The 48811-nt window shown below is 71.5% G+C and carries 44 protein-coding genes; 18 read left to right on the top strand and 26 right to left on the bottom strand.

Features of this window, described 5'->3' with window-relative positions; genetic code table 11:
- Positions 1-401: 401 nt before the first annotated feature.
- Entirely contained in the window at positions 402-923 is a 522-nt protein-coding gene (locus IT347_02595; protein ID MCC6348463.1) for a hypothetical protein, read from the bottom strand.
- Positions 924-966: 43 nt separating this feature from the next.
- Complete coding sequence (locus IT347_02590; GenBank protein MCC6348462.1) at positions 967-2220, bottom strand: MFS transporter; 1254 nt, start codon at positions 2218-2220, stop codon at positions 967-969.
- Between the two features lie 154 nt (positions 2221-2374).
- Here IT347_02590 and IT347_02585 point away from each other — a divergent pair, with 154 nt between their 5' ends.
- The 4 genes from IT347_02585 to IT347_02570 all read left to right on the top strand — a co-directional run bounded on the left by IT347_02585 (position 2375) and on the right by IT347_02570 (position 6203).
- On the top strand, positions 2375-2761 hold the full coding sequence (locus IT347_02585) for a thiol reductase thioredoxin (GenBank protein MCC6348461.1): 387 nt from the start codon (positions 2375-2377) through the stop codon (positions 2759-2761).
- A gap of 59 nt (positions 2762-2820) precedes the next feature.
- Positions 2821-2970 (top strand): hypothetical protein, encoded by a 150-nt coding sequence (locus IT347_02580; GenBank protein ID MCC6348460.1) that lies wholly within the window; start codon positions 2821-2823, stop codon positions 2968-2970.
- A 30-nt stretch (positions 2971-3000) separates the two neighbouring features.
- Positions 3001-4497, top strand: a complete 1497-nt coding sequence (locus IT347_02575) for a glycosyltransferase family 39 protein (protein MCC6348459.1) — start codon at positions 3001-3003, stop codon at positions 4495-4497.
- 119 nt (positions 4498-4616) lie between these two features.
- Entirely contained in the window at positions 4617-6203 is a 1587-nt protein-coding gene (locus IT347_02570) for an SDR family oxidoreductase (protein MCC6348458.1), read from the top strand.
- 76 nt (positions 6204-6279) lie between these two features.
- Here the strand turns inward: IT347_02570 and gcvP are convergent, their stop codons facing one another.
- The 4 genes from gcvP to IT347_02550 all read right to left on the bottom strand — a co-directional run bounded on the left by gcvP (position 6280) and on the right by IT347_02550 (position 13429).
- Positions 6280-9177, bottom strand: a complete 2898-nt coding sequence (gene gcvP, locus IT347_02565) for an aminomethyl-transferring glycine dehydrogenase (protein ID MCC6348457.1) — start codon at positions 9175-9177, stop codon at positions 6280-6282.
- 78 nt (positions 9178-9255) lie between these two features.
- A complete protein-coding gene (locus IT347_02560) occupies positions 9256-10602 on the bottom strand; it encodes a sigma-54-dependent Fis family transcriptional regulator (GenBank protein MCC6348456.1) in 1347 nt (448 codons plus the stop codon).
- Positions 10602-12320, bottom strand: a complete 1719-nt coding sequence (locus IT347_02555; protein ID MCC6348455.1) for an ATP-binding protein — start codon at positions 12318-12320, stop codon at positions 10602-10604. The genes IT347_02560 and IT347_02555 overlap by 1 nt, the downstream gene beginning before the upstream one ends.
- Positions 12317-13429: a hypothetical protein gene (locus IT347_02550; protein MCC6348454.1), complete on the bottom strand. Its 1113-nt coding sequence runs from the start codon at positions 13427-13429 to the stop codon at positions 12317-12319. Before IT347_02550 ends, IT347_02555 begins: the two co-directional genes overlap by 4 nt.
- A 353-nt stretch (positions 13430-13782) precedes the next feature.
- Between IT347_02550 and IT347_02545 the strand changes: the two genes are divergently transcribed.
- The 8 genes from IT347_02545 to IT347_02510 all read left to right on the top strand — a co-directional run bounded on the left by IT347_02545 (position 13783) and on the right by IT347_02510 (position 20704).
- A complete protein-coding gene (locus IT347_02545; GenBank protein MCC6348453.1) occupies positions 13783-14427 on the top strand; it encodes a hypothetical protein in 645 nt (214 codons plus the stop codon).
- Positions 14428-14781: 354 nt separating this feature from the next.
- Positions 14782-15204, top strand: coding sequence for a GspH/FimT family pseudopilin (locus IT347_02540; protein MCC6348452.1), 423 nt, complete (start codon positions 14782-14784; stop codon positions 15202-15204).
- Positions 15197-15571, top strand: a complete 375-nt coding sequence (locus tag IT347_02535; protein ID MCC6348451.1) for a prepilin-type N-terminal cleavage/methylation domain-containing protein — start codon at positions 15197-15199, stop codon at positions 15569-15571. The genes IT347_02540 and IT347_02535 overlap by 8 nt, the downstream gene beginning before the upstream one ends.
- Positions 15572-15579: 8 nt before the next feature.
- The gene (locus tag IT347_02530; protein ID MCC6348450.1) at positions 15580-16170 is read left to right on the top strand and encodes a prepilin-type N-terminal cleavage/methylation domain-containing protein; all 591 of its coding nucleotides are present in this window, start codon (positions 15580-15582) and stop codon (positions 16168-16170) included.
- Between the two features lie 38 nt (positions 16171-16208).
- Positions 16209-16655 carry a hypothetical protein gene (locus IT347_02525; protein ID MCC6348449.1) on the top strand — a complete coding sequence of 149 codons (447 nt, stop codon included), beginning with the start codon at positions 16209-16211 and terminating at the stop codon, positions 16653-16655.
- A 1-nt stretch (position 16656) separates the two neighbouring features.
- Complete coding sequence (locus tag IT347_02520; GenBank protein ID MCC6348448.1) at positions 16657-19362, top strand: hypothetical protein; 2706 nt, start codon at positions 16657-16659, stop codon at positions 19360-19362.
- Between the two features lie 11 nt (positions 19363-19373).
- A complete protein-coding gene (locus IT347_02515; GenBank protein ID MCC6348447.1) occupies positions 19374-19769 on the top strand; it encodes a hypothetical protein in 396 nt (131 codons plus the stop codon).
- Positions 19766-20704 (top strand): hypothetical protein, encoded by a 939-nt coding sequence (locus IT347_02510; GenBank protein ID MCC6348446.1) that lies wholly within the window; start codon positions 19766-19768, stop codon positions 20702-20704. Before IT347_02515 ends, IT347_02510 begins: the two co-directional genes overlap by 4 nt.
- A 31-nt stretch (positions 20705-20735) precedes the next feature.
- Here the strand turns inward: IT347_02510 and IT347_02505 are convergent, their stop codons facing one another.
- The gene (locus tag IT347_02505; protein ID MCC6348445.1) at positions 20736-21437 is read right to left on the bottom strand and encodes a class I SAM-dependent methyltransferase; all 702 of its coding nucleotides are present in this window, start codon (positions 21435-21437) and stop codon (positions 20736-20738) included.
- A 73-nt stretch (positions 21438-21510) separates the two neighbouring features.
- On the bottom strand, positions 21511-22374 hold the full coding sequence (locus tag IT347_02500; protein MCC6348444.1) for a hypothetical protein: 864 nt from the start codon (positions 22372-22374) through the stop codon (positions 21511-21513).
- Positions 22375-22565: 191 nt separating this feature from the next.
- Between IT347_02500 and deoD the strand changes: the two genes are divergently transcribed.
- Complete coding sequence (gene deoD, locus IT347_02495) at positions 22566-23291, top strand: purine-nucleoside phosphorylase (protein MCC6348443.1); 726 nt, start codon at positions 22566-22568, stop codon at positions 23289-23291.
- Between the two features lie 129 nt (positions 23292-23420).
- Positions 23421-23834: a GNAT family N-acetyltransferase gene (locus IT347_02490; protein ID MCC6348442.1), complete on the top strand. Its 414-nt coding sequence runs from the start codon at positions 23421-23423 to the stop codon at positions 23832-23834.
- A 72-nt stretch (positions 23835-23906) separates the two neighbouring features.
- Here IT347_02490 and groL read toward each other — a convergent pair whose 3' ends face one another.
- From groL to IT347_02450, 8 genes are all read right to left on the bottom strand, one after another.
- Positions 23907-25547, bottom strand: coding sequence for a chaperonin GroEL (groL, locus tag IT347_02485; protein MCC6348441.1), 1641 nt, complete (start codon positions 25545-25547; stop codon positions 23907-23909).
- A gap of 60 nt (positions 25548-25607) precedes the next feature.
- The gene (gene groES / locus IT347_02480) at positions 25608-25898 is read right to left on the bottom strand and encodes a co-chaperone GroES (GenBank protein ID MCC6348440.1); all 291 of its coding nucleotides are present in this window, start codon (positions 25896-25898) and stop codon (positions 25608-25610) included.
- 378 nt (positions 25899-26276) lie between these two features.
- Positions 26277-27329: a hypothetical protein gene (locus IT347_02475; GenBank protein MCC6348439.1), complete on the bottom strand. Its 1053-nt coding sequence runs from the start codon at positions 27327-27329 to the stop codon at positions 26277-26279.
- Positions 27330-27453: 124 nt separating this feature from the next.
- On the bottom strand, positions 27454-28809 hold the full coding sequence (locus IT347_02470; protein ID MCC6348438.1) for a sigma-54-dependent Fis family transcriptional regulator: 1356 nt from the start codon (positions 28807-28809) through the stop codon (positions 27454-27456).
- 25 nt (positions 28810-28834) lie between these two features.
- Positions 28835-29320, bottom strand: coding sequence for a redoxin domain-containing protein (locus IT347_02465; protein ID MCC6348437.1), 486 nt, complete (start codon positions 29318-29320; stop codon positions 28835-28837).
- A gap of 98 nt (positions 29321-29418) precedes the next feature.
- A complete protein-coding gene (locus tag IT347_02460; GenBank protein MCC6348436.1) occupies positions 29419-30015 on the bottom strand; it encodes a 3'-5' exonuclease in 597 nt (198 codons plus the stop codon).
- The gene (locus IT347_02455; GenBank protein ID MCC6348435.1) at positions 30012-30515 is read right to left on the bottom strand and encodes a DUF255 domain-containing protein; all 504 of its coding nucleotides are present in this window, start codon (positions 30513-30515) and stop codon (positions 30012-30014) included. The genes IT347_02460 and IT347_02455 overlap by 4 nt, the downstream gene beginning before the upstream one ends.
- 91 nt (positions 30516-30606) lie before the next feature.
- Positions 30607-31473 carry a metallophosphoesterase gene (locus IT347_02450; GenBank protein ID MCC6348434.1) on the bottom strand — a complete coding sequence of 289 codons (867 nt, stop codon included), beginning with the start codon at positions 31471-31473 and terminating at the stop codon, positions 30607-30609.
- A 176-nt stretch (positions 31474-31649) separates the two neighbouring features.
- Between IT347_02450 and IT347_02445 the strand changes: the two genes are divergently transcribed.
- The gene (locus IT347_02445; protein ID MCC6348433.1) at positions 31650-32837 is read left to right on the top strand and encodes a hypothetical protein; all 1188 of its coding nucleotides are present in this window, start codon (positions 31650-31652) and stop codon (positions 32835-32837) included.
- Positions 32838-33196: 359 nt separating this feature from the next.
- On the opposite strand, the gene IT347_02440 is transcribed toward IT347_02445, so the two are convergent.
- The gene (locus tag IT347_02440; GenBank protein MCC6348432.1) at positions 33197-34096 is read right to left on the bottom strand and encodes a histone deacetylase; all 900 of its coding nucleotides are present in this window, start codon (positions 34094-34096) and stop codon (positions 33197-33199) included.
- A gap of 89 nt (positions 34097-34185) precedes the next feature.
- Here IT347_02440 and IT347_02435 point away from each other — a divergent pair, with 89 nt between their 5' ends.
- From IT347_02435 to IT347_02425, 3 genes are read left to right on the top strand one after another with little or no spacing between them, the layout of a single operon-like run.
- Positions 34186-35394: a hypothetical protein gene (locus tag IT347_02435; GenBank protein ID MCC6348431.1), complete on the top strand. Its 1209-nt coding sequence runs from the start codon at positions 34186-34188 to the stop codon at positions 35392-35394.
- Positions 35391-36122: an ABC transporter ATP-binding protein gene (locus tag IT347_02430; GenBank protein MCC6348430.1), complete on the top strand. Its 732-nt coding sequence runs from the start codon at positions 35391-35393 to the stop codon at positions 36120-36122. The genes IT347_02435 and IT347_02430 overlap by 4 nt, the downstream gene beginning before the upstream one ends.
- Positions 36122-37597: a hypothetical protein gene (locus IT347_02425; GenBank protein MCC6348429.1), complete on the top strand. Its 1476-nt coding sequence runs from the start codon at positions 36122-36124 to the stop codon at positions 37595-37597. Before IT347_02430 ends, IT347_02425 begins: the two co-directional genes overlap by 1 nt.
- On the opposite strand, the gene IT347_02420 is transcribed toward IT347_02425, so the two are convergent.
- From IT347_02420 to IT347_02380, 9 genes are all read right to left on the bottom strand, one after another.
- Positions 37533-38420 (bottom strand): DMT family transporter, encoded by an 888-nt coding sequence (locus IT347_02420; protein MCC6348428.1) that lies wholly within the window; start codon positions 38418-38420, stop codon positions 37533-37535. The two genes, IT347_02425 and IT347_02420, sit on opposite strands and share 65 nt — an antisense overlap.
- Positions 38417-39058 (bottom strand): redox-sensing transcriptional repressor Rex, encoded by a 642-nt coding sequence (locus tag IT347_02415; protein MCC6348427.1) that lies wholly within the window; start codon positions 39056-39058, stop codon positions 38417-38419. The genes IT347_02420 and IT347_02415 overlap by 4 nt, the downstream gene beginning before the upstream one ends.
- Before the next feature lie 7 nt (positions 39059-39065).
- Positions 39066-41582, bottom strand: a complete 2517-nt coding sequence (gene gyrA / locus IT347_02410) for a DNA gyrase subunit A (GenBank protein MCC6348426.1) — start codon at positions 41580-41582, stop codon at positions 39066-39068.
- 75 nt (positions 41583-41657) lie between these two features.
- Positions 41658-42266, bottom strand: coding sequence for a hypothetical protein (locus IT347_02405; GenBank protein ID MCC6348425.1), 609 nt, complete (start codon positions 42264-42266; stop codon positions 41658-41660).
- Positions 42266-44185, bottom strand: a complete 1920-nt coding sequence (gene gyrB, locus IT347_02400; GenBank protein MCC6348424.1) for a DNA topoisomerase (ATP-hydrolyzing) subunit B — start codon at positions 44183-44185, stop codon at positions 42266-42268. Before gyrB ends, IT347_02405 begins: the two co-directional genes overlap by 1 nt.
- 23 nt (positions 44186-44208) lie before the next feature.
- On the bottom strand, positions 44209-44514 hold the full coding sequence (locus IT347_02395; GenBank protein ID MCC6348423.1) for a DUF721 domain-containing protein: 306 nt from the start codon (positions 44512-44514) through the stop codon (positions 44209-44211).
- Positions 44511-45662: a DNA polymerase III subunit beta gene (gene dnaN / locus IT347_02390; protein MCC6348422.1), complete on the bottom strand. Its 1152-nt coding sequence runs from the start codon at positions 45660-45662 to the stop codon at positions 44511-44513. The genes IT347_02395 and dnaN overlap by 4 nt, the downstream gene beginning before the upstream one ends.
- A 376-nt stretch (positions 45663-46038) precedes the next feature.
- A complete protein-coding gene (gene dnaA, locus IT347_02385; protein MCC6348421.1) occupies positions 46039-47436 on the bottom strand; it encodes a chromosomal replication initiator protein DnaA in 1398 nt (465 codons plus the stop codon).
- A 483-nt stretch (positions 47437-47919) separates the two neighbouring features.
- The gene (locus IT347_02380) at positions 47920-48564 is read right to left on the bottom strand and encodes a hypothetical protein (protein MCC6348420.1); all 645 of its coding nucleotides are present in this window, start codon (positions 48562-48564) and stop codon (positions 47920-47922) included.
- Positions 48565-48811: the final 247 nt, after the last annotated feature.

The raw sequence follows: 48811 nt of genomic DNA, 5'->3' as shown, positions 1-48811 counted from the left end.
GCGGTTCCCGGGGCTGGACCTGGAGTCGGAGGTGGGGCACGCGACGACGTTCACGAAGAACCACAACCAGCGGTTCTAAGGAGAGCGAGATCTTCCGCTGGCTGTTTGCCCCCGTCGTGGCCGGGGCAGTGACGAAGGGGTTGGTGACCGGCCACCACGTCAGCCAGGACGGCACGCTGGTGCGGGCGAACCGCAGCTTCAAGAGCATCGAGCCGGAACGATGAAGCCATCGCAGCAGAAGCGAAACGAGTGCCACCCTCTCGGAGCCCACCCAGCCGGGGCTGTCCGCCCACGGCCGATCTTCGTCGGGGTGGTCAAGGTCATGCGTTTCGGTCTTTTTTCAGCAGCCTGCTGAAGGACTCTTGGCGGTTCGGCATCAGCCGCCCGGCCGCGGCGCCCGCTCACCTCCGCGCCGTCGCGAGCTTGCGCACCAGCGCCAGGTCGAGCCGGCCCGCCGCGCCCCAGCCGCGGACACCTTCGGGGATCGCGGGGCGGAAGGCTTCGTAGAGCGCGTAGGCCTCGGCGGCCAGCGCCGCCGGAGTGCGCGAGCGCGCGAGCGCGCGGAACGCCGTGCGCACGTCCTCGAGCGCGTCGCCGAACTTGCCCGCCAGGTAGCGCTCGACGGCTGCGGGGTCCTCCGGACGCTCCTTCGCGACGGCCCGCAGGCCCGACTTCGTCTCGACGACCGGCACCAACCGGCCGAGCAGCTCGACCGTGCGCTCGCGCGGCGGCTTCTTCCTCCCCGCCGGCTCCTTCGCGGGCTCGGCGAGCCTGAGGCGGCGCGCCTTCGCGGCGGCGTTCATGCCGGCGACGGCCTTGCCGAGCGTGAGCGCCGCGGCGTGGTCGTATCCGAGCCGCTCGGCGACGACCGCCGCCCACAGCGTCATCACGGGGGCGCGATTGATCATCAGGCTCGAGGTCATGCCGTCCTCCCTCGGTTCCGTGGCCCGCAGGCGCGGTCGCGCGTCAGCCGGTCGTCTCCTCCCGGCGGTGGGCGCGCAGCTCGGGCGTGCGCGCCGCGATCCAGCCGGTCGCGAGCAGGCAGCCGATGCCGCCCGTCACCACCGAGATCGGCGCGCCCCAGGCGTTCGCCACCAGGCCCGCCTCGAGCTCGCCGAGCTGCGGCCCGCCCATGAAGAACATCATGTTCACGCTCGTCATGCGCCCGCGCATCGCGTCGGGGGTCGTGAGCTGGCGGACGATGTTGCGGATCACCGTGCTCACGGTGTCGGCCGCGCCGGTGACGGCGAGGCACGCGAACGTGAGCGCGAACGAGCGCGAGACGCCGAAGGCGATGGTCGCGAGCCCGTAGCCGGCCACCGCCCACAGAAGGACCCGGCCGCGGCGGTCGATGTGCGGAATGGCCGGCGCGAGCACGAGGCTCATGAGCAGCGCGCCCGCCGACGGCGCGGCCGCGAGCAGGCCGTAGCCGTGCGCGCCGACGCGCAGGATGTCCTGCGCGTAGATCGGCAGCAGCGCGGTCGCCGAGGCGAAGAACGTGGCCACGAAATCGAGCAGCATGGTGGAGCGGATGAGCGGCGTGCGGAACACGAACGCGAAACCTTCGCGCGCGGCGCGCAGGCTGATGTCGGGCGAATGTCCCGGCCCGCGCCCCGGCACCTCGCGCATCAGCAGCAACGCGCCGATCACGCACAGGAACGACAGCGCGTTGAGCAGGTACGCCCAGCCGACGCCCAGCGCGGCGATCACGATCCCGCCCGCGGCGGGGCCCACGACCGAGGCGGCCTGGAACATGAGCGAGTTGAGCGCCAGCGCGTTGGGCAGGTCCTCGCGCGGCACCAGCGTCGGGATGAGCGAATGGCGCGCGGGGCCGTCGAACGAGCCGAAGGCCGAGCCGACGGCCGCGAGCACGTAGAGCGGCCAGGGCGAGCGCGCGCCCGAGAAGGCCAGCCAGGCGAGCGTGCCCGCCGCGAGGGCCATACCCGTCTGCGTGACCAGCATGAGCCGGCGGCGGTCGAGGGCGTCGGCCAGCACGCCGCTGACCATCGAAAAGCCGACGATCGGCACGACGCGGACGAGCCCCACCAGGCCGAGGGCGAGGCCGCGCTTGTGCGGCGGAACGAGCAGCGAGACGTGCCACAGCAGCGCGGCGTTCTGCATCATCGAGCCGGCCGTGGAGGCGAGCTGGCCGAACCAGAGCAGCCGGAAGTTGCGATGGCGCAGCGCGGCCAGCGCCGGCGAATCGGGGAGCAGGGACATGGAAGGGGGCACGGTAGCACGCGGACGCGGGATCGCCTTCGCCCCCGGCGCTGCGGGGTCGAAACCCCGGCACGCCGACGGAGCCGGCGGCCCGGCACCGGCCGCGAATCCTTTTGCCGCCGGCCGACTCCTACTGGCCGAAAGGAGATCCTTCGTGCCGACCATTTCAGTCACCCGCGACAACTTCGAGTCCACCGTCCGGCAGGGCCTCGTCCTGCTGGACTTCTGGGCGGGCTGGTGCGGCCCGTGCCGCACGTTCGGACCCGTCTTCGAGGCCGCCTCGTCCCGGCATCCCGACGTGGTGTTCGGGAAGATCGACACCGAAGCCCAGCCCGAGCTGGCGGCGGCGTTCAACGTGCAGGGCATCCCGACGCTCGCGGTGATTCGCGACGGCGTGCTGCTCATGGCGCAGGCGGGCGCGCTGCCCGCGGCGGCGCTCGACGAGGTGGTCGAAAAGGCGAAGGCGCTGGACATGGCCGAGGTCCGGCGCGCGATCGCCGAGGAAGCGAAGTCCGGCGGCCCGCCGGAGGGCGGCGCCTAGCCATGTGCTACCGGACCAGTTGCCGCACCTGCGGCAAGCCCACGTATGCCGGGTGCGGGATGCACATCGAGATGGTGCTGGCCGACGTGCCGCGCGAGCTGCGCTGCCGCTGCCGCGAGGAGCGCGAGGCGGCGCGCCGCGCGGCCCGGGCGGCGCGCCGCGCCGCCGGCGGCGGCCGCTCGTGGTGGGAGCGCCTGCTGCGGAAGTAGGATGCGGTCCGCCCGCGAGGACCGCATCCCATGAAGCCGGACTCACCCACCGATCCCCAGCGCCTGCGCCCCGCCCACCGGGCGGCGCTGGGCGCCATTCTCGTCGCCGGAGCCGTGGCGCGCGTCTTCGAATCCGGGCGCGCGCCGATGTGGTTCGACGAGATCTACACGACGTGGGCGGCCCGCGGCGGCGCCGCCGCGGTGATCGCGCGCATGGCGCGCGACGTCCATCCCCCGCTGCACACGCTGCTGGTCGCCGGTTGGGAGGCGCTGGGCGGCGAGTCCACGCCGTGGCTGCGCTCGTTGTCCGTCGGCTTCGGGCTCGCGACGATCGTCGCCGTGTTCCTGCTCGGCCGCGCCGCCTTCGGCGCGCGCGCCGGCCTCGTGGCGGCCGCGCTGCTCGCGGTTCACCCTGTGCACGTCTACTTCTCGCAGGAGGCGCGCGTCTACGCGCTCTTCTGGCTCGAGCTCACGGCCGCCTGGTGGCTCGCGTGGCGCTGGCTGTCGGCCGGCGGCGCGCGGTACGCGGCGGGCTACGTCGTGGCGGCGACGCTCGCGCTCTACACGCACTACCTCTCGGGGCTGATTCTCGCCTTCACCGGGCTGGCCGGACTTCTGCTGGCCTGGCGCACGGACGGAACGCGCCGGCGCGCGCTCGGCTGGATCGGACTGCACCTGGTCGTCGCGGCGCTGTTCCTGCCGCAACTGCCGACCTTCCTGCGGCAGAACGCCCGGCTCGAGGCCGATCACTGGACCGGGCCGCCCGACGCGCGCGACCTGCGTGACTGGCTGCGCCACGCCTCCGGGAGCGTCACCTACCTGATCCCGGTCTTTCTCGCGCTCGGCGCGCTCGCGTTCCGGCGCGCCGCGGACCGCCGGCCCGCGGCGTTCCTCGCGTTCGTCGGGGTGGCGCCGGTGCTCGCCGCCTACTGGCTCGGCACGCGCGGCGCGCACGTCTTCACGGCGCGCTACATGTACTACGCGGTCCCGCCGCTGCTCGCGGTCGCGGCCGCCGGACTCGTCTCGCTGGCCGACCTCGCGCGGGACCGGTCCGCGCCGGTCCGCCTCGCGCCGTGGCTGCTGTTCGTGGGGCTGCTCGGCATGGAGACGCGTTCGATCGCGCTGCGCGGGCCCTACGGCGAGGCGGCCGACCTGGCGAGCGCGAACCGCCTGCTGCGCGGCTCCGTGCGCCCGGGTGACATCGTGTTCTGCGCCGACACGCACGCGCTGCTGTTCCTCGTCCATCACGAACCGCGGCTGGCGCGCATCCAGCTGCTGTGGTTCGACGCGAAGTTCCCCTACTACGAGGGCGCGCTCGTGATCGCCGACTCGCTGCGCGTCGGGCCCGCGGCGTTCGGCGAGCCGCGTCCGGCGGGCAGCCGCTGGTGGGGCGTGCGCGTGCGCCACGGCGGGCGCAACGGAACCGAGGCGGCGGCGCTGTTCGACTCGGCGGCGGCGGGCCGCTCGCGGCATTTCGGGAGCGTCACCGTGTGGGGGCCCGAGGCCGGAGGCGCGCCCACGCCGTGACGCCGCGGGGTGGCGGCCGCTGCGCACTCCCCCGGGGGGATCGCGGGACCTTTTTTGGCGGACGCGTCCCGCCCGCCACGGCTGGGCCGCGCGGCGCCGCTCGACTACCCTTCCACGCCATGACGAATCCCGACGACGCTCCGCGGGCCGCCGATTCGAGCGCGCCCGCGCCAACGCCCGAGCGGCTGCGCGAGGCGCTCACCGTGCTCGAGCAGATCGCCGCGAACCGGCGGCTGCTCGAACCGCTCACCCGCGAGGAACGCCGGCGGCTCGCCACCGCCGCCGGCACGGTCTATCACCCGACTCCCGCCGACCGGCGCCGGCTCGTCAAGGAGATGGCGCGCGCGCGCAAGGAACGGGCGGCGGAGCGGGATGAACGCGCGCTGGAGCGCTCGGGCATCCGCACGCTGCGCCGCCGGCCCGTCTTCACGACGCCCGACGCGGCGCTGCCGGCGGGCGCCAGGGAGTTCTCGCCCGAGGATCAGGTGGCCGATCCCGCGAACACCGTCGCCGAGCGGGAGCAGAACTGCTACGTCTGCAAACGCGACTACACGACGCTGCATCCGTTCTACGACCAGCTCTGCCCGGAATGCGGCGAGTTCAACCTTCGAAAGCGCGGCGAGCTGGCCGACCTGCGCGGCCGCGTCGCGCTGGTGACCGGCGGCCGCGTCAAGATCGGCTACCAGGCCGGTCTCAAGCTGCTGCGGTGCGGTGCGCGGCTCATCGTGACGACGCGCTTTCCGCGCGACTCGGCCGAGCGTTACGCGCGTGAGCCGGATTTCGCCGGGTGGCGTGACCGTCTCGAGATCTTCGGGCTCGACCTGAGGCACACGCCGAGCGTCGAGGCCTTCTGCCGTCACCTGCTGGCGACGCGCGACCGGCTCGACTACATCGTCAACAACGCCTGCCAGACGGTGCGCCGGCCGCCGGAGTACTACGAGCACATGCTCGCGGGCGAGACCGCCTCGCACGCGCACCTGCGGCCCGAAGTGCGCCGGCTGCTCGGGGCCTACGAGGGCCTGCGCGGCTATCACCTGCTGCCCGAGGGCCCGGGCGCGCCGCCCGTCGCGGCGGATCGCGCCCTCCATGAGGTGGCGGGCCTCACGCACGCCGCCGAGCTTTCGCAGGTGCGGTTGCTGCCCGAGGAGCGGCGGGCGCAGCAGGACCTGTTTCCGCGGGGACGCCTCGACCAGGACCTGCAGCAGGTGGACCTGCGCGGGCGCAACTCCTGGCGGCTGCTGCTCGACGAGGTTTCGTCGGTCGAGCTGCTCGAAGTGCAGCTCGTCAACGCGGTCGCGCCGTTCGTGCTCAACGCGCGCCTCAAGCCCCTGATGACGCGGACGCCGGAACGCGACAAGCACATCGTCAACGTCTCGGCCATGGAAGGTCAGTTCTACCGCAAGGCCAAGACCACGCGGCACCCGCACACGAACATGGCGAAGGCCGCGCTCAACATGATGACGCGCACCTCGGCGGCCGACTACTTCCACGACGGCATCCACATGAACAGCGTGGACACCGGCTGGGTGACCGACGAGGACCCGGCCGTGATCGCCGAGCGCAAGGCGGTCGAGCACCGCTTCGCGCCGCCGCTCGACATCGTGGACGGCGCGGCGCGCATCACCGACCCGATCGTCGCCGGCGCCAACACCGGCGTGCACGTCTGGGGACAATTCCTGAAGGACTACCGGCCGACGCCGTGGTGAGGAAGGGCCCGCCGCGGGAAGCGGCCCCCGGGCGCGGTCCCGGGGGCCGCCCGCGTTTCGGCGTTCGCGCGCCGGCTCAGGCCTGCGCGTACTCCTCGATCGGCGGGCAGGCGCAGACCAGGTTGCGGTCGCCGTAGGCGTCGTCCACGCGCCCGACCGACGGCCAGAACTTGCGCTCGCGGACCCACGGCAGCGGGAACGCGGCGCGCTCGCGCGAGTAGCCCCGCGACCAGCCGTCGGAAACCACCACCTCCATCGTGTGCGGCGCGTGCTTGAGCGGATTGTCGGTCTTCGACAGCCGGCCCGCCGCGATCTCGTCGATCTCGCCGCGGATCGCGACCAGCGCCTCCACGAACCGGTCGAGCTCCGCCTTCGACTCGCTCTCGGTCGGCTCGATCATCAGCGTGCCGGCGACGGGGAACGACACGGTCGGCGCGTGGAAGCCGTAGTCCATGAGCCGCTTCGCGATGTCGCCGACCTCGACGCCACTCGCCGCCTTCAGCGGCCGCGGGTCCACGATGCACTCGTGCGCGACCGTACCGTTGCGGGCCCGGTAGAGCACCGGATAGTGCTTCTCCAGGCGCTTCGCGAGGTAGTTGGCGTTGAGGATGGCGAGCTTCGTGGCCTGCGTCAGGCCGGCGGCGCCCATCATCATGATGTACATCGTCGAGATGGGCAGGATGCTGGCGCTGCCCCACGGCGCGGCCGAGATCGCCCCGATCGCCTTCTCGCCGCCGGTCGCGATCACCGCGTGGCCCGGAAGGAAGGGCGCGAGGTGCTTCGCCACGCCGATCGGGCCGACGCCGGGTCCGCCGCCGCCGTGCGGAATGCAGAAGGTCTTGTGCAGGTTCAGGTGGCAGACGTCGGCGCCGATGTCACCCGGACGGCACAGCCCGACCATCGCGTTCATGTTCGCGCCGTCCAGGTACACCTGTCCGCCGTGCTCGTGGATCGTCCTGGTGATCTCGACGATGGCCTCCTCGAACACGCCGTGCGTGGACGGATAGGTGACCATCAGCGCCGCGAGGTCCGACGCGTGCTGCGTCGCCCTGGCGCGAAGATCGGCGACGTCAATGTTGCCGCTGGCGTCGGTCTTGACGACGACCACCTCGAGTCCGGCCATGACCGCGCTGGCGGGGTTCGTGCCGTGCGCCGACTGCGGAATGAGGCACACGCGACGGTGGCCCTGGCCGCGCGACTCGTGCCAGGCGCGGATGACGAGCAGACCCGCGTACTCGCCCTGCGAGCCGGCGTTCGGTTGAAGCGACACGGCGTGGAAGCCGGTGATCTCGGCGAGCGCGCCCTCGAGCCGGTCGAACATCGCCCGGTAACCTTTCGCCTGTCCGGGGGGCGCGAACGGGTGGAGCGCGCCCATTTCCGGCCAGCTGATCGGCAGCATCTCGGAGGCCGCGTTCAGCTTCATCGTGCAGCTGCCGAGCGAGATCATCGAGTGCACGAGCGACAGGTCGCGCGACTCCAGCCGCTTCATGTACCGCATCATCTCGGTCTCGGTGTGGTACGAGCGGAAGACCGGGTGGGTGAGGTACGGCGACGTGCGCGCATGCCGGGCGCCGAAGGCGTTCTTCGCCGCGGCCGCGGGGATCGGCGTGGACGACGACGCGCCGCCCGCGAAGACCGCCAGCAGGTCGGCCAGGTCCGCCTCGCCCGCGGTTTCTCCGAACGAAACTCCGATCGTGCCGTCGGCGAAGTAGCGCAGGTTGATCCGCCTGGCCTCGGCGGCCTCGCGGATCGCGGACGCCGGCCGGTTCGGCTTCACGTGCACGGTGTCGAAGAACTCGTCGGCCAGCACCGCGTGCCCGAGGTCCCGGACACCGGAGGCGAACGTCGCGGCCATCCGGTGAACGCGCGTCGCGATGCGCGCGAGCCCCTCGGGCCCGTGCCACGCCGCGTAGAAGGCGGCCATCACGGCGAGCAGCACCTGTGCCGTGCAGATGTTGCTGGTCGCCTTCTCGCGGCGGATGTGCTGCTCGCGCGTGCCCAGCGCCATGCGAAGCGCCGGCCGGCCGCTCGCGTCCTTCGAAAGCCCGATGATGCGGCCCGGCATCTGGCGCTTGTACTCGTCGCGCGTGGCGAAGAAGCCGGCGTGCGGACCGCCGTAGCCGAGCGGCACGCCGAAGCGCTGCGAGTTGCCGACCGCGACGTCGGCGCCCCAGTCGGCGGGCGAGGCCAGCAGCGTCAGCGCCAGCAGGTCGGTCGCCGCCACGACGAGCGCCCCGGCGGCGTGGACCTGCGCGGCGAGCGCGCGGTGATCCTGGATCGCGCCGCAGGTGTTCGGGTACTGGACGAGCACGCCGCAGACGTCGGCGTCGAGCGTGAACGCCGCCGGGCTCTGGACCTTGACCGTGATGCCGCGCGCGCGGCCACGGGCCTTCACGACGTCGATCGTCTGCGGGTGGCAGTCGTCGGCGACCAGGAACGTCGTGCGGCCGCCGAGCGTCGCGTGCACGAGCTGCATCGCCTCGGCGGCGGCGGTCGCCTCGTCGAGCATCGAGGCGCTCGCGATCGGCAGGCCGGTCAGGTCGGAGACCACGGTCTGGAACGTCAGCAGCGCCTCGAGCCGCCCCTGCGCGATCTCGGCCTGGTACGGCGTGTACGCCGTGTACCACGCCGGGTTCTCGAGCACGTTGCGCTGGACGACCGCCGGGGTGTGCGTGGCCGAGTAGCCCATGCCGATGAAGTTCCGCCAGATCTCGTTGCCCGAGACCATGCGGCGGAACTCGGCGAGCGCCTCCTGCTCCGACATCGGCGCCGGCAGCGCGAGCGCGCGCGGCAGGCGGATGTTCGCGGGCACGGTGGCGTCCACGAGCTGGTCGAGCGTCGCGTATCCGAGCGTTGTGAGCATCGCCTTCACGTCGGACTCGGAAGGCCCGTTGTGTCGCGGGACGAACGAATCGGGGCTCGGCAGGGCGGTCACGGCGGAACTCCTGTCACGGGCGCGGGGCGCCGGGTGCATGCGTCGGGTGGGTGGGGTTCGAACCGAGCCGGCAAGTTATCAGCCCCGGCGGGCGCGGGCGAACGGTGCGGCGCGGCGTTACTCCTCGGCCCGCAGGCCGAGCTGGCGCATCTTCTTGTAGAGGTGGCTGCGTTCGAGTCCGAGCCGCGCGGCGGCGCGGGTCATGTGCCCGCCCTCGGCCGCGAGCGCCGCCTCGACCTGGCGCCGCTCGAAGTCGCGCACCGCCTCGGCCAGCGGTTGTGGCGACTCGGACGGCGCGGCGCCCGGCGCTCCCCCGCCGGGCAGCACCGCGCGGACCTCGGCGGCGCCGAGGGTCATGCCCGGGTTCATGATGAGCAGGCGCTCGACCAGATTGCGCAGCTCGCGCACGTTGCCCGGAAACGGATGCCGGCGCAGCGCCTCGAGCGCGGCGGCGCTGAACGCCTGCGGTCGCCTCCCGGTCTCGCGCGCGAGCCGTGCGGCGAAATGCTCGACCAGCAGCGGCACGTCCCCGGACCGTTCGCGCAACGGCGGCACGTCGATCGGGATCACGGCGAGGCGGAAGTACAGGTCCTCGCGATACGCGCCGGCCGCGACCGCGGCCGCGAGGTCGCGGTTCGTCGCCGCCACCGTGCGCACGTCCACGCGGATCGCACGGCTGCCGCCGACGCGCGTCAGCTCGTTCTCCTGCAGCACGCGAAGCAGCTTGGTCTGCGCGCGCGCGCTCAGGTCCCCGACCTCGTCGAGCAGCAGCGTTCCGCCCTGCGCCTCCTCGAACCGGCCGCGCCGGGCCTGCGTCGCGCCGGTGAAGGCGCCGCGTTCGTGCCCGAACAGCTCGGATTCGAAGAGCTCCTCGGGGATCGCCGAACAGTTGACCGCCACGAACGGCATCGCCCTGCGCGGGCTCGAGGCGTGCAGGGCGCGCGCGACCAGCTCCTTGCCGGCGCCGTGCTCGCCGCGGATCAGCACGCGGGCGGGCGAAGGGCCGGCGAGCGCGATCTGCTCGAGCAGTTTGGCGATCGCCGGCGAACGGCCCACCAGCGGCACCGCCCAGGGCTCCTGCAGCCGGCGGTTCTCCGCCTGCAACGAGCGCGTCGTCGCGGCATTGCGCAGCAGCACGAGCAGCCGTTCGAGCGCCACGGGCTTTTCGAGGAAGTCGAACGCGCCGAGCCGGGTGGCCTGCACGGCGGCGTCAATGGTCGCGTGGCCCGACATCATGAGGACCGTGGTCTCGGGCGCCTGCCCGCGGATCTCGGCGAGCAGGTCGAGGCCGCTGCCGTCGGGAAGCCAGACGTCGAGCAGCACGAGATCGTAGGCCTCGCGCAGCTTCGCGCGGGCCTCGGCGACGCCGCCGGCGTCGTCCACCTGGTAGCCCTCGCGCCCGAGCGCGCCCTTGAGGCTCGCGCGGATGTTCGGCTCGTCGTCCACGATCAGCAGGGTCGGCATCAGGCTCCTCGCGAAAGCGGCAGCCGGATCGTGAACGACGTGCCGCGCCCGGGCGCGGAGTCCGCTTCGATCGTGCCGCCGTGGTCGGTGACGATGCGCTCGACGATGACGAGCCCGAGCCCGCTTCCCTGCGCCTTGGTCGTGAAGCCGGGCACGAAGAGCCGCGCCTTCTGCTCCGGGCTCAGGCCCGGGCCCTCGTCCGCGACGACCAGCTCGAGCGAACCGCCGGCGGCGCGAGCGGCGAGGCGGACCCGGCCGTCCGGCGCGGCGGCGTCGAGGCCGTTCTGCACGAGGTTGACGAGCGCCTGCCGCAGTTGCGCGCGGTCGGCGGAAGCGACGATCGGCCCGGCCGGGGGCGCGAGCACCAGCCGGCCTTCCGCCGACTCGTGCGCGAACAGCGCGCCGACCTCCGCGAGCAGCGCGCCCGGATCGCACGGCGCGGGCGCGGGCGGAGGGAAGCGGCCGAGGTCCGAGAACTCCTTCAGCAGGCGCTTGAGCGACTGGACCTCCTCGTCAATCGTGCGCACCGCCCGGTCGAGGATCTGCGGGAAGTCGGGCCGGCCCTGTTCGTACGAGCGCTTGAGGTCGGCGACCGACACCGCGATCGGCGTGAGCGGATTCTTGATCTCGTGCGCCACCTTGCGCGCCATCTGCCCGTAGGCCGCCTGCCGTTCGTTCGCCACCAGCCGCTCGCGGTAACCGCGCAGGTCCGCCCGCATGCGCTCGAGCGCCGCGACCAGCGCCTGCACCTCGCGGACGCTCGCGAGCGTGAGCGGTTCGTCCCATTCGCCGCGCGAGATGCGTTGCGAGAACTCCGCCAGCCGCTCGACCGGCCGCGAGACCTGCAGAGACCAGGCGAGTCCGAGCAGCACGGCGACGGCTCCGGCGAGCAGCGCGATCACGAGCGTGGTCGTGCGCAGCGCCGCGAGCGTCGCGTCGGTTCCGGCGGTCGGCACCAGCCCCGCGATCCGCACCTGCGGGCCGCCGCCCGGAGACAGCGTGTCGCGCCGTGCGAAGTACGAGGCGCCGCCGAGGCGGATGCGTTCGGGCCCGCTTCCTCCCCGCGCCGCGAGCGCCGCGGCCCCGGGCAGCGTGCCGGCCAGCGGCCGGCCGGCGGAGTCCCACAGCGCCAGCTCCACCCCGCTCGTTTCGCGAAGCTCCGCGAGGCGGAGCGAGTCGAGCAGCAGGCCCCCGCGCACGAGCCCGACCGGCGCGTCGCGATAGGTGATCGTCGCCGCCGCATCGAGCGCCAGCGCGCGGCCGGCGGCCGGCGGCGCGAACTCGAGGCCCGGGGTGCGCCGGGGCGCGAGCGTCGCCGCGTCCACGGGCTCGCGACCCGGGCGCGGGCGGGCCAGCGGCGCCGCACCCCCGTCGGCGACGACGGCGCCCGCGGTGTCGGCGACATAAAGGTAGTCGAGGCCCAGCAGGTACTGCTGCGTCGCGAGCTGCTCGCGCAATGACGCGCCTCCCGCGGATTCGACCAGGTAGAGGCGCTTGAGCTGCGCGTCGTCCGCGAGCAGCGCCAGCCGTCCGGTCAGCCGGTCCGCGTCGTCGTCGAGTTGTGCCCGCATCACGTGCAGGGCCGACGCGAGCCGCGCGGACGCCTGCGCGCGCACCGTGGACTGCAGGCGCTGACCGATCAGCAGCATGGCGACGGCGAGCGGCACGATGGCGACGAGCGCGAACCCCGCGATCAGCCGCACGCGCAGCGAGTTCATCGCCGTTCCGTCCCGGGAGCGCACTGGAGCAGGTTCGCGAACGCGTCGGCCCCGAGCGCCTGCACGTCGGCGGCGCGTGCCCGTGCGCACAGCACGGGACAGCGGATCGCGAGAACGCGCTCGAGGCGCAGTCCGGGATCGCCGGCGACGAGCGCGTCGGTGCGCGCCGGCGACAGGTCCTCCCACCCGATCGAGACACGGACGGCGCCGGCGGCGGGCCGGCCGCGGTTGAGGAACGCTTCGAGCGCCGCCCAGCCCGGGAGTCGCCGGTCCACCTCGTAGCCGGGAGCGGCCGTCCCGCCTTCGCCGGCCGTGTGCGAGATCGAGGTGTCCCGCGGGCCGGACCCGTCATCGCCGCGCGGGAGAAGCTCCAGATCGAAGCCGAACACCATCTCGTTCAACCTCGCGAGGTCGGCCGCGACGCGCGCGTGCGGCGGGGCTGACGTGCCCGGCCGCGTGCGCGCGACGATCCGCCCGCGCGCGAGCTGCCCGCGCAGCAACTCGAAACCGGAGGTGAGCTCGCGAAGTCGCGCCGAGGGCTCGCCGGGCCAGAAGACGGCCATATCCAGATCGCCCCTCTCGAGTGCGATCTCCTCGTCGGTCCGGTCTCCGAACGTCCGCACGATCAGCGTGTCGGGCCAGCGCGTCGTGGGCGCGAGCGAGTCCGCCGCGACCAGCCGCAGGCCGCCGCCGGGCAGCGGCTCGCTTCGGTAGTCGCGAGGCAGCGTCGCCGGCTCGATCCCGGGCGAGGCGCAGGGCGGCACGAGCGCGCGACGCACGGAGGCCGGCAGGCCGACGCGCAGCGTCGCGACGGGCAGGAGGGGCGCGGGCTCGAGACGCACCTCGAGACGCGCGAGGCGCTCATCGGCTTCGATGCGGCCGTGCTCGAGGCGCACGCTCGCGAGCGTGCCGTCCAGAACCTGCTCGATCCTGCCGACGGCCAGCTCGCGATGCCGGTCGAGAATGCGCACGAGCATCCCCGGCACGATGGCGCCGGAGTCCGGGGCGGCGAGATACACGCGCTCCTGCGCGACCCAGACGACGCGGGGCGCAGACGGCGCCGCCTCACCCGCGCGCGGCGTGAGCAGCGCGATCGAGAACGCACACAAGAGCGCTCCGCGCGCGATGAGGCGCGTGGCCCGCCTCCCACCGCGGCGCGTGTGCGTCGTCTCGTCGCCAGCGTGTCCGATGCTCCACACTCGAGGAAACCCCCCGTCGCACTTTCAGATGCGGACGCTCCCGCACCCTCGGGCGCCGCTTCGGCGTGTCCATCGTGACACAAGCAACGATGTCCCGAGTAGGCCCGATTCTGCCAATCGTCTGCGCGCCAAGCGATTGTCAGTACGGCACGCCACTTGGAATACGTGACCGCGCGAGGGCGGCACGAACCGCCCGACGATCGGGGCCGAACCCGGCACGGCGGCCCCGGCGGTAACTCACCCGGGCCGGAGGAGCGGGTGTCATGCGGGAGCGGAACGAAGTGACGGAGATCCGCGAGCGGTTCGCGGACGGCGACGGGTACGAAGCGCAGGGGACGGAAGCGGCGCGCTGGCCGCGCACGGTCGGGCTCTTCACCGTGCTCTTCACGGCCGCCGTGGCGGCGGGTCTGGCGCTCGCCGGCTGCGGCAATCGCGGCGGCGGCGGGGCCGCGGCGGAATCGAGCGCCGCGGTCGCGAGCCCGGCAGCGGCCACGCCCTCGCAGGCGGCGGGCACGCAGGTGGCTTCCGCGCCGGTCGCCTCGGGGCTCTCCGCGGGCGACCTGGCGGTGAAGGAAGGTCTCCCGCCGGACCTCTCGGTGACGGTGCCGGACACGCTGGTCGCGCCCGGCGAGGTCGTCGAGTTCAGGGTCGTGGGCACGACGGACGTGAGTCAGGTGGCCCTGTCGGACGGGCGGGACGAGCCGCTGCCGTTCGTGCGCGATGCCGGCACGGACACCTGGCGGGTCCAGTATCGCGTGCCGCTGCACCCCCGGCAGGACCGCTTCGGCGTCTCGGTCACGGCCAGGACCGACCTCAATCGCTGGCGCCGGGTGTGGGTCTTTCTCCACGTCGAACGAGGCGACACGACCGCGGTGGACAACCCGGACGAGATGGAGGACCGGGACTAGGTTTCATCCTGCAATGCGCCGTGCGCGGCCCCGGGCCATCACCGGGGCCGCGTTCGTTTCGGCGGCGCGCGGAACCGGCTGGGTGACGCCCCCCACCCTCTCCGATCCCTGGGCCATTTCCCGTGGGACGCCGCGGGACCGCGCCGCACTTCGCAAGGCGTGCCATTGCGTTCTTCAGCGCAGCGCGACGCGAAATCCCGCAAGTGCTGAAAACTCGGTGCCGCCGGAAATTTTCCGCGAGGTCGTCGCGTGTGGCACCTCGATTGCGCTGACCTCCTTTCGAACCACCGGCCGGCGATGGCCACGATCCACCGGAAGGCCCCCCGTCTTCCCGAACCCGAGGAGGCAAGCCCGATGCGGACGACCCGGCACGATGCGAGCGGCTTCTCGCTTCTCGAGCTGATGACCGTGATCACGGTCTTCGGCCTCCTGCTCGCGATCGCGGTCCCGACCATCGGGGGCCAGCTTCGCACGGCCCGCCTGAACGGGGCCCTGAGCACCCTGCAATCCGACCTTCGGTACGCGCGGTCGCTCTCGACCGCGCAGCGCAGGACCTACGAGATCCAGTTCGCTTCGAACACCTACTCCATCGTCCGCGTCTCGCCGGCGAAGGTCGTGCGCACGCGCGAACTGCCCCGCGGCGTCGCCTGCGCGTCCACCGACACCGCCACGTTCTATCCGTGGGGACTCACCGAGTCCGTCACGATCACCGTCAGCGACAGCCGCCGTTCGGACGTCCTGCGGCTGTCCTCCAATGGGAGCGTCTCCCGTGACTGAGCGTATCCACACGGCCCCGCCCGCGAACGAGCGCGGCATCTCGCTCATCGAGCTCATGGTGGTGCTCGTCGTGGTCGCCATCGGCGTACTCGCCCTGTCGGCCGTGCAGACGCGCTCGTCCACCGACGTGTACGCGACGGGCCGCCACACGCGCGCCCTCCAGGTTGCCCAGACCCGCATGGAAATCGCCCGCGGCGCCGGCTTCGCCGCCGCTCAGACGGACTCCGGGTCGGCCGACGGCTTCAACTGGTGGACCGCCGTGGATTCCGTGGACGTCGGCCTGCGGCGCGTGAACGTCTCCGTTCGCTGGTCCGAGCACGGCGAGGCCCGCTCGGTCCAACTCCTCAACCTGCTGGCGAAGCGATGAGGTGCCCCGTGATTCGGTCCGCCCACCGTCTCGAATCGGCCCGCGGCATGACGCTGGTCGAGCTGCTCGTCACGATGAGCATTCTCGGCGTGGTGCTGATGGTCGTGACCGGCATCATGCTGTCCACGAGCCGGGTCGAGGGACGCACCGTCCGGCGCGCCGAGGTCCAGGCCTCGAGCCGGCAGGCGCTCGCGCTCATGACCACCGAGCTGCGGCAGGCCGGCGCCGACCCGAGCAGCCCGCCCGTCGGCATCACGGCCGTCGTGAGTGCGGATTCGCACCTGGTGCGCGTGCGCGCCGACCTGAACGGCGACGGGACGATCCAGACCGCCGAGCCTTCCGAGGACGTGACTTACCACTTCGTGGACACCACGGGCGTCGTGACCCGCGACCCCGGCGCGGGCCCGGCGACGGTCCTGGCCAACGTGCGCGACCTGCAGTTCGCCTACTTCGACGCGGCCGGGCAGCCGATAACTCCGCTGCCCCTCAGCCCTGCGAACGCCGCCCGCGTCGCCGCCATCGGACTCACGGTGACGACCGAGAACCGCGACTCCGCCCCGATGACGCTTTCGACCCGGATCACGCTGCGCAACCGATGAACCGGCCCACCCCCGAAGCCACCCGGAGGACACCCCTCATGACGACGCGCATGAACGACGAACGCGGAGCCGCCATGGTCCTGGTGCTGGGGGTGCTGGCCGCCCTCGCCGTGCTGGCCCTGGTGGTGATGAACATCGTCACCGGCGAGAAGCGCACCGAGTCCACGGAGTACTCGAACAACCGCGCGTTCTACTCGGCCGACGCGGCGGGCGAGGCGGGGGTGGCCTGGATCCGGCGCCAGGGCAATCCGCCCTCGCTGGTGGACACCTCGAGCCACGTGTCCGTGTCCACCGCCTTCACGTCGCTCAGCAACGACAACCGCTACAAGTTCGACGTGCGCTACGTGCGCCGGCGCTTCCTGCCCGGGTACAGCCTCGACTACCGGAACTACGAGTACGTGGTCGAAGCGAGCGGCGCGAGCGCCCAGCAGGCGGAGTCCGCCGTCGAGCTCGGGGCCACCCGGCCGTTCAAGGAGGGCTACTGACATGCGAACCCGACTTCATGCGCACGCGCTCGCCTGCTTCGTCGCGGCCGGGCTCGCGATCGCGGGCCCGGTTCTCGCCGCGTGCGACCCGCCGCTCGTGGTCAGCAGCTCGGGGGGCCGCGCCAAGGTCATGATCATCCTCGACAGCTCGTACAGCATGAACGAGGCGATGTGCTCGGACGACTACGACCCGGGCGTGACCTACACCGGCAACTTCACGAGCGGTTCGACCTACAACGTCTCCTCCGACGGCACGTACACGCCGTCGAGCTTCAACTCCGGCTGGCCGACGTCGCCCGGCGCCTACCTCGTGAACAGCGACCAGGGAGAGCGCGGCCAGTACAACGGCAACTACCTGAACTGGGTGTTCTTCCACGCCACCGCGACGCAGCGCGCCGCGATCCCGGCGGTCACCCGCATCCAGATGGCCAAGCAGGCGGTGAACACGGTCATCGGCAGCGGCTCGGGCGCCGATTTCGGCGTGATGATCTTCAACGGCGACAACGGCGGCTCGCTGCTCTCGCCGATGGGCACCGCGACGGCGACGATCCAGTCGCAGGTGAACGCGGTGGACGCGAACTCCTATACGCCGCTCGCCGAGACGATGGTGACAACGCTCAACTACCTCAGCACCACCGGCGCCTCGGCCCCGATCCAGGCGAGCTGCGAGAAGACGTTCATCGTCATGGTGACGGACGGCTTCCCGACGAAGGACCTGAACGTGCCGGCCTACCTGCAGGACTACGACCAGGACGGCCAGGACCCCGGCAACTGCACGTCCATGGGCACCGGCATGCCGAACTCGATGGACTGCTCGGGCTACGTGGACGACGTCGCCGCCTACCTGTACCGCAACGACCTGCGCCCGGACCTCGACGGCTTCCAGAACGCGACGACCTACGTGATCGGCTGCGACCTCGACGCGCCGATCCTGCAGTCCACCGCGGCCAACGGCGGCGGCGCCTACTTCAGCGTCAAGAACGCCGCCGGCCTCGCCGCGGCGCTCGACCAGGTCTTCGACCTGATCGCCGCGCAGATGGCGGCCTCGGCATCGGTGTCGGTCGTCTCCGCGGAGGACCGCACGAACAACCGTCTCTTCCGGGCGCGCTTCGAGTCGCAGTCCTGGCGCGGTTTCCTCGAAGCCTATGACCTGCCCTACAAGGCCGGCGACGCCCCGGTCTGGGAGGCGGGCGGCCAGCTTCAGGGGCGCAGCGCCGGCAGCCGGACCATCTACACGTCCTCCACGGGCACCAACCGGACCGATTTCACCAGCGGCAGCGCGGCCTCGCTCATGACGCTGCTCGGCGCCGCGGACGTGACCGACGCCGGCCAGATCATCGACTACGCACGCGGAAACGCCGTCACGGGCACGCGCGACCGCGGAAACTGGAAGCTCGGCGACATCGTGGACGCGGCGCCCGCCATGGTCGGCAAACCGACCGGCTTCAATCCGTTCCTCAACTACGCGGCCTTCCGCGCGGCCAACGCGGCGCGGCCGGAGATGCTCTACGTGGGCGCGAACGACGGCATGCTGCACTGTTTCGACGCGACGACCGGCTCCGAGCAGTGGGCCTACGTCCCCCGCACGGCGCTGCCGAAGCTGCGCGACCTGATGAGTCCCTCCTACTGCCACGAGTTCTTCGTGAACCTCACGCCCACCGTCTTCGATCTGTACGTGAACGGCGGGTGGAAGACGGTGCTCGTCGGCGGCCAGGAGCGCGGCGGCAGCGGTCTGTTCGCGCTCGACGTGACCGATCCCGCCGCCGGCAACGTCCAGGTCCTGTGGGACGTGGACCTGGGCGCCCTGAAGGGCTCGTGGAACACCCCGACGCTGGTGCGCGACCGGACGCTCAACCGCCACGTGCTGGCGGTCGGAACCGGGCTCGCCGCCGCCGCGTCGCAGGCGAGCCTGCTGGTGCTCGACCCCGCGAACGGCTCGGTCCTCTCGACGCTCGCGCTCGGGTCCGCCGTGGCGAACAACAAGCTGACGAAGGCGACCGCGATCGACACCGACTTCGACGGCTACGACGACCTGCTCTACCTCGCCGACCTCGCGGGCCGCGTGTGGCGCGTGAACCTCCAGTCGAACCCGTGGTCGGCGACGCTGCTCTTCGACGCCGGCAAGCCGATCCAGGCCGCGCCGGTGCTGACCATGGACCAGCAGGGCCGCGTGATGGTGTTCTTCGGCACCGGCCGCTACCTCGCGGACGCCGACCTCTCCAACACCGACTCGCAGGCGTTCTACGGCATCGTGGACGACGGTTCGGGCGCGACGGTTTCGGCCTCGAACCTCGTGGACCAGACGTCCAGCATCTCCGCGGTGACGAGCGGCAAGAGCGGCTGGTTCGTGACCCTCGTGCAGGCGAGCGGCGAGCGCGTCACGCGCCGCCCCGCCCTGATCGCCGGAACCGTCTACGTGCCTTCGTTCCGGCCGAACTCGGGCTCGTGCATGGACGGCGGCGAGTCGTGGCTCTACAGCTTCGATTACAAGGACGGCTCGGCCCCGAGCAACGCCAACGGCTCCGAGAACAACACCACCGCCGGCCGCGTCGAGTCGAAGGGCGCGGGCATCCTCGCCGACCCGTCGGTGGACATCGTGAACGAACAGCTCGTCCTGCAGTCGTCCAACGCCAGCCTGCTCACCAAGAGCTTCAACGCCGGCCTCAAGCGGCTCGTCGTGCGCTCCTGGCGGCAGAAGTGGAACTGAGAGGAGCGACCATGCGCCACACTTCCGGCGTCATCCTTGTCCTCGCGCTCGCGTCCACGGCGGCGCTCGTCACCGCCGCGGTCGCCGGCGAGAACGCGCGGCTGCGCCGCACCCTCGCGAGCCCGCGCCTGCAGTCGCGCGTGACCACGTTCTCCGGCCAGCTGAACGGCCCGATCGCCTCCGAGATGCGGGTGGACGGTGTCACCTACCGGGTCGCGCCCGACGTGCGCATCTTCGAGCTCGGCCGCGGCGCCATGCCGTCCGGCACTTCGTATTTCGACCGCGTGGCGACCGTCTCGGGCGTCCGGGTGCGCGAGACGTTCATCGTCCAGAGCGTCATCGTGCGCCCCGCCGCCTGGAGCACGCGCGGCACCACCGGCATCGAACCGGCCGACGCGCCCCGATGACCGCCGCGCGCACGGAAGCCCGGGGCCCCGGCACGGAAAAGCCGCTCGCGGCCGCCGCCGTGCTCGCGCTGGCCTGCCTGTTGTCGGCCGGTTGCGCGCAGTCGCCGCGCACCGCGGCCCTCTCCGCGGGCTACGGCGGCGCGACGCTGCGCCTCTCGCCGGCGCCCGCGTTCTCGGGCACGCGGTTGCTGGCCACGCTCGGAGAGGACGGGCCCGACCCGGCGACCTTGCGCTTCGAATGGCGACGCAACGGCCGACAGCTCGAAGGCGTCACCGGCCCCGAGCTCGAGCCGTCGAACTTCTCGAAGGGAGACCGGATCGCCGTGTGGGTCACGGTGCCCGCGGCCGCCGGCGGCCACGCCCGCGAGCTGAGCGCCGAGACGAGGATCGAGAACTCCGCCCCGCGCATCACGAACCTCGGCATCGCGCTCGAGAACGACCCGGCCGGCCCCCAGTTGCGCGCGAGGGCCGAGAGCGTGGATCCCGACGGCGACACCCCGCGTCTCGAATGCCGCTGGTCGGTGAACGGCGAACCGGTCCGCGGCGCGAACGGCACGAGCCTCCCCGCCGCCCGGCTCGCGCGCGGCGATCGCGTGGAGCTCAGCGCGGTCGCGCACGACGAGGACGCCGCGTCGCTCGAAGCGACCGCCGCCTTCACCCTGGAGAACCACCCGCCGGCGTTCACGTCGCAGCCGCTGGCCCCGAAGGCCGCCGACGCGACGTTCGAGTACCGCGCCAGCGCCTCCGACCCGGATGGCGACCCGCTCGTCTATTCGCTGGTGCAGGGGCCCGCGGGAATGACGGTCAGCCCGCAGGGCGACGTGCGCTGGGAACTGCCGACGGGCGCCGATCGGCGCGGCGAGCACTCCGTGCGCCTGCGCGCGACCGACCCCGGCGGTGGCGAGGCCGTCCAGGAGTTCACCATCCGGCTGTGAACCGGCCCGCGCGCCGCCGCCCTCCGGGGCGTCAGGCGCGCGGTTCGCCGATGGCGATGATGGACTTGGGCACGAGCAGCACGCGTTCGATCTCGAAGCGCGCCTCGGGGAACAGCGCCCGCATCATCCAGCCGTCCACCAGGCGCACTTCCTCGACGAGCCGGATGGCCTCGGCCGCGTCGTGGCGCCGGTCGTACTGGCCGAGGTCCGTGGACATGAGCAGCCTCGCGCGCAGCGGAATCGGCAGCCAGTGGAAGAACGGCCACATGAAGTGCGGCTCGAACGGCGACCAGAAGTACGGTGTCTGCACGTAGTAGGCGGCGGCGACGCGGCGCAGCTCGGAGGCGAACGCCGCCATGCGCGGCCACTCGCCGACGTGTTCGATCGCCGAGTTCGAGTGCGCGAGGTGAAACGCCTCCGGACCGATGCCCGCGAGGTTGCAGCCATCCCCTTCGAGGAACGCGAAGCGCCCGTCTTCGGCGCCGCGCGCCATGCCCGGCAGGTTGAGCACCGAGACGTGCAGTCGGAACGTGCTCCACGCCGAATCGGGCAGGATGGACCAGTACTCGCGCGTCCCGCCCACGTCGAGCACGCGCACCTCGCCGTGGCGCGCGTGGAGGCGGGTCAGCAGGCCGAGCAGCGGCCGCAGGCGGCGGCGGCGGAGTCGCGAACCCAGCGAGCGGGGGTTTTCGTAGTCGGCGAGGCGGACCGCGAACTCTCGCAGGGAACCCATTCGGCCCTCGGGGAACGAAGCGTGACGAGCAGGACGTTGCGGGCGGCGAAGGTCGGGTGCGCCGGACGCGCCGTCAAGCGTGCGCGGCGGGGCGGCGGCGCGCGCGGCGGCGCGCCACCACCCACGCCAGCACGACCGCGTCGAACACGACCGCGAGGGCCAGCGCCGCCACCGCCTTGATCGCGAAGGGCCGCTCGGCGAGGACGGACATCCACGCCGGCGGACGGGAAAGATTGAAGACGCGCCAGTTCAGGCCCGCGCGGGCGAGCAGCTTGGACATCGGCAGCGCTTCGTACGAGTACACGCGGTACGCGCCGAAAAAATGCGCACGCAGCGGGTCGGCGTCGGCCGTGTCGCGTTCGGCCAGCGCCCGCGTCATGGCGTCGCGGTCGAGGACGTCGCCGGAATAGCCGGCGACCCGGAAATCCCGGGTCGAGGTGTCGCCGCGGTCGAGCAGTTGCGTGACGCTGTCGGCGCTGTTGATCGAGTCCACGAGGATCTCGCGTCCGCCGAGCCGGATCGAAACGAGCGTGTGCACGCCCTGGAGGCGCCGGTCGTAGAGCGTGACGCGTGTGGCGTCGAAGCCGAGACGCTGCAGCAGGCTGACGATCACGCGCGTGCCCTCGCCGCACAGGCCCTCGCGCGCGGCCAGCAGCCAGGCGGTCTCGTGGCGCAGGAAGGGCCGGTGCGCGTAGTCCAGCGACTTCCACTTCGCCCGGTCGCACACGAAGTCGGCGCGCACCGTCCGCGCCACCCGTACGGCCGTCGCCTGCGTCACCGGCAGCCCGGCAAGATCGTGGGCGCGCAGGTAGCGGTCCACGGCCGCGTCCTCTCCGCGCTGCCGCAGGGCGAACCCTGCCGCCGGCAGGAGGCTCGCGAACAGCACGGCCACGAGGGCGATCCTTCGCCCCGGGCTCCCGCCGTTCACGCCCGCCATGGAATCGCCTCCGGTTGCCCTGTGTTCGGTCGGAAGTCCGCACCGCCCTGCGGCCCGGGGGCCGCGCCGGACTCGGGCCCGGGAGCCCCCCGGGGGGACGCCCGCACGGTTTCGAGAGGCGAAAAGGCTAGTCGTCCGCGCTCCCGCGGGTCAACTGCGGAGCGGGCCGCAATCCGGTAAAGTCCCCGCCCATGTCCACACCGCACATCAGCGCCCGGCCCGGCGACTTCGCCGACATCGTCCTCATGCCCGGCGATCCCCAGCGCGCCGAGCACATCGCCAACACCTTCCTCAAGGACGCCCGGCGGGTGACCGAGGTGCGCAACGCCTGGGGATACACCGGCACGTTCCAGGGCAGGGCCGTCTCGGTCATGTCGCACGGCATGGGCATTCCGTCGTGCTCGATCTACGCCACCGAGCTGGTGCGCGAGTATGGCGTCAAGTCGCTGATTCGCGTCGGCAGCTGCGGGGCGCTGGCGGGTGACGTGAAGCTCGGCGACGTCATCGTCGCCCTCGGGGCCTCGACCGACTCGAAGGTGAACCGCGTGCGGTTCCTCGGTCACGACTTCGCCGCCCTCGCCGATTTCGGGCTGGTCGAGCGCGCGGTGTCCGCCGCGCGTGCGGCCGGGGTTCCGGTGCGCGTGGGCAACGTGTTCTCGACCGACTTCTTCTACACGCCGCAACCGGAAATCTTCGACGTGGTCGAGAAGTTCGGCATTCTCGGCGTCGAGATGGAGGCCGCCGGTCTCTACGGCATGGCGGCCGAGTACGGCGTGCGGGCGCTCACGCTGCTGACCGTGTCGGACCACATCCGCCGCGGGGAGCACCTTCCGCCGGACGCGCGGCGCACGAGCTTCGACGCGATGATCCGGATCGCGCTGGCGACGGCGCTCGCGGAGCCCGTTCCGGGCCGGTAACCCGCGCGTTCCCGCCCGGGAGGCCGGCGGGTCCGCGACCGGCGCGAGGGAGGCGTCTTGGAAGAGCCCAGGGTCCGCCCGGCGACGCCGGCCGACGAACAGGCGCTCGGCCGCTACGGCGGGGCGCTGATGCGCCAGCACCACGAGTTCGATCCGCTGCGGTTCATGCGGGGGGAAAACCCCGAGGCCGGCTACGGAAGGTTCCTCGTCTCGCAGCTCGCCGAACCGGAGTGCGTGGTGCTCGTCGCCGAGCGCGCCGGGTGCGTGATCGGGTACGCGTACGCGGGCCTCGAGCCCACGAGCTGGAAGGAACTGCGCGCCGCCTGCGGCTACCTGCACGACGTGTTCGTGGACCCGGCGGAGCGGGGGGCAGGGGCAGGTTCGCGACTCGTGCGCGCCGCGATTCGCTGGCTCGAAACCCGGGGCGCGCCCCGCGTCGTGCTGCTGAGCGCCGCGCGCAACGAGTCCGCTCAGCGGCTGTTCGAGCGGCTCGGTTTTCGCCACACAATGGTCGAGATGACGCGCGAGGCCGGCGGCGACTAAGAACGAAACGGTCCCGGGAATCCATTCCCGGGACCGTTCGTCCGTCTGGTGCCGCCGTGGCGGAAGCTCGGACTAGAAGTCCTCGCCGCCGTAGCCACCCGCGCCGCCGGGAGCCGCGGGAGCCTTCTTCTTCTCCGGGATCTCGGTGATCAGCGCCTCGGTCGTCAGCAGCAGGCTCGCGACCGACGCGGCGTTCTGCAGCGCCGAGCGGGCCACCTTCGTCGGATCAATGACGCCGGCCTCGAACATGTCCACGTACTGCTCGGAGTCCACGTTGAAGCCGACCGTCTTCTTCTCCTTCTTCACGTGCTCGACGACCACCGAACCCTCGAGTCCGGCGTTCTCGCACAGCGTGCGAAGCGGCTGCTCGAGCGCGCGCTTGACGATCTGCACGCCGATCTTGAGGTCGCCCTCGAGCTCGGTCGTCAGCGTGTCGAGCGCCTTCTGGGCACGCAGGTACGCCACGCCGCCGCCGGGCACGATGCCTTCCTCGACCGCCGCGCGGGTCGCGTGCAGGGCGTCCTCGACGCGGGCCTTCTTCTCCTTCATCTCGGTCTCGGTCGCCGCGCCGACGTTGATCACCGCCACGCCGCCGGCCAGCTTCGCGAGCCGCTCCTGCAGCTTCTCGCGGTCGTAGTCGGAGGTCGTGTCGTCGATCTCCTTCTTGATCTGCGCGATGCGGCCCTGGATGTCGGCCTTCTTGCCGCCGCCCTCGACGATCGTCGTGTTCTCCTTGTCGATCACGATGCGCTTGGCCTTGCCCAGGTCCTCGACGCGGGTGTTCTCGAGCTTGATGCCGAGATCCTCGGTGATGACCTTGCCGCCGGTCAGGACCGCGATGTCCTCCATCATGGCCTTGCGGCGATCACCGAAACCGGGCGCCTTCACCGCGCACACGTTGAGCGTGCCGCGCAGCTTGTTGACGACCAGCGTCGCGAGCGCCTCGCCCTCGACGTCCTCGGCCACGATCAGCATCGGCTTGCCGCGCTGGGCGATCTTCTCGAGGATCGGGAGCAGGTCCTTCATGTTCGACAGCTTCTTCTCGTAGAGCAGGATGAAGGCGTCCTCGAGGACGGCTTCCATCGTGTCCTTCTCGGTCACGAAGTAGGGCGAGATGTAGCCCTTGTCGAACTGCATGCCCTCGACGACGTCGAGCGTCGTCTCGACCGAGCGGGCTTCCTCGACGGTGATCGTGCCGTCCTTGCCGACCTTGTCCATCGCCTCGGCGATCATCTTGCCGATGACGGTGTCCGAGTTGGCCGAGATGGTCGCGACCTGCTCGATTTCCTTGTTGTCCTTGACCGGGTGGCTCTGCTTCTTGAGCTCGTCCACGACCGCCGTGACGGCCCGATCGATGCCGCGCTTGATGTTCATGGGCGACGAGCCGGCGGTGACGGACTTGAGGCCCTCCTTGAAGATCGCCTCGGCGAGCACGGTCGCGGTCGTGGTGCCGTCGCCGGCCACGTCGGACGTCTTCGACGCGACCTCGCGCACCATCTGCGCGCCCATGTTCTCGTACGGGTTCTCGAGCTCGATCTCCTTGGCGACCGAAACGCCGTCCTTGGTCACCGTGGGCGATCCCCACTTCTTGTCGAGCACGACGTTGCGGCCCTTGGGCCCGAGCGTGACCTTGACGGCCTTCGCCAGCGTCTCCACGCCGCGCAGGATTTCCTGGCGGGCCTGCTCGCTGAAGAGCAACTGCTTCGCAGCCATGATGCCTCCTCGAAGGAAAGGTTCAGGCGCGGCGCCGGGGTCGGCGCGCGGCGCCGGCGATTACTTGCTGAGAACGCCGAGGACTTCGTCCTCGCGCAGGATCACGTACTCGGTGCCTTCGATCTTCACGTCGGTGCCGCTGTACTTGCCGATCAGCACGCGATCGCCCTTCTTGACCTCGGGCGCGATCCGCTTGCCGTCCTCCGTCAGGCGGCCGGGTCCGACGGCGACCACTTCACCCTCCTGCGGCTTCTCCTTCGCGGTGTCCGGAATGATGATGCCGCCGCGGATCGTCTCCTGCTCCTCGATCCGGCGGACCAGGATGCGGTCGGCGAGAGGCTGGACGTTCATCGCAGATTCCTCCTCGTGATGGGTGGGTTCGCCGCCCGCATCGCGTCGGGCCGCGCGAAGCGGTCGCGAATGCGCGTGGCGTTGTTGTGTCGGCGATTCGAATGGGCCGGCCTGCGAGGGTTGAATCCTTCGCGGCGCCCAACGCCGCACAAACTAATGTGCACGCGACGGTCGCTCAAGTTGGATTGTTGCCAACTCTTTCACGCGCGTAATTACAATGGTTTAGGCCGTGGCAAGCCCGGCGGACAGGAGCCGGCCAATGGTTGTCTTGCCAGAATGGCAACGCGCGTCTGGCGATCGGGTCGGCTTGCCGCAGTGGGGGACGACGGCCTTCGCGCGCGGAGCGTCAGCGCGGCGGCGGCGCCGCCGGCGGGCACCTCAGTGCTTCGGCGCCTCGAAGAGCGCGGTGCCGGCCTGGCCGTTCAGGTAGCCGGTGCTGAGCATGCCGAAGACGGTGACGCCCTGGCCGCGGCGCGGTGTCCGGCTGCGCGTGAACACGACCAGCGTGTCGCGGCCCTGGTGCAGGTAGTAGGCGTGGCCGCCACCCACCTCGAAGATCTCGCCGACGCGACCCGAGACGCGTACGTTCTGTCCGTCGTAGCGCGCGGCGTCGTGGCGGATGCCGGCGATGGAGATCGACTTCCCTTCGCGCGGCCAGAACAGCAGCGTCATCAGCAGCACCACGATCAGGCCGGCGAGCACCTGCACCTTGCGGTCCTCGCGCAGCATCTGCGGCAACTGCATCCACCAGGGCGCCGGTGCGTCCTTGAGATCGAACGCCTCGGGGGCCACGACCGTGTGGGGTTGCGCCGCGAGTTCCGCCGCGGCAGCGGCGGCTTCGGCGGCTTCGCGGGTCGCTCGCGCGCGTTCCTCGGCGTCGTCCATCGGAAAGTCGAGCGGACTCGCCGCGGCCGCCTGCGCGGCGCGCGCGCCGGCCGCCGGCGTCGCGGGTGCTTCGCGGTGGAGCATGGGCACGCTGTTGGCGCCCGGCTCCCACAGCATCGTGGGCCCGTGCGAGAGCGTGCCCGGTTCGTCCGGTTGAGCCGCCGGCGCTCCGGGCACGGTCCGCTTCGAGAGCGGGATTCCCGGCAGCGGAAGCCCGGCAGCGTCCGCGCCGGGTTCGTCGGGGCCGCCGGGCCGTGAAAGTCGTGGCGCCGGCATCTCGGCCGATGGAGGAAGCACGAGTCGCAGGGCCTGGGGTTCTTCGGCGCCCTCCTCCCGCCGCGGCCGCGAGTGGGAAGCCGGCGGCTCGGCGGCCGCGTCGGCGCCGGGGCGGAAGAGCTTCGGGGCGGGCGTCGCGTGTGCGTCGCGCCGCAGCAGCTCCGCCTCGAGACCTTCCTCCGGACCGCACAGCCAGTCGGCGCGCGCCTCGTCCTTCGGGGCGGGCGTGGCGTCGTCCGGCGGTTCTTCGATCGGGTCGGGCTGGCCCATCGGGCGATTCTCCGTGGCGGGGCTGACGGTCCAGCCGCGTTATCGGCGCCGGGCGTTGGCCGACTTGAGGTGGATTCCGGCCCCGCTCGCCCGGGCGGGGCGGACCCATTCGCGCTGGCGCCGTTCAGCGCCCGGAGTAGTCGTCGAGCTTGCGGTAGAGCGTGCGCAGGCCGATGCCGAGCATCGCCGCCGCCCTGGGCTTGCTGCCTCCCGCGTGGCGCAACGTGGACTCGATCAGCTGGCGCTCGGCCTCCGCGAGCGTCATGCCCACCTCGACGCGCAGCGGGGCGGCCGCGCGCGCCGGAGCGCGAAGGCGCTCGGGAAGCGCGCTGACGTCGAGCGCCCCGCGGCCGGGCGCGGCGACGAGCATCCCCTCGAGCGCGCTCTTGAGTTCGGTGATGTTTCCGGGCCAGTCCCAGGCCGCGAGTTGCTCCGTCGCGCCGCGCGTCAGGCGGCGCAGGCGGCGGCCGTGCTCGCGAGCGCTCTCGCGCAGGATCTCCTCGGCCAGCGCGGGGATGTCCTCGCGGCGGGCACGCAACGGCGGCAGGGTGATGCGCACCACGCCGAGGGCGAACAGCAGGTCCTCGCGGAACGCGCCCGCGCGCGCGTCGGCCGCGAGGTCGCGTGTCGTCGCGGCGACCGCGCGAACGTCCGCGCGCCGGGTGGCCGCGTCGCCGGGGCGCGTCACGGCCCGCTCCGTGAGCGCGCGCAACAGCAGGCTCTGCGCCCGCGCCGGCAGCGAGTCCACGCCGTCCAGGAACAGCGTGCCGCCGTCGGCCTGCTCGAAGCGGCCCTGCCGAGCGGGTGCGCCGCCGGAGGGCGCGGCTCCGAAAAGCTCAGCATCCACGAGCGAGTCGGGCAGCGCGGCGCAGTCCACCCACACGAACGGCCCCTCGCGGCGCGTGCTCGCGCGGTGCAGCGCGCGCGCGACGACGCTCTTGCCGGTCCCCGGCTCGCCCTCGACCAGCACCGCCGCGCGCGAGGAGGCGACCTGCCGCACCTGGTCGCGCACCCTCCGGATCGCCCGCGAGGGTCCGGCCAGCGCCCCGAGGCCGAAGCGTCGGTCGAGTTCGCCCTCCATGCGTGCGACACGCGCGGCGAGCGACTGATGTTCGAGCCCCCGGCGCAGTGCTTCGATCAGCCGGTCGTGGTGGAGTGGCTGTGCCTGCACGTCCCAGGCACCGCGGCGCATGGCCTCGACGGCCAGTTCGAAGTCGGGTCCGTCGCTGACCAGCACGACGACGGGCGAAGGACGCAGGTCGGTCGCGCGCGCGAGCACGGCGAGCCCGTCGATCCGCGACGAGCGCAACTCGCACACCACCGCGCTCGGGCCAGCCTTCTCGAGCGCCCCGAGGCCGCTCTCGCCATCGTGCGCGAACACCACCTCGAATCCGCGCGCCCGCAGGGCCGCAACCAGCGCGCGCGGACCGGTCGCGTCCTTCGCGACGACCAGCACCACGGGCGCTTCGCGGCTCGTCATGGCGGGACGGCGGGCCCGTCGCGCGTCAGTCGCGCGGCGCGGCGGCCAGCGCCGCGAGCGCGCGTTCCGGGCTCGGAACCTGCTCGATCGATTCGGGGTCGTCGCTGATCTCGCTCCAGACGAGGCGGCCTTCGCGGTTCACCAGGAACAGCGCGCGTCCGCTCGTGTCGGCGCGCGCATCGAGCACCCCGTAGGCGCGGCTCGTGTCGCGGCCCCAGTCCGAGAGCAGCGGAAACCCGAGCTTCAGCGCGCGTGCGAACGCGGCATTCGCGAAGTGGCTGTCCACGCTGACCCCCAGCACCGTGACGCCGGCCGCCTCGAGCTGCGGCAGCGCGGCCTGCAGTTCCGGCAGCTGGTGCGAGCACACGGGCGAAAACGCGAGCGGGAAGAACGCCACCAGCACGTGGCGCTCGCCGCGGAACTCCGACAGCGAATAGAAGACCCCGCCGGGGCCGCGCAGGCTGAAGTCCGGGGCTTCGGCGCCGGGCTCGAGGACGGGCTGGGTGGGCATGGGCGCTCCGGGTTCGGTGGGCGATGCGTTCGGCGCGGAGCCTAACACCCGGCCGGGCCGCGGCGCTCGCGCCGCCGGTGGAGGGCGACCGCGCGGACTCAGCGTCGGGCGGTCGCGCGCATCACGTCCTGGCTCACCGCCGCCAGCTCCGCGAGCGAGCGGATGCCCTTCTCGCGCTCCCAGCGCTGCACGAGCGCCAGCAGGAGCCGTGCGGTGGTGCGTGCGTCGCCCAGCGCCCGATGCGCCGGCTCGGGCGGCAGCCCGAGCCGCGCGGCCAGGGCTCCGAGCGAGTTGCCGCCGCTGCCCGCCAGCCCGCGCGCCAGGCCGAGGGTGTCCACGACCGGACCGAGCAGCGCCGGCGTCCCGGTCTCGCGGAACAACTGGTCGAGGAACGGCAGGTCGAATGGCGCGTTGTGAAAGACGAGGGTTTGTTCACCGCAGGCCTCGCGCAGTTCCCGCGCGACGACGCGCGGCTCCGGGGCCCGCGACACCATCTCGTCGGTGATGCCGTGCACGCGCGAGGCGTCGGGCGGGATCGCGCGCCCCGGGCGCACGAGGCTCGACCAGCCTTCGAGCAACACGCCGTCCACGATCCCGACGTGCGCCACCTCGACGAGCCGGTGACCGGACTCGGGCGACATGCCCGTCGTCTCGGTGTCCACCGCGAGCAGTCGCTGGCCCGCGAGCAGGCTCATCGCGCGGCGCCCTGCGCGGCGGAGCGCTTCACGAACTCGTCCCACTTCACTCCGCGCTCCATGTGGCCGTCGCCGACGTAGCGCAGCAGCAGCAGGAAGCGGCCGGCCTCGACGTAGCCGGGCACGTTGACCAGGTGTTCGCCGTCCGAGGTGAGAAACAGGCTCGTCGGATAACCCGAAACGTCGAACGACGAAGCGAGCGAGCGGGCCGTCATGCTGCGGCCGCGATACGTGACCGACTCCGAGCTCTCGGCGTTCAGGCGGATGGTGACGAACTTCCGGCTCAGGTAGCGGGCCACGTCCGCGCGGCCGTAAACGTCGCGATCCATCCGCCGGCACCAGCCGCACCAGTCCGTGTAGACGTCCACGAGGACCGGCCGGCCCGAGGCCGCCGCCGCCGAAAGGCCGGCGTTCCAGTCTCTCCATTCCACCGCCGCCGCGGAACCGGCGAGAGTGCACGTGAGCAACAGCGCGGGGAGCATGCGGGCGAGCATGGACATGAGGCCCTCTTCGGGGATGTTCGGGGAGCCCGCCGGGGTGCGAGATCGAGTGGAAAGCCTAGCCCGCCGCGACATCCCCCGCCAACCGACGTCAGAACGATGTGCGGTCTCGGGTGCCCGTCGCCGGCATCACCGTGTGCCGGAGGGTCTCGGCGGGACGCGCGGGGTCGAACCACACGGCCGCGAGATGCCGGCTCCCGAACTGTCCCGGGTTCACGAGGACCGTTTCGCCGAGGGTGTCCTTCCATGCGCCCGAAACGCGCGGCGACTCGTGGATGTGCCCGCTCAGCACGAGTCTCGGCCGGCGCTCCTCGACGAAGCGACGGATGGCCCGCGAACCGACATGGTGTCCCCCGTGCACGAGATCGCACTTCGTGCCGCGCGCCGGCGAGTGCAGCACGAACAGCGTTGCGGCCGGGTCGCAGGCGCCCGCGAGCATCGCGAGCGAGTCGGCGATCGTCGGCGTGCGGGCCGCGGGATCGAACGCGAACTCGCGTGCGCCTCCGGCTTCGCTCACCCAGCCGGCGAGCTGGGGCGGCGACTCCTCGCCGCCGTCCTCCCAGCGCTCCCAGTCCTTGAGCCGGAAAGGCGTGATCGGCACGAACGAGGATCCCGCGACGCGCACTCCGTCGAACTCCAGCACGCGCTCGTGCAGGACGTGCCACAGGTCGCCGTCGTGCCGGTCGAGCACGTCGTGGTTGGAGGCGCAGTCGTCGTTGCCCATGAGCAGCACGAGCGCCGTCTCCGGAGTGCGCTCGCGCAGCCGGCGGGCGAACTCGACGAGGAAGCCCTCGAGAAAGAGCCGGTGCCGGCGCACGCCCTCGGCGCCCGACGGGTGCGGCCCGAGGTCGCCGCCGAGGATCAGGACGCGAGGGCGGCCGGACTCCGCGAGCGCGAGCGCCTGTTCGTAGTAATCGCCCTGCCCGTGCAGGTCGGAGGTGAAGAGCCAGTCGGCCAAGCCGGTCTCCCGTGCGTGGGGTGAATGCGCCCGAAGGCTATAGGAGCGCGTCAGGACTGTTCAAACCCGTGAGTTTGCGCTTGAACCGCGCGCGGGCGGTCCGGATACTTTTCCTTCGCCCCGCCGCGCACCGTGCACCCGCACGCTCCCCGACTCCTCCACGAACGGAAATCTCCATGCGCCTGTCGTCCCTGATTCGCGTGCTCGCGCTCGCGGCCCTCGCGCCGGCGCTCGCGCAGGCCCCGGCGTCGGCGGCCCCGTCCCGAAATCTGCTCGCCAACCCGGGCTTCGAGCAGCGCCAGGCGGGTTCCGATTGGATGCCCGCGGCGTGGGATACCTCGAACGCCGGGCTCGAGACGGTGTTCTTCGGGCGCGACACCTTCATGGTCCACGGTGGCAACTACAGCGTGAACGTGGCGAACACGAGCACGCTCTACTGGATGGGCCACAACTGGAGCCAGACGATCCTCGTCGGCCGCGAGGCCTGGGGCAAGACCGCGGTCTTCTCGGTGTGGACCCGAACGAACGGACTGCAGGGCCGCGCCTACATCCTCGCGCAGGCCTATCGGGACACGGTCACGAAGATGGCCCAGATCTGGGGCGTGGCGCGCGACGAAGCCCTGAGCCGCCTGGGGCTGAATCCGCTCTCCGATCCGCTGCGGGACTTCGGCTGGCAGCGCATTCAGTTCGAGGACCCCCGGACCGACTGGGTGCGACGCGAGGCGCGGATCATCGTCCGGCCGGGCACCAACGTGCTGTTCGTCCGCTGCGGACTGCTCGGCACCGGCCAGGTCCTCTACGACGACGCATCCCTCACGCTCGAGCCGACCGCTCCGGAGCCCGCGATCGCCCCCGGTGTCAACGTGCTCGCCGACCCCGGATTCGAGGACGGCGCGCTCGCATGGGAGTGGTCCATTCCGCCCTTCGAGGGTGCGCGCATCGAGCCGGACACCACCGTCGCCCACTCCGGGCGCGTGAGCATGAAGTGTTCGCGGCTCGAGGACGGCGTCGTTTCGGCGCGCGCGGGTGTCTGCCAGCCGGTGCGTGCCGACGCGCTGCGCGGCAAGCGCGTGCGCATCAGCGGCTGGTTCCGCGGCGACAGCCTCACGGCGGGAGCGTTCGTTCTCGTCGCCTCGCACACGATCCAGGACAAGCAGGTTTCCGGCACCACGCAGCAGCTCACCGGCACGTTCGACTGGACCTACACCTCCACCGAGTTCGACGTGCCCGCGGACGCCGCGCTCATCTGGGCGTGGATGATGCTCAACGCGCCGGTGCACGGAACGCTTTGGATCGACGACGCTTCGCTCGAGATCCTCGGGCCGTCCGAGTCGAAACCCTCGACGGCGAAACGGAAACGCTGAGCCGGCGTCGCATCGGCTCTTGACGGACGGACGCGTGCGGGCACAGACTTTGGGCGCAGCCGGGCAGGGAGGCCTCCTTGGCAGGGAGCTCCCGACCCGATCCGGGACGTCGTTCGCTGCACGGCGTCCGCCCGAGGGACCAGGGGCGTGGAAGACCCGAGCGAGGTTTCCGCGCGAGGACTCGAGGGCCGTGCGGTGAAGGGGCTGCAGGCGTCCGAGTCACCCGGCCCCGGTGACGCCCTCTCGGGCGCAGTCACGGGAACCCCCCCTCCATTCCTTCCGCAACGGGAGACGGCCCTCCTCCTCCCGATCCCGCCCCCTCCGGGGAGTGGCGACACGTTTCCGCGCGCCCGAACTCCTCAGGACAGTCGCAGCGTGCGACGGCAGGTCGCCGCGTGAATGCGCACGGTGTCGTCCCGCTGCCGGGCGTAACCGCCGCCGAGCGTCGTCACCACCGGAATGCCGCGCGACGCGCATCCGGCCAGCACCCGCTCGTCGCGCGCCTCGAGTCCCTCGAACGTGAGCGCGAGTCCGCCCAGTTGATCGTCCCGGTAGGGATCGGCCCCTGCCTGGTAGAGCACCAGCTGGGGCTTGTGGGCCCAGACACGCTCGAGCGCCGGGTCGAGCGCGAGCAGGTAGGCCGCGTCGTCCGCGCCGTCGGCGAGCCCGACGTCGAGATCGCCCCGCTCCTTGGGTTCGGGATAGTTGTTCGTCTGGTGCAGCGAGAGCGTGAACACCTCCGGTTCGTCGCGAAAGACATGCGCCGTTCCGTTGCCCTGGTGGACGTCGAGGTCCACCACCGCGACGCGTTCCACGAGGCGCTCGGCCCGCACCGCGCACGCCGCCACCGCGAGATCGTTGAGGTAGCAGAAACCCTCGGCGTGCCCCGCGTACGCGTGGTGAAAACCGCCGCCGACGTGCGCCACCGCCCCGCGACGCAGCGCTTCGCGCGCGGCGAGCACGGTGCCCGAGGCGGCGAGTGCGGACGCGCGCACGATCGGCTCCTCGAGCGGCAACTCGGAATACATCGTTCGCACGGTCCAGCGCAGCGCTTCGAGGTCGTCGAGGTAGGCCGCTTCGTGGGCCAGCGCGAGCAGTTCGCGCGTCGCCGGAGGCGGCTCGAGCGCGTCCGCGCCACGCAGATCGCCCGAAGCCTCCAGGGCGCGGTACACGAGCCCGTACTTCTCGGTCGGAAAGACATGAGTGCCGAGATCGCACGCGTAGCCCCGGGACCACACCACCGCCGGTCGCGAGCTCATGCGCGCAGGATGACCGCGCCGCGCGCCGGCCGCAACGGGCCCGTGCGCCGCCATCGCCGCCGCCCATGAAGCCCGGAAATCCCTCACCCGTGACGGCCGCCGGCGCCTTCCGCGACCTGCGCCGTTCGCTCGTCCGGCGGCGACTGGCCGGCGCGGGAGCGCGGCTGCACCTCACGGTGGTCGCGATCACGGCGATCGTCTCGGCCTTCGCCTACTGGCGCGTTCGGATTCCGCTCGACAGCCTGCGTCGCAACCACGGCGCGCCGGCCGCGGAGCTGTTGCTGGGCGTCGTGCTGGCGGCGCTCGCGCTCGCCGCGGCGCTGCTCACGGCCGAACGCGTGGCCGCCATGCTCGATCGCAGGCCCGGCCCCGAGTGGCTGGCGCTGCCGGCCGAGCCCGCCCTCATGACCGCCCATCTTGCCGCCGAGGCCCGCCGGCCCGCGCTCGCCGTGCTTCCTCCCGCGGCGGCCGCGCTGCTCGCGGGTCTGGGGCTGCTGCCGGCCAGCTGGCTGTTCGCGTCCGGCGTCGCGTTCGCGTTCGCCTGGTCGCTCGCCACGCGCGCGGCCGCCACGCTCACACGACGCCTCTCGCGACCCGCGCGCGCCCCGGAGCGCCGCCTGACCGCGCACGCGGCGTGGCTCGCCGCGGAGCCCCGCCGCTCCGGCGCACCGCGCGTCGCGCCCGCGACCTGGGCCGCCGGCACGCCCGCGCGGGCGCTGCGGCGGCTCGACCGCCTCGCCTCCGCGAGGCCGGGCCCCTCACGCGTGCGGCTCGCGTTCGTGGCCGTGTTGGCGCTCGCGGGTCTCGCCGCCTGGTTCGACGGAGCCGAGCCGATGCTGCGCCGCGCGCAGGCCTTCGCGCTCTTCCTGCCCGTCTCCGCCTCGCTCGGACTGTGGGCGATCCGGCGCGCCTGCGCCGAGCCCGCGGACCTGCACCGGCCGCTGCCGATCTCGCTGGCCGACGCGTGGGGCGCGCGCGCGTTGCCGCTGGGCGCGGCGCTGGCGGCGATCGCGGCGGCGAACGCGCTGGCGGCGGCCGGCCTGCCGCCGGCGGCGCGGCTCGTGCTCGTTCCGGCGTGGGCGGCGATCGGATTCGCGCTCGCCGTGCTGGGACTCCATTGCTCCCTCACGCTGGTTCCGCAGGCGGACGCGGCCGAGTCGGTCTACCTGTCCTGGCTCGGCGTCGCGCTGGTCGCGAGCCTGATGATGCCGTTGCTCGGCTGGTTCGTGCTCGCCGCCGCGGTCGCGCATTCCTCGATTCGCCTGCCTGCCTGGTGGCGTCCGAAGGCGGCGCGATGATCGAGATCCGCGGCCTGCGACGCGAATACGGGGACCGGCTCGCGCTCGACAACGTCTCGCTCGACGTGCGGGCCGGCGAAATCGTCGGGTTGCTCGGCGCCAACGGCGCGGGCAAGAGCACGCTCCTGCGCGCCGCCGCCGGACTGCAGCCGCCGGATGCGGGCTCGGTGCGGATCGGCGGACACGACGTCTGGGCCGAGCCGCTCGCGGCACGTGCGAAGCTCGGCTACGCCGCCGAGGAGCCGACGTTCCACGAGGAGCTCTCCTCGGCCGAACACCTGGCCTTCGTCGCCGCCGTGCGCGGGCTCGCGCCCGACGGGGCCCGCGATCGCGCCCGCGAGCTGGCGCGGCGGCTCGACATGGACGAGCGGCTCGACGACCCCGTGCGCGGCTACTCGCACGGGATGCGCAAGAAGACCTCGTTCCTCGCCGCCATACTGCACCGGCCCGCCGTGCTGCTGTGCGACGAGGCGCTGGAAGGTTTCGACGCCCCCTCGGCCATCGAGGCCAAGGCCGAGTTGCGCGCGCTGGCGCGCGGCGGAACGGCCGTCCTGTTCTCCAGCCACGTCACCGAAACGGTCGAGAGGCTGTGCGACCGCGTCGTGCTGTTGCGCGCGGGCCGCGTCGCGGGCTCGCTGTCACGCGCCGACTGGGGCGCGCCCGACGAGCAGCATTCGCGGCTCGAGCGTCTGTTCCTCGACATCGTCCGTCCCGAAGGGAGTGCCTGATGTTCCGCCCGTCGTTCCCGCGTACGTTCGTCGCCGCCCTCGTGCTCGCGCTGGTGGGGCTGCTCCGCGCCGCGCTCTCCGCCGCCGAGCCGGCTTCTCCGGTTCAGAACCTGCTGTTCGCCGCGGACGATCCGGCCGACCTGCGCGCCCGACTGCTCGCGCACGCCGACTCGGTGAGCGCCGACGCGCTCGACGCCGGCGAGGCGTGGTACTGGGCCGGCGTCAGCTGGGAGCGGGCGGGCCACGCCGACAGCGCGCTCGTGGCGTTCGGGCGTGCGCGCGCGCTGCGCGGAAACCTCGAGGAGACGCTCGCGGAGATCGACCTGAGGATCGCGCGACGCTCCGCCGGGGATCTCGACAGCGCCGCGGCGCTCGCGGCCCGGCTCGCCGCCCAGCCCCTGGGCCGGCTCACGGACGAGGTGAGGTTGCGCGACGCCTGGATCCGCACCCAGCGCGGCGACGCCGCCGCACTTTCGCCCATCCTCGACGCGCGGCGCTCGCCCCTGTTCCGTCCGCACGCCGGCATCGCGCGGCGGCCGCTGTGGGCGTGGCGTTTCGCGCCGCTCGCGCTGGCCGCCGGCGACGGCGACGCGGCCTGGCGCCTCGCCTCGCCGCTGGTCGCCGACACGCGCGGGCGCGATCCCGAAGTGACCCGGCTCGCCCGCGCCGCCTCGGTCGGAAGGCCGATCGGCACCGACTACGACCACTGGCAGCAGTCGGCCATTCTCCGTGCGGACACGACCGAGCTCGCCGGGCTCGTCGGGCTCGGCGCCAGGTTGCTGACCGTGAAGGCTGAGGACGGTGCGGCGCTCGCCGCCTGGTATCTGCCGGGCCCCCGCGAAGCGCCGATCGCGGTCGTGACGGCGCCCATCGAGGGCGAAGCGCTCGTCGCCTGCGACAGCCTGATCGTGCAGTTGCGCCGTGGCGGTCTCGCCGTCGTCCTGCTCGATCCGCGCGGCGTGCGGCGCTCGGCCTCCGCGACCGAACCGGCGGCGTTGCTGCGCACCGACGGGCAGGACGGCACGCAGCGCCGGCTCGCCCGCGACCTGTCGGTGACCCTCTCGGTCGCCGCGCGGGCGGCTGGGACCGCCTCGCCCCGCGGGCTCGCGGTCGGAGTGGGGCCGGCGGCGATGGCCGCGGTGCTCGCCTCCGCGGACGACCCGCGCCTGCTCGCCGTGCTGCTCGCGGGCCCCGAGATCGCGCCGACCGAACGCGGCTGGCTGCGCGCGACGCTCGCGCGCTCCGGCACGCCGGCCTTCTTCGAGTCCGGACCCGAGAACGTGTTCGAGAACCTGGCGATCGAACGGATCGTCGCCGAACTGCCGCCCACGCAGACGCGCGTGGCCGACTCGCGCATGCCCGGCCACGGCGCGGCGCTCTTCCGCGCGGATGCCGCCGAGGGCGGCCGCGTCACGGCCTGGCTGGCCGGGATTCTGAAGCGCCCGCGCGCCACTCCACCATCACGACCGCGCTGAGGATGAGTCCGGCGCCCAGCCACCAGCGGGACTCGAATCGCTCGGCGCCGATCGTGAGCGCGAAGGCGACGGCGAACACCGGCTCGAGCGCGAACAGCAGCCCGATGCGCCCGGGCGGCAGGCGCCGCTGCGCCAGCACCTGCAGCAGCGGGGCGAGCATGCTGCCGGCGATCGCGAGATACCCGAACCGCAGCCACCCCTCCGTGCCGAGCGCGGCGAAGGCCGCGGGCGCCTCGCGCGCCGAAGGCGCGAGCGCGAGCGCGACGGTCAGCGCCTGGGCGCCCGTGAGCACGAGCGGGTCCGCCGCGGGCGCGAACCGGCCGAGCGCCACGACCTGCAGCGCGTAGATCGCCGCGCCGAGCAGCGTCAGCAGTTCCCCCCGCCCAAGGCGCAGGCCTTCCCGCAGCGACAGCAGCGCCGAGCCCGCAAGCGCCAGCGCGATCCCGGCGATGAGCATGCCTCCGGGTCGCTGGCCGAGCAGTGGCCAGGCCAGGAACGCCGCGAGCAGGGTTCCGGCGCAGGTCAGGAAGGCCGAGCTGCCGGCCGAGGTGAAGCGCAGGCCCTCGGCCTGGAAGTAGTAACCGCCCAGCATGAGCACCCCGGTGCCCAGGCCCGCCCACACGTCGCGAGCAGCCGGAGCGCGCCCGCGCGCCGCGACGAGGAGGGCGAAGACGGCGGCGGCCGCCGCGAAGCGCGCGCCCACCAGCATCGCTGGCGGAATCGCAACGACGGTGTCGCGGATCGCGACGAAGGTGCCGCCCCACAGCAGCGTCGCGGCGACCATGGCCGCGACCGCGGGGGCCTCGCCGCCCCGCGGGCTCACCCGGCCGCCCGCCTCCGGCGCGCCACGTGCGGCTGCGAGAGCGCGAACGACAGGCTCTCGAACTCGGTCGTCATGTCCACCGTGCGCACCCAGACCTCGTCGGGCACGCGAAGCTTGCGCGGCGCGAAGTTGAGGATGCCGCGCACGCCCGCCGCGGCGAGCGCGTCCGCCACTTCCTGCGCCGCGCGCACGGGCGTCGCGATGACGCCGATGTCGATCGCGTCCTCGGCCGAGAGTTGCGACACGTGCCGGACCGTCAGCACCCCCTCCGTGCGACCGACCTGCTTCGGGTCGGAGTCGAAGACGGCGACGATGTCGAAACCCTGCGATTCGAACCCGCGGTACGAGAGCAGCGCCGAGCCGATGTGCCCCGCCCCCACCACCGCGACCCGCCAGCGTCGGTCGAGGCCGAGGATCACGCGGATTTGGGAACGCAGATGCTCGACGCTGTAGCCCAGCCCCCGCCGTCCGAACGAACCGAAGCAGGACAGGTCCTTGCGCACCTGCGCCGAGGTGATGCCTTCGCGCTCGGCGAGCAGCTGCGACGAGACGACCTTGCCGCCCTCCGCCGCGACCTCCTCGAGGACGCGGTAGTAGTGCGACAAGCGGCTGACCGTGGATTCCGAGATCTTCGTCATGCGCGCGTCACGCCTCGACGGGTCCGTCCCCGGCGGCGGCGTTCTCGCCGTTGTCGCCGCCGTTGTCGTCGTCCTCCGAGACCACGCGCGTCACGCCCGACACCGCGTCGGGCAGCAGCTCGCCCTCGGCCGGCTCCGCGAGGTTCACGAGCCGCACGCCCTGGGTGTTGCGTCCGAGCACCGAGATCCCCTTGACCGGCATGCGGATCATCTGGCCCTGGCGGGTGATGATCATGAGCTCGTCGCCGTCCACGACCTCCTTCACCGCGACCACGTCGCCGTTCCGTTCGGTGGTCTTGATCGTGATGATGCCCTTGCCTCCGCGGTGCGACACGCGGTATTCGGCCAGTTCGCTGCGCTTGCCGTAACCGTTCTCGGTCACCGCCAGCAGCGTGGCCTGCCGCTTGACGCCGACCATGCTCACGACCTCGTCCTGCTCGTCGTCGAGCGTCACGGCTTTCACGCCGTAGGCGGTCCGGCCCATGGCGCGCACCTCGTTCTCGTGGAAGCGGATCGCGAGCCCCTTCTTCTTGGCCAGGATGACGTCCTGCGTGCCGTCGGTGATGACCGCCTCGATCAGCGCGTCGCCCTCCTCGAGCAGCACCGCGTTGATGCCCGCCTTGCGCACGTTGCCGTAGGCCGAAAGCACCGTCTTCTTGATGAGGCCCTTGCGCGTCGCGCACACGAGGTAGTGCTGGTCGTCGAACGTCTTGACCGCCACGACCGCCTGGACCTTCTCGTCCCGGCCGAGGCCCTCGAGGTGGTTCACCAGCGGGCGGCCCTTGGCCATGCGGCCGGCCTGTTCGATCTCGTGCACCTTGAGCCAGTAGCAACGGCCCCGGTCCGTCAGGAACAGCAGGTAGGCGTGCGTGTTCGCGACGAACAGGTGCTCGATGAAGTCGTCGTCCTTGGTGCGCGCCCCGATCACGCCCTTGCCGCCGCGGCGCTGCGCCCGGTACGCGGAAACCTCCTGCCGCTTGATGTAGCCCGCGTGCGAGATCGTGATCACCATGTCCTTCTGCTCGATGGTGTCCTCGTAGTTGATCTCGCCCTCTTCCGCCACGATCTGCGTACGGCGATCGTCACCGTACTTCTCGCGCAGGCGGCGCACCTCGTCCTGGATGATGCCGAGCATCTTCTTCTCGCTGGCCAGGATCGAGCGGAGCTTCTCGATGAGCTGGATGACCTCGAGATATTCCTTCTCGATCTTCTCGCGTTCGAGGCCGGTCAGGCGCTGCAGCCGCATCTCGAGGATCGCGTTGGCCTGGATCTCCGAGAGCTTGAACTCCTTCATCAGGCCTTCGCGCGCCGTCTCGGGATCCTTCGACTTGCGGATCAGCGCGATGACCGCGTCGAGGTGGTCCAGCGCGATCTTGAGACCCTCGAGGATGTGCGCGCGGCGCTCCGCCTCGGCGAGGTCGAACTCCGTCCGCCGGCGCACGACCTCGCGCCGGTGGCGGATGTACTGGTCGAGAATGGCACGCAGCGTCAGGACCTGCGGCCGGTTGTCCACCAGCGCGAGCATGATCGCGCCGATCGAGGTCTGCAGCGGCGTGTGGACGAACAGGTTGTTCAGGACGACCTTGGGATTCGCGTCCTTCTTGAGCTCGATCACGATGCGCATGCCGTCGCGGTCGGACTCGTCGCGGAGGTCGCTGATGCCGGCGACCTTCCCGTCGCGCACCATGTCGGCGATCTTCTCGAGCAACGAGCCCTTGTTCACCTGGAACGGGATCTCGGTGGCGACGAGGCTCATGCGGCCGCCCTTGCCCTCCTCCACCTGAACCCGCGCACGCACCTTCATGATGCCGCGGCCGCTGCGATAGCAATCGCGGATGCCCTGCGTCCCGTAGATGATGCCGCCGGTCGGAAAGTCCGGGCCGCTGACGATCTTGAGCAGCTCCTCGGTCTCCAGCTCGGGCCGGTCGATGATCGCGACGATCGCGTCGCAGATCTCTCGCAGGTTGTGCGGCGGGACCTCGGTCGCCATGCCGACGGCGATTCCCGAGCAGCCGTTGACGAGCAGGTTCGGCACCACCGACGGCAGGACCGTGGGCTCCTCGCGCGTCTCGTCGTAGTTCGGCCGGAAGTCCACCGTGTTCTTTTCGAGGTCGGCGAGCATCTCCATCGCCAGCGCGGTCAGGCGGGCCTCGGTGTAGCGCATGGCGGCCGGCGCGTCGCCGTCGATCGAGCCGAAGTTGCCCTGGCCGTCCACGAGCGGATAGCGAAGGACCCAGTCCTGCGCGAGGCGCACGAGCGTCGGGTACACGACGCCCTCGCCGTGCGGGTGGTAGTTGCCCGACGTGTCGCCCGCGATCTTGGCGCACTTGCGGAAGCCGCGCCCCGGCGCCAGGTTCAGGTCGTTCATCGCGACCAGAATCCGTCGCTGCGAGGGCTTGAGGCCGTCGCGGACGTCCGGCAGCGCGCGCGAGACGATGACCGACATCGAGTAGTTGATGTAACTGGTCTTCATCTCGTCTTCGATGTTCATCTCGACGATCTTCGACCGGTCGTTCAGCGCCATGTGGTCATCCTCTCCCCGTTACGCGGCCGCCGGCGATCCGGCGCGCATCCTGCGCACCCCGGCTCCTCCGCGCGATCATCGGTCGTTGTCGCCCCCGCCGGCCCAGCGGAACTGGATCGCGGCCGAGGCGTATCGCCCCACGTGTTGCCAGGCGGCCGCCTTGCTCTGGTCGAGGCGGTGGTAGTTGATTTCGACGCCCAGATCCCTGCCGCGCCCGAGCGAGCGCCGCACGTCCGCACCCAGACGGAACCCGACCGAGCTGCCGGCGGCGTAGGTCCGGCCGCGGCGATCGTCCTCGACGCGCCACGCGCCGAACGCACCCGAGACGCCCCCGGCCCACGGGCCGCGGCGCCACACGTCCGCGTCGGCGCGCCAGGCGGCGCCCCAGGCCCAGCGGTGCGATTCCGCCGCGGTGCCCAAGGGCGTGCCGTCGTTGGGGTCGTACAGCTGGACGAGCTCGGAGCCGATGTCGTCCGCGTACGCCTGCACACCGAAGCGCAGCCGCTCGGCGAACGGCCACATCACCGCCATCGAGAACGACACGCCGCCATCGCTCGGATGGCCGGTGACGGCGAACGTCCTGCCGCCCGCGAGCAGCAGCTCGGGAAGCGGGACGGCGGCACGCGCCCGTGGCGCTGCGGCCGCCGCGAGGAGCGCCGCCAGCAGGAGCGGTCGAATGCGCATCAGACGTCCAGGTTCTGCACCGAGAGCGCGTTTTCCTCGATGAACTGGCGGCGCGGTTCGACCTGTTCGCCCATCAGGATCGTGAAGATGCGGTCGGCCTCGACCGCGGCGGCGGTGGTGACCCGCACGAGGGTGCGGGTCTCGGGGTTCATGGTCGTGCGCCAAAGCTGGTCGGGATTCATTTCGCCGAGCCCCTTGTAGCGCTGGACGAGCACGTTCTTCTTTCCGATCCGCGCGATCGCCTCCTCGCGCTCCTTTTCGTCGAAGCAGTAGATCTCATCCTTGCCCGACTTGACGAGGAACAGCGGGGGCTGCGCGATGTACACGTGGCCCGCGTCCACGAGCGGCTTGAGCTCGCGGAACAGGAACGTCAGGAGCAGCGTGCGGATGTGGGCGCCGTCCACGTCGGCGTCCGCCATCAGGATGATCCGGTGATAGCGCAGCCGGGCGATGTCGAACTCGTCCTTCACTCCGGCGCCGAGCGCGGTGATGATGCTGCGGATTTCCTCGTTGGCGAGGATCTTGTCGATGCGCGCCTTCTCGACGTTCAGGATCTTGCCGCGGATCGGCAGGATCGCCTGGAAGCGGCGGTCGCGGCCCTGCTTGGCGCTGCCGCCGGCCGAGTCGCCCTCGACGATGTAGAGCTCGCACTCCTCGGGGTTGTCCCACGCGCAGTCCGCCAGCTTGCCCGGCAACGAACCGCCGTCGAGGATGGTCTTGCGCCGCGCCAGGTCGCGCGCCTTGCGCGCGGCCTCGCGGGCCCGCGCGGCCGCGACCATCTTGTCCACGATCTTGCGGGCGACGGACGGGTTCTCCTCGAAGTACTCGCGCAGCCCCTCGCCGACGACGCTTTCGACCGCGCCCTTGATCTCGTGGTTGCCCAGCTTGGTCTTGGTCTGCCCCTCGAACTGCGGGTTCTGCATCTTGATCGAGATGACCGCGGTGAGCCCCTCGCGCACGTCCTCGCCCGAAATGTCGGCCTTGACGTTCTTGGTCAGGCCTTCGCGGCTCGCGTAGTTGGTGAGCGTCCGAGTGAGCGCGGCGCGGAACCCCCCGACGTGGGTGCCGCCCTCGATCGTGTTGATGTTGTTCACGAACGACAGCAGCGTCTCGGCGTAGCTGTCGTTGTACTGGAACGCCACCTCGACCGACACGTTGTCGCGCTCGCGCGAGAAGAACACCGGCTTGGCGTGCAGCGCCTCCTTGTTCTGGTTCAGGAACTTGATGAACTCGACGATGCCGCCCTTGTACTGGTACTCGGCGCCCTTGCCCGTCCGTTCGTCCTTGAGCCCGATCAGCAGGCCGCTGTTCAGGAACGCGAGCTCGCGCAGCCGCACGACGACCGTGTCGTAGTGGAAGTCGGTGACCTCGAAAATGGTGTGGTCCGGCTTGAAGCGCACCGTCGTGCCGGAGCCCTTTTCGCGCTTCTCGGCCGGACGCGACTTCATGTCGTACTTCGGCGCGCCGCGCTCGTACTCCTGGGTGTACAACCGGCCGTCGCGCAGAACCTCGACCAGGCACGACTCCGAGAGCGCGTTCACGCACGAGACGCCGACGCCGTGAAGGCCGCCCGAGACCTTGTACGAGTTGCTGTCGAACTTGCCGCCGGCGTGCAGGGTGGTCATGACCACCTCGAGCGCGGGCTTGCCGGTGGTCGCGTGCAGATCGGTGGGGATGCCGCGGCCGTTGTCGCGCACGGTCACGCTCCCGTCCTTCTCGATCGTCACCGAGATTTCGGTGCAGAAGCCGGCGAGGGCCTCGTCCACGGCATTGTCCACGACTTCCCAGATCAGGTGGTGAAGCCCCCGCGCGCCGATGTCGCCGATGTACATGGCGGGGCGCTTGCGGACCGCCTCGAGTCCCTCGAGGACGGTGATGCTGGTCGCGTCGTAGTGATGGCCCTTTCGGTCTTCCGTCAACGTCGCGTCTCCTTCCTGTGTCCTCAACGCCGGATCCCTCCGCGTGCCGCAACGAACCGCACCTCGCGCACGACCTTCGCGCCCGCGGACTGGTTCGCTCGCTCCACGAGCTCTCGCTTGAGGAAGCCGAGCTCGTGCATCCAGGCCGATCCTTCGACCTCGATCGTCATGACGCCGTCCCGATAACCGACCGCGCGCGTCCGGCGCGCGATCCTCTCTCCCGCCAGCACCGGCCACTGCTCGACGACGCTCCAGCCCGCCGCGGTCTCGTCCAAACGGAGATTCCGCAGCACGTCCGCGACGATCGCCGCCACCGGCTTCATGCTCATCCCGCCGCGTCCGGAAGCCGCAGGGGCATGATCAGGCACAGCAGCTTCTCGTCCGCCTGCGGCGGCGCGCCCACCGGCTCGAGGATGCCGGCGGACAGCGCGGTCTTGAGGCGAACCACCACGCGCTCGGTCGGAATGCTGCGAAGGATCTGGAGCAGGTACTTGGCGTTGTACCCGATTTCCATGTCCTCGCCCTTGTACTCGGCCTCGACGCTCTGCTCGCCGGCTCCGAAATCGGCGGTCGCAGACGACACGGAGAACTTGCCGTCCCGGAGCGAGAATCGAATCTGCTGTGTGCTGGTGTCCGCGTGCGACGCGACGATGTCCACCGCCTCGATGAGGTCGCCTCGCGAAACCACGAGTTCGCGGGGATTGTCCTTCGGGATCACCTGTTCGTAGTTCGGGTACGGACCCTCGATCAACCGCGCGAACACCTGAACGTGGTACTCGCCGACCTGCGTCGAGAAGCCCGCGTGGTTCCGGCCGTCGGCGACGCGCATCTCGACGGGGCTCGTCGCCTCCTGTGCGAACTTGCTGACCGTCGCGAACACGCGCGCCGGCACGATGACTCCTTCCTTCGACAGCTCTCCGAACGATCCGTCGCGCGTGCTCCTCGCGAGACGGTGGCCGTCGGTCGCCACGAAGGCGATGTGCTGGTCGCCGCCGTGGACGAATACGCCATTGAGCTGCGGGCGGGCCGGCTCGTCCGAGGTCGCGTAGGCGGTACGCTCGACCATTCGGGCGAGCGCGTCGCCTTCGAGCGTGAGGGTCGTGCCGCCCTTGAGCTCGGGTACGCGGGGAAACTCGTCCGGCGCCTGGATCGGGAATCGCGACCAGCCCTTGCCGTCGCCGTACTTCACCTCGCACTGGTTGCCCGATTGCGTGAGCGTGACGGCACCCTTGGGCATCTTGCGAACCACCTCGTGGAAGTGCCGCGCGACGACCGCCGAACGCCCGGGGGAGCGAACCGTGCAGGGCACGAGGACGGAGGTGGTCACGTCCATGTCGGTCCCCGTCACGCGCAGGCCGTTCTTGTCGGCTTCCAGGAGGACGCAGTTCAGGATGGGCTGGGTGCTTCGCTGCTGAACCGATCCAAGGGCCCGACCGACGGCAAAAACCAGATCGCCCTGCTGGATGGTGAGGTCCATTCGGTCACTCCCTGACAAGTAGGAACTTCATGTCGTTCCGCAGCTTCCGCCGTCGCGAGTCGGGCCGCGCGAAGGGGCTTGGAGGAAGGCGGCTGCATCATAGGCAGCGAATACCGGGGCTGCAAGCGATTTCAAGCCCAGGGAAAGGCTTCTAACTACTTGTTTTTTCAAGTAATTAGAAACCTAGTAGTAGTAGGCGCCGTGGAGTTTGTGGAGATCGGCACGAGGACCGCGCCAAGCGCCTTGTGGTCAAGGTCTTCGGGCGATCCGGCAGGCCGTGGACAAGCGCCGCGCTTTCCACGACAAACCGGCCGCCCTCCGACGCACTTCCGACCCGGGAGCCGTTCTCCCCAGCCGTCCACAGGTTACTCACCGCTCATCCCGAGGCGAGCGTGGAAATCAGGCCGTTGACCTTCTCGCGAAAGGCGTCCTCGGTGTTGATCCGGTCCGCGATCTTCTCGCACGCGTAGATGACGGTCGTGTGGTCCCGGCCCCCGAACGCCCGCCCGATCTCGGCGAGCGAGAGGTCGGTGAGCTGGCGCATCAGGTACATCGCCACCTGCCGCGGCAACGCGACCGCCTGCGTTCGGCGCTTGCCGACCAGCGCCTCGCCCTTCACCCCGAACTTCTCCCCCACGGCGGTCAGGATGCGCTCGGGCTGCAGGTGGTCGGGCTCGACCCCGACGTACTGGCCCAGAACCTCCTCGGCCAGATCGAGCGTGATTTCCTGCTTCACGAGCGACGCCCAGGCGAACAGCCGCACGAGGCAGCCTTCCAGTTCGCGCACGTTGCCCCGGACGCGGTCGGCGAGCAGCAGCAGCACGTCGTCCTGCAGGCGGACCCCCGCGCCCTCCTGCTCGCAGCGGTTCCGCAGGATGGCGATTCGGGTCTCGAGATCCGGTTGCTGGAGGTCGGCGACGAGCCCCTGGTTGAAGCGCGAGATCAGGCGCTCCTCGAGATGGCCGATGTCGCGAGGCGCCTTGTCGGCGGACACGACGATCTGCTTGTGCGCGTCGCGGAGCGCGTTGAACGTGTAGAAGAACTCCTCCTGGGTGCTCTCCTTGCCGGCGAGGAACTGAACGTCGTCGAGGAGCAGCACGTCGATGTTCCGGTAGCGGTTCCGGAACGTCAGCGTCTGGCCGCGCTGGATCGCGAAGATCATCTCGTTCGTGAAGCGCTCGGCCGGCACGTACTGGACGCGCGCTTCAGGACGGGCGTTCTTCACCGCGTGCCCCACGGCGTGCAGCAGGTGCGTCTTGCCCAGGCCCGAGCCGCCGTAGATGAACAGCGGGTTGTAGACCTCGCCCGGCCGTTCGGCGACCGCGCGGCAGGCCGCGTGGGTGAAGCGGTTGCTCCCGCCGACGACGAACGACTCGAAGGTCAGGCGGGGGTTGAGTGGGTTCTCGGCCCACGGACGGTTCGCGTGTGCGGCCGCGTTCGCCCCGCCCGGCGCCGGCGAGGCCGACGCGGGCCTGGCGGGGGCGGGTGGCGCGGGGGCGACGAGTTCGCGTGGAGTGAAGCGCACGCGGGGCGTCGTGCCCAGGACTTCATGCAGGGCGACACGCAGGGTCGAGAGGTGGTGTTCGTGGATCCAGTCCACGAAGAACGCGTTGGGGACTTCGAGATCGACCAGCTGGGGCGTGAGCTCGCGGGCCACGATCGGCCTGATCCAGGTTTCGAACGCCTGGTGACTGACGAGCCTTGACCTGACAGACAGGAGGACCTGCTCCCAGAGACGCGTCCGCTCCTCCGGTTGCACTGGCGGGACGGCCATATCCACGGTCCTTGCAGAAATGGTTTGAAGCTTTCTCCACAGGGTTCGAGGCGGCGAGAACGGCGTTCAATCGCGGTCGCGGGCCTTGGGGAGGGGGCGGTTGTGGAAACCTGAAGCGGGAACTACTCACATTGAACTGAAACTATGGAAAGCCAAGCGAACAAGAGGTTTGAGTGTCGTCGATAGGTGTGTCCTCCACAGGTTATCCACACGGGGGCCGGGATGGCGATGCTCGGCACCACCACGGCATGGCAGCCAATGGCGCGCCAGCCATGTAACTTGTTATTTTGTATTGTTTTGCCGGTCATGCCGAGAGGTCTCGCGCGTGGCCGGCACGAGCCGGCCTTCGCGAGGGGCGAGAGGCTAGCACTGGCCAAAAGGCGTCACAAGGACCGAAACCTGATGCGGCAAGGCCATGCATGGCAATCGCTTGTGAACCACGCGGCGATCGGCCCACGCGGTGGCCCTGGCGGTGCCGCCGGCTCAGAACGGGAAGTTGGCCCCCACGGTCAACTTGAGATCGTCGTTGATGCGGTCGCTGACCGCCACGCCGAGCTCGAGCACCAGCCGGATGTCCGGGTTCGGAGCGTACTCGGCGCCGAAACGCAGGGGCACCGAGACGTCGGTGTCGTTGGCGTTGTTGAGATCGCTGCGCGTGAAGAGCAGCAACGCTCCCACATAGGGCGTCACGTTGGCACGCCCGGGGCTGCCGAACGTGCGGCTCGCCACCGCCTGGGGCCCGATGCTGAGCAGGTTGAAGTCCTCGGCGGAACTGACCCCGAGGGCGGCGCCGAGCGACAGGTCGAAGGGCGCCGCGTCGCCGCGGTGGACGACCATGCCCTTGAAGTCGCCGCCGACCTTGATCGAGGTGCGCGAGCGGTCGAGCACGCTGACCCGCGAGAGCCCGCCCTGGAAACCGAAGTCCACGTTCGGATAGAAGCTGAGCCGCAGCTGCGCGAGCAACTCGGACTCGCTGCGAGTGAACGAGCCGTAGGCGCCGAACAGGCGCGTGTTCATGCCGAGCGTGGTGGCGCCGGAATACTGGCCGAACGCCTGGGCGCGGGCGCCGGCCGCCGCCAGCGTCCCTGCCACGGCGAGGGCGACGAAGAGCACGAAGGACTTCTTCACGAAGATCTCCCTTGTGGACGGTTCATCCCTGAACGCGCGGGGAGCGGCACGTCCCAACCTGCCAACACCCCGCGGCGCGGTCAAGCGCGGCGCGCCCGCCGCAATTCCTGGCCCGACCTGTTCATGAACCGTGAGCCGAGAGTGACGGATGCCCGTGAAGCGCAAGGAGCAGGGCTGGCCAGCGACGCAGTCGTGTCGGTGACACGTCGAGGAAGCTGGCCAGCCCTGCGACGCAGCGATTCGCGGG

The organism is Candidatus Eisenbacteria bacterium, assembly GCA_020847735.1.
Lineage (GTDB): Bacteria > Eisenbacteria > RBG-16-71-46 > RBG-16-71-46 > RBG-16-71-46 > CAIXRL01.
This window is presented reverse-complemented; position numbering and strand designations above follow the sequence as displayed.

What these genes read in the sequence shown, in the direction of transcription:
- IT347_02595 (MCC6348463.1), bottom strand. Translation starts at nt 923, where the DNA reads ATGACCTCGAGCCTGATGATCAATCGCGCCCCCGTGATGACGCTGTGG.
- IT347_02590 (MCC6348462.1), bottom strand. Translation starts at nt 2,220, where the DNA reads ATGTCCCTGCTCCCCGATTCGCCGGCGCTGGCCGCGCTGCGCCATCGC.
- IT347_02580 (MCC6348460.1), top strand. Translation starts at nt 2,821, where the DNA reads ATGCACATCGAGATGGTGCTGGCCGACGTGCCGCGCGAGCTGCGCTGC.
- IT347_02575 (MCC6348459.1), top strand. Translation starts at nt 3,001, where the DNA reads ATGAAGCCGGACTCACCCACCGATCCCCAGCGCCTGCGCCCCGCCCAC.
- IT347_02570 (MCC6348458.1), top strand. Translation starts at nt 4,617, where the DNA reads ATGACGAATCCCGACGACGCTCCGCGGGCCGCCGATTCGAGCGCGCCC.
- gcvP (MCC6348457.1), bottom strand. Translation starts at nt 9,177, where the DNA reads ATGCACCCGGCGCCCCGCGCCCGTGACAGGAGTTCCGCCGTGACCGCC.
- IT347_02560 (MCC6348456.1), bottom strand. Translation starts at nt 10,602, where the DNA reads ATGCCGACCCTGCTGATCGTGGACGACGAGCCGAACATCCGCGCGAGC.
- IT347_02555 (MCC6348455.1), bottom strand. Translation starts at nt 12,320, where the DNA reads ATGAACTCGCTGCGCGTGCGGCTGATCGCGGGGTTCGCGCTCGTCGCC.
- IT347_02545 (MCC6348453.1), top strand. Translation starts at nt 13,783, where the DNA reads ATGCGGGAGCGGAACGAAGTGACGGAGATCCGCGAGCGGTTCGCGGAC.
- IT347_02540 (MCC6348452.1), top strand. Translation starts at nt 14,782, where the DNA reads ATGCGGACGACCCGGCACGATGCGAGCGGCTTCTCGCTTCTCGAGCTG.
- IT347_02525 (MCC6348449.1), top strand. Translation starts at nt 16,209, where the DNA reads ATGACGACGCGCATGAACGACGAACGCGGAGCCGCCATGGTCCTGGTG.
- IT347_02520 (MCC6348448.1), top strand. Translation starts at nt 16,657, where the DNA reads ATGCGAACCCGACTTCATGCGCACGCGCTCGCCTGCTTCGTCGCGGCC.
- IT347_02515 (MCC6348447.1), top strand. Translation starts at nt 19,374, where the DNA reads ATGCGCCACACTTCCGGCGTCATCCTTGTCCTCGCGCTCGCGTCCACG.
- IT347_02510 (MCC6348446.1), top strand. Translation starts at nt 19,766, where the DNA reads ATGACCGCCGCGCGCACGGAAGCCCGGGGCCCCGGCACGGAAAAGCCG.
- IT347_02505 (MCC6348445.1), bottom strand. Translation starts at nt 21,437, where the DNA reads ATGGGTTCCCTGCGAGAGTTCGCGGTCCGCCTCGCCGACTACGAAAAC.
- IT347_02500 (MCC6348444.1), bottom strand. Translation starts at nt 22,374, where the DNA reads ATGGCGGGCGTGAACGGCGGGAGCCCGGGGCGAAGGATCGCCCTCGTG.
- deoD (MCC6348443.1), top strand. Translation starts at nt 22,566, where the DNA reads ATGTCCACACCGCACATCAGCGCCCGGCCCGGCGACTTCGCCGACATC.
- IT347_02490 (MCC6348442.1), top strand. Translation starts at nt 23,421, where the DNA reads ATGCGCCAGCACCACGAGTTCGATCCGCTGCGGTTCATGCGGGGGGAA.
- groL (MCC6348441.1), bottom strand. Translation starts at nt 25,547, where the DNA reads ATGGCTGCGAAGCAGTTGCTCTTCAGCGAGCAGGCCCGCCAGGAAATC.
- groES (MCC6348440.1), bottom strand. Translation starts at nt 25,898, where the DNA reads ATGAACGTCCAGCCTCTCGCCGACCGCATCCTGGTCCGCCGGATCGAG.
- IT347_02475 (MCC6348439.1), bottom strand. Translation starts at nt 27,329, where the DNA reads ATGGGCCAGCCCGACCCGATCGAAGAACCGCCGGACGACGCCACGCCC.
- IT347_02470 (MCC6348438.1), bottom strand. Translation starts at nt 28,809, where the DNA reads ATGACGAGCCGCGAAGCGCCCGTGGTGCTGGTCGTCGCGAAGGACGCG.
- IT347_02465 (MCC6348437.1), bottom strand. Translation starts at nt 29,320, where the DNA reads ATGCCCACCCAGCCCGTCCTCGAGCCCGGCGCCGAAGCCCCGGACTTC.
- IT347_02460 (MCC6348436.1), bottom strand. Translation starts at nt 30,015, where the DNA reads ATGAGCCTGCTCGCGGGCCAGCGACTGCTCGCGGTGGACACCGAGACG.
- IT347_02455 (MCC6348435.1), bottom strand. Translation starts at nt 30,515, where the DNA reads ATGTCCATGCTCGCCCGCATGCTCCCCGCGCTGTTGCTCACGTGCACT.
- IT347_02445 (MCC6348433.1), top strand. Translation starts at nt 31,650, where the DNA reads ATGCGCCTGTCGTCCCTGATTCGCGTGCTCGCGCTCGCGGCCCTCGCG.
- IT347_02440 (MCC6348432.1), bottom strand. Translation starts at nt 34,096, where the DNA reads ATGAGCTCGCGACCGGCGGTGGTGTGGTCCCGGGGCTACGCGTGCGAT.
- IT347_02430 (MCC6348430.1), top strand. Translation starts at nt 35,391, where the DNA reads ATGATCGAGATCCGCGGCCTGCGACGCGAATACGGGGACCGGCTCGCG.
- IT347_02425 (MCC6348429.1), top strand. Translation starts at nt 36,122, where the DNA reads ATGTTCCGCCCGTCGTTCCCGCGTACGTTCGTCGCCGCCCTCGTGCTC.
- IT347_02415 (MCC6348427.1), bottom strand. Translation starts at nt 39,058, where the DNA reads ATGACGAAGATCTCGGAATCCACGGTCAGCCGCTTGTCGCACTACTAC.
- gyrA (MCC6348426.1), bottom strand. Translation starts at nt 41,582, where the DNA reads ATGGCGCTGAACGACCGGTCGAAGATCGTCGAGATGAACATCGAAGAC.
- IT347_02405 (MCC6348425.1), bottom strand. Translation starts at nt 42,266, where the DNA reads ATGCGCATTCGACCGCTCCTGCTGGCGGCGCTCCTCGCGGCGGCCGCA.
- IT347_02395 (MCC6348423.1), bottom strand. Translation starts at nt 44,514, where the DNA reads ATGAGCATGAAGCCGGTGGCGGCGATCGTCGCGGACGTGCTGCGGAAT.
- dnaN (MCC6348422.1), bottom strand. Translation starts at nt 45,662, where the DNA reads ATGGACCTCACCATCCAGCAGGGCGATCTGGTTTTTGCCGTCGGTCGG.
- dnaA (MCC6348421.1), bottom strand. Translation starts at nt 47,436, where the DNA reads ATGGCCGTCCCGCCAGTGCAACCGGAGGAGCGGACGCGTCTCTGGGAG.